This is a genomic window from Nocardia sp. NPDC005366 (assembly GCF_040606855.1).
Taxonomy (GTDB): domain Bacteria; phylum Actinomycetota; class Actinomycetes; order Mycobacteriales; family Mycobacteriaceae; genus Nocardia.
Map to the genome: position 1 here is coordinate 114,469 of NZ_JBEXFQ010000015.1, position 56,537 is coordinate 171,005.

Annotated in this window: 53 protein-coding genes and 1 riboswitch (2 of these 54 only partly in view); of the genes, 23 read left to right on the forward strand and 30 right to left on the reverse strand. The window is 67.2% G+C overall.

Features of this window, described 5'->3' with window-relative positions:
• The 3 genes in view from ABZS43_RS18950 to ABZS43_RS18960 are tightly spaced (each overlapping or abutting the next) and all read right to left on the reverse strand, a layout consistent with a single transcriptional unit that may run on beyond the window.
• Nucleotides 1–687 carry the start of a carboxyl transferase domain-containing protein gene (locus ABZS43_RS18950; RefSeq protein ID WP_355037213.1) on the reverse strand. Its footprint begins 948 nt before the window's first position, so only the first 687 of its 1,635 coding nucleotides appear in the window; the start codon lies at nucleotides 685–687; its stop codon lies beyond the left edge, outside the window.
• Nucleotides 684–1,877, reverse strand: a complete 1,194-nt coding sequence (locus ABZS43_RS18955) for an acyl-CoA dehydrogenase family protein (protein WP_355037214.1) — start codon at nucleotides 1,875–1,877, stop codon at nucleotides 684–686. Before ABZS43_RS18955 ends, ABZS43_RS18950 begins: the two co-directional genes overlap by 4 nt.
• Entirely contained in the window at nucleotides 1,874–3,589 is a 1,716-nt protein-coding gene (locus ABZS43_RS18960) for an acyclic terpene utilization AtuA family protein (protein WP_355037215.1), read from the reverse strand. The genes ABZS43_RS18955 and ABZS43_RS18960 overlap by 4 nt, the downstream gene beginning before the upstream one ends.
• A 192-nt stretch (nucleotides 3,590–3,781) precedes the next feature.
• On the opposite strand from ABZS43_RS18960, the gene ABZS43_RS18965 reads away from it, so the two are divergent.
• Complete coding sequence (locus ABZS43_RS18965) at nucleotides 3,782–3,946, forward strand: hypothetical protein (RefSeq protein ID WP_355037216.1); 165 nt, start codon at nucleotides 3,782–3,784, stop codon at nucleotides 3,944–3,946.
• A 42-nt stretch (nucleotides 3,947–3,988) separates the two neighbouring features.
• Here the strand turns inward: ABZS43_RS18965 and ABZS43_RS18970 are convergent, their stop codons facing one another.
• The 7 genes from ABZS43_RS18970 to ABZS43_RS19000 form a co-directional block, all read right to left on the reverse strand.
• Complete coding sequence (locus ABZS43_RS18970; protein ID WP_355037274.1) at nucleotides 3,989–4,753, reverse strand: adenylate/guanylate cyclase domain-containing protein; 765 nt, start codon at nucleotides 4,751–4,753, stop codon at nucleotides 3,989–3,991.
• Nucleotides 4,754–5,287: 534 nt separating this feature from the next.
• Nucleotides 5,288–6,103: an ABC transporter permease gene (locus tag ABZS43_RS18975; RefSeq protein ID WP_355037217.1), complete on the reverse strand. Its 816-nt coding sequence runs from the start codon at nucleotides 6,101–6,103 to the stop codon at nucleotides 5,288–5,290.
• On the reverse strand, nucleotides 6,103–7,047 hold the full coding sequence (locus ABZS43_RS18980) for an ATP-binding cassette domain-containing protein (RefSeq protein WP_355037218.1): 945 nt from the start codon (nucleotides 7,045–7,047) through the stop codon (nucleotides 6,103–6,105). Before ABZS43_RS18980 ends, ABZS43_RS18975 begins: the two co-directional genes overlap by 1 nt.
• Before the next feature lie 156 nt (nucleotides 7,048–7,203).
• Nucleotides 7,204–7,533: a hypothetical protein gene (locus ABZS43_RS18985; RefSeq protein ID WP_355037219.1), complete on the reverse strand. Its 330-nt coding sequence runs from the start codon at nucleotides 7,531–7,533 to the stop codon at nucleotides 7,204–7,206.
• Between the two features lie 264 nt (nucleotides 7,534–7,797).
• Nucleotides 7,798–10,287 (reverse strand): tetratricopeptide repeat protein, encoded by a 2,490-nt coding sequence (locus ABZS43_RS18990; protein ID WP_355037220.1) that lies wholly within the window; start codon nucleotides 10,285–10,287, stop codon nucleotides 7,798–7,800.
• A 6-nt stretch (nucleotides 10,288–10,293) separates the two neighbouring features.
• On the reverse strand, nucleotides 10,294–11,223 hold the full coding sequence (locus ABZS43_RS18995) for a glutamate ABC transporter substrate-binding protein (protein WP_355037275.1): 930 nt from the start codon (nucleotides 11,221–11,223) through the stop codon (nucleotides 10,294–10,296).
• A 47-nt stretch (nucleotides 11,224–11,270) separates the two neighbouring features.
• Nucleotides 11,271–12,647: a hypothetical protein gene (locus ABZS43_RS19000; RefSeq protein ID WP_355037221.1), complete on the reverse strand. Its 1,377-nt coding sequence runs from the start codon at nucleotides 12,645–12,647 to the stop codon at nucleotides 11,271–11,273.
• 138 nt (nucleotides 12,648–12,785) lie between these two features.
• Here ABZS43_RS19000 and ABZS43_RS19005 point away from each other — a divergent pair, with 138 nt between their 5' ends.
• Entirely contained in the window at nucleotides 12,786–13,481 is a 696-nt protein-coding gene (locus tag ABZS43_RS19005; protein WP_355037222.1) for an NUDIX hydrolase, read from the forward strand.
• A gap of 50 nt (nucleotides 13,482–13,531) precedes the next feature.
• Here ABZS43_RS19005 and thiE read toward each other — a convergent pair whose 3' ends face one another.
• Nucleotides 13,532–14,230 (reverse strand): thiamine phosphate synthase, encoded by a 699-nt coding sequence (thiE, locus tag ABZS43_RS19010; RefSeq protein WP_355037223.1) that lies wholly within the window; start codon nucleotides 14,228–14,230, stop codon nucleotides 13,532–13,534.
• Between the two features lie 65 nt (nucleotides 14,231–14,295).
• Here thiE and thiO point away from each other — a divergent pair, with 65 nt between their 5' ends.
• The 3 genes from thiO (at nucleotide 14,296) to ABZS43_RS19025 (ending at nucleotide 16,371) form a co-directional block, all read left to right on the forward strand.
• On the forward strand, nucleotides 14,296–15,390 hold the full coding sequence (gene thiO / locus ABZS43_RS19015; RefSeq protein WP_355037224.1) for a glycine oxidase ThiO: 1,095 nt from the start codon (nucleotides 14,296–14,298) through the stop codon (nucleotides 15,388–15,390).
• Entirely contained in the window at nucleotides 15,387–15,605 is a 219-nt protein-coding gene (thiS, locus tag ABZS43_RS19020; RefSeq protein ID WP_355037225.1) for a sulfur carrier protein ThiS, read from the forward strand. Before thiO ends, thiS begins: the two co-directional genes overlap by 4 nt.
• 61 nt (nucleotides 15,606–15,666) lie before the next feature.
• Entirely contained in the window at nucleotides 15,667–16,371 is a 705-nt protein-coding gene (locus ABZS43_RS19025) for a thiazole synthase (protein WP_355037276.1), read from the forward strand.
• On the opposite strand, the gene ABZS43_RS19030 is transcribed toward ABZS43_RS19025, so the two are convergent.
• Nucleotides 16,357–17,577 (reverse strand): acetate kinase, encoded by a 1,221-nt coding sequence (locus ABZS43_RS19030; RefSeq protein ID WP_355037226.1) that lies wholly within the window; start codon nucleotides 17,575–17,577, stop codon nucleotides 16,357–16,359. The genes ABZS43_RS19025 and ABZS43_RS19030 overlap by 15 nt on opposite strands.
• Nucleotides 17,578–17,660: 83 nt before the next feature.
• Entirely contained in the window at nucleotides 17,661–19,733 is a 2,073-nt protein-coding gene (gene pta / locus ABZS43_RS19035) for a phosphate acetyltransferase (protein ID WP_355037227.1), read from the reverse strand.
• Between the two features lie 248 nt (nucleotides 19,734–19,981).
• On the opposite strand from pta, the gene ABZS43_RS19040 reads away from it, so the two are divergent.
• The 3 genes from ABZS43_RS19040 (at nucleotide 19,982) to ABZS43_RS19050 (ending at nucleotide 21,667) form a co-directional block, all read left to right on the forward strand.
• Entirely contained in the window at nucleotides 19,982–20,623 is a 642-nt protein-coding gene (locus ABZS43_RS19040; protein ID WP_355037228.1) for a type 1 glutamine amidotransferase family protein, read from the forward strand.
• A gap of 30 nt (nucleotides 20,624–20,653) precedes the next feature.
• Nucleotides 20,654–21,106 carry a MarR family transcriptional regulator gene (locus ABZS43_RS19045; RefSeq protein WP_355037229.1) on the forward strand — a complete coding sequence of 151 codons (453 nt, stop codon included), beginning with the start codon at nucleotides 20,654–20,656 and terminating at the stop codon, nucleotides 21,104–21,106.
• 114 nt (nucleotides 21,107–21,220) lie between these two features.
• Complete coding sequence (locus tag ABZS43_RS19050; RefSeq protein WP_355037230.1) at nucleotides 21,221–21,667, forward strand: RpiB/LacA/LacB family sugar-phosphate isomerase; 447 nt, start codon at nucleotides 21,221–21,223, stop codon at nucleotides 21,665–21,667.
• A gap of 136 nt (nucleotides 21,668–21,803) precedes the next feature.
• Here ABZS43_RS19050 and ABZS43_RS19055 read toward each other — a convergent pair whose 3' ends face one another.
• The gene (locus ABZS43_RS19055; RefSeq protein WP_355037231.1) at nucleotides 21,804–22,604 is read right to left on the reverse strand and encodes an HAD-IIA family hydrolase; all 801 of its coding nucleotides are present in this window, start codon (nucleotides 22,602–22,604) and stop codon (nucleotides 21,804–21,806) included.
• A 218-nt stretch (nucleotides 22,605–22,822) separates the two neighbouring features.
• Here ABZS43_RS19055 and fgd point away from each other — a divergent pair, with 218 nt between their 5' ends.
• Nucleotides 22,823–23,833 (forward strand): glucose-6-phosphate dehydrogenase (coenzyme-F420), encoded by a 1,011-nt coding sequence (gene fgd / locus ABZS43_RS19060; RefSeq protein ID WP_355037232.1) that lies wholly within the window; start codon nucleotides 22,823–22,825, stop codon nucleotides 23,831–23,833.
• 63 nt (nucleotides 23,834–23,896) lie between these two features.
• Here fgd and ABZS43_RS19065 read toward each other — a convergent pair whose 3' ends face one another.
• From ABZS43_RS19065 to ABZS43_RS19075, 3 genes are all read right to left on the reverse strand, one after another.
• Entirely contained in the window at nucleotides 23,897–25,111 is a 1,215-nt protein-coding gene (locus tag ABZS43_RS19065; protein ID WP_355037233.1) for an O-succinylhomoserine sulfhydrylase, read from the reverse strand.
• The gene (locus ABZS43_RS19070; RefSeq protein WP_355037234.1) at nucleotides 25,108–25,524 is read right to left on the reverse strand and encodes a rhodanese-like domain-containing protein; all 417 of its coding nucleotides are present in this window, start codon (nucleotides 25,522–25,524) and stop codon (nucleotides 25,108–25,110) included. The genes ABZS43_RS19065 and ABZS43_RS19070 overlap by 4 nt, the downstream gene beginning before the upstream one ends.
• Before the next feature lie 15 nt (nucleotides 25,525–25,539).
• Nucleotides 25,540–25,655: riboswitch (SAM riboswitch) on the reverse strand.
• Between the two features lie 63 nt (nucleotides 25,656–25,718).
• The gene (locus ABZS43_RS19075; RefSeq protein WP_355037235.1) at nucleotides 25,719–26,168 is read right to left on the reverse strand and encodes a hypothetical protein; all 450 of its coding nucleotides are present in this window, start codon (nucleotides 26,166–26,168) and stop codon (nucleotides 25,719–25,721) included.
• A 385-nt stretch (nucleotides 26,169–26,553) separates the two neighbouring features.
• Between ABZS43_RS19075 and ABZS43_RS19080 the strand changes: the two genes are divergently transcribed.
• Both ABZS43_RS19080 and ABZS43_RS19085 read left to right on the forward strand, forming a co-directional pair.
• Entirely contained in the window at nucleotides 26,554–27,969 is a 1,416-nt protein-coding gene (locus tag ABZS43_RS19080) for an FAD-dependent oxidoreductase (protein WP_355037236.1), read from the forward strand.
• An 80-nt stretch (nucleotides 27,970–28,049) separates the two neighbouring features.
• Entirely contained in the window at nucleotides 28,050–28,919 is an 870-nt protein-coding gene (locus tag ABZS43_RS19085) for an amidohydrolase family protein (RefSeq protein ID WP_355037237.1), read from the forward strand.
• Between the two features lie 53 nt (nucleotides 28,920–28,972).
• Here the strand turns inward: ABZS43_RS19085 and ABZS43_RS19090 are convergent, their stop codons facing one another.
• Nucleotides 28,973–29,455, reverse strand: coding sequence for a DUF456 domain-containing protein (locus tag ABZS43_RS19090; RefSeq protein WP_355037238.1), 483 nt, complete (start codon nucleotides 29,453–29,455; stop codon nucleotides 28,973–28,975).
• Nucleotides 29,456–29,596: 141 nt separating this feature from the next.
• Here ABZS43_RS19090 and ABZS43_RS19095 point away from each other — a divergent pair, with 141 nt between their 5' ends.
• Nucleotides 29,597–29,779, forward strand: coding sequence for an LppP/LprE family lipoprotein (locus ABZS43_RS19095; RefSeq protein WP_355037239.1), 183 nt, complete (start codon nucleotides 29,597–29,599; stop codon nucleotides 29,777–29,779).
• On the opposite strand, the gene ABZS43_RS19100 is transcribed toward ABZS43_RS19095, so the two are convergent.
• Nucleotides 29,724–30,500, reverse strand: a complete 777-nt coding sequence (locus ABZS43_RS19100) for a hypothetical protein (protein WP_355037240.1) — start codon at nucleotides 30,498–30,500, stop codon at nucleotides 29,724–29,726. The genes ABZS43_RS19095 and ABZS43_RS19100 overlap by 56 nt on opposite strands.
• A gap of 317 nt (nucleotides 30,501–30,817) precedes the next feature.
• Between ABZS43_RS19100 and ABZS43_RS19105 the strand changes: the two genes are divergently transcribed.
• Nucleotides 30,818–32,047 (forward strand): nuclease-related domain-containing protein, encoded by a 1,230-nt coding sequence (locus tag ABZS43_RS19105; RefSeq protein WP_355037241.1) that lies wholly within the window; start codon nucleotides 30,818–30,820, stop codon nucleotides 32,045–32,047.
• A gap of 11 nt (nucleotides 32,048–32,058) precedes the next feature.
• On the opposite strand, the gene ABZS43_RS19110 is transcribed toward ABZS43_RS19105, so the two are convergent.
• Nucleotides 32,059–34,410 carry an arylsulfatase gene (locus ABZS43_RS19110; RefSeq protein WP_355037242.1) on the reverse strand — a complete coding sequence of 784 codons (2,352 nt, stop codon included), beginning with the start codon at nucleotides 34,408–34,410 and terminating at the stop codon, nucleotides 32,059–32,061.
• Nucleotides 34,411–34,696: 286 nt separating this feature from the next.
• Between ABZS43_RS19110 and ABZS43_RS19115 the strand changes: the two genes are divergently transcribed.
• Entirely contained in the window at nucleotides 34,697–35,797 is a 1,101-nt protein-coding gene (locus ABZS43_RS19115; RefSeq protein ID WP_355037243.1) for a CaiB/BaiF CoA-transferase family protein, read from the forward strand.
• Between the two features lie 52 nt (nucleotides 35,798–35,849).
• On the opposite strand, the gene ABZS43_RS19120 is transcribed toward ABZS43_RS19115, so the two are convergent.
• On the reverse strand, nucleotides 35,850–36,554 hold the full coding sequence (locus tag ABZS43_RS19120; RefSeq protein ID WP_355037244.1) for a CoA pyrophosphatase: 705 nt from the start codon (nucleotides 36,552–36,554) through the stop codon (nucleotides 35,850–35,852).
• Nucleotides 36,555–36,592: 38 nt separating this feature from the next.
• Nucleotides 36,593–38,110: a PLP-dependent aminotransferase family protein gene (locus ABZS43_RS19125; RefSeq protein WP_355037245.1), complete on the reverse strand. Its 1,518-nt coding sequence runs from the start codon at nucleotides 38,108–38,110 to the stop codon at nucleotides 36,593–36,595.
• Between the two features lie 61 nt (nucleotides 38,111–38,171).
• Here ABZS43_RS19125 and ABZS43_RS19130 point away from each other — a divergent pair, with 61 nt between their 5' ends.
• Both ABZS43_RS19130 and ABZS43_RS19135 read left to right on the forward strand, forming a co-directional pair.
• Nucleotides 38,172–38,468 (forward strand): hypothetical protein, encoded by a 297-nt coding sequence (locus tag ABZS43_RS19130; RefSeq protein WP_355037246.1) that lies wholly within the window; start codon nucleotides 38,172–38,174, stop codon nucleotides 38,466–38,468.
• Nucleotides 38,469–38,517: 49 nt separating this feature from the next.
• Nucleotides 38,518–39,090 carry a methylated-DNA--[protein]-cysteine S-methyltransferase gene (locus tag ABZS43_RS19135; protein WP_355037247.1) on the forward strand — a complete coding sequence of 191 codons (573 nt, stop codon included), beginning with the start codon at nucleotides 38,518–38,520 and terminating at the stop codon, nucleotides 39,088–39,090.
• A gap of 16 nt (nucleotides 39,091–39,106) precedes the next feature.
• Here the strand turns inward: ABZS43_RS19135 and ABZS43_RS19140 are convergent, their stop codons facing one another.
• The 3 genes from ABZS43_RS19140 to ABZS43_RS19150 all read right to left on the reverse strand — a co-directional run bounded on the left by ABZS43_RS19140 (nucleotide 39,107) and on the right by ABZS43_RS19150 (nucleotide 43,558).
• Complete coding sequence (locus ABZS43_RS19140; RefSeq protein WP_355037248.1) at nucleotides 39,107–39,397, reverse strand: hypothetical protein; 291 nt, start codon at nucleotides 39,395–39,397, stop codon at nucleotides 39,107–39,109.
• 94 nt (nucleotides 39,398–39,491) lie between these two features.
• Nucleotides 39,492–42,092 carry a LuxR C-terminal-related transcriptional regulator gene (locus ABZS43_RS19145; protein ID WP_355037249.1) on the reverse strand — a complete coding sequence of 867 codons (2,601 nt, stop codon included), beginning with the start codon at nucleotides 42,090–42,092 and terminating at the stop codon, nucleotides 39,492–39,494.
• 176 nt (nucleotides 42,093–42,268) lie between these two features.
• Nucleotides 42,269–43,558, reverse strand: a complete 1,290-nt coding sequence (locus tag ABZS43_RS19150; protein ID WP_355037250.1) for an adenylosuccinate synthase — start codon at nucleotides 43,556–43,558, stop codon at nucleotides 42,269–42,271.
• A gap of 254 nt (nucleotides 43,559–43,812) precedes the next feature.
• Between ABZS43_RS19150 and ABZS43_RS19155 the strand changes: the two genes are divergently transcribed.
• Nucleotides 43,813–44,475 (forward strand): hypothetical protein, encoded by a 663-nt coding sequence (locus ABZS43_RS19155; protein ID WP_355037251.1) that lies wholly within the window; start codon nucleotides 43,813–43,815, stop codon nucleotides 44,473–44,475.
• Nucleotides 44,472–45,257, forward strand: coding sequence for a site-2 protease family protein (locus ABZS43_RS19160; protein ID WP_355037252.1), 786 nt, complete (start codon nucleotides 44,472–44,474; stop codon nucleotides 45,255–45,257). The genes ABZS43_RS19155 and ABZS43_RS19160 overlap by 4 nt, the downstream gene beginning before the upstream one ends.
• Nucleotides 45,258–45,339: 82 nt before the next feature.
• Here the strand turns inward: ABZS43_RS19160 and ABZS43_RS19165 are convergent, their stop codons facing one another.
• Together ABZS43_RS19165 and ABZS43_RS19170 are read right to left on the reverse strand one after the other, a co-directional pair.
• On the reverse strand, nucleotides 45,340–46,488 hold the full coding sequence (locus ABZS43_RS19165; protein WP_355037253.1) for an FUSC family protein: 1,149 nt from the start codon (nucleotides 46,486–46,488) through the stop codon (nucleotides 45,340–45,342).
• Between the two features lie 50 nt (nucleotides 46,489–46,538).
• Complete coding sequence (locus ABZS43_RS19170) at nucleotides 46,539–46,988, reverse strand: DUF3151 domain-containing protein (protein WP_355037254.1); 450 nt, start codon at nucleotides 46,986–46,988, stop codon at nucleotides 46,539–46,541.
• 177 nt (nucleotides 46,989–47,165) lie between these two features.
• Between ABZS43_RS19170 and ABZS43_RS19175 the strand changes: the two genes are divergently transcribed.
• Both ABZS43_RS19175 and ABZS43_RS19180 read left to right on the forward strand, forming a co-directional pair.
• Complete coding sequence (locus ABZS43_RS19175; RefSeq protein ID WP_355037255.1) at nucleotides 47,166–49,586, forward strand: hypothetical protein; 2,421 nt, start codon at nucleotides 47,166–47,168, stop codon at nucleotides 49,584–49,586.
• A 176-nt stretch (nucleotides 49,587–49,762) separates the two neighbouring features.
• Nucleotides 49,763–50,818, forward strand: coding sequence for a fused (3R)-hydroxyacyl-ACP dehydratase subunits HadA/HadB (locus ABZS43_RS19180; protein WP_355037256.1), 1,056 nt, complete (start codon nucleotides 49,763–49,765; stop codon nucleotides 50,816–50,818).
• Between the two features lie 25 nt (nucleotides 50,819–50,843).
• Here ABZS43_RS19180 and ABZS43_RS19185 read toward each other — a convergent pair whose 3' ends face one another.
• The gene (locus tag ABZS43_RS19185) at nucleotides 50,844–52,313 is read right to left on the reverse strand and encodes a DUF4185 domain-containing protein (protein WP_355037257.1); all 1,470 of its coding nucleotides are present in this window, start codon (nucleotides 52,311–52,313) and stop codon (nucleotides 50,844–50,846) included.
• 321 nt (nucleotides 52,314–52,634) lie between these two features.
• On the opposite strand from ABZS43_RS19185, the gene ABZS43_RS19190 reads away from it, so the two are divergent.
• Together ABZS43_RS19190 and ABZS43_RS19195 are read left to right on the forward strand one after the other, a co-directional pair.
• Entirely contained in the window at nucleotides 52,635–53,006 is a 372-nt protein-coding gene (locus tag ABZS43_RS19190; protein WP_355037258.1) for an excalibur calcium-binding domain-containing protein, read from the forward strand.
• Between the two features lie 41 nt (nucleotides 53,007–53,047).
• Entirely contained in the window at nucleotides 53,048–53,383 is a 336-nt protein-coding gene (locus ABZS43_RS19195) for an excalibur calcium-binding domain-containing protein (RefSeq protein WP_355037259.1), read from the forward strand.
• A gap of 9 nt (nucleotides 53,384–53,392) precedes the next feature.
• On the opposite strand, the gene ABZS43_RS19200 is transcribed toward ABZS43_RS19195, so the two are convergent.
• Both ABZS43_RS19200 and fbaA read right to left on the reverse strand, forming a co-directional pair.
• A complete protein-coding gene (locus ABZS43_RS19200) occupies nucleotides 53,393–54,511 on the reverse strand; it encodes a BTAD domain-containing putative transcriptional regulator (protein ID WP_355037260.1) in 1,119 nt (372 codons plus the stop codon).
• A 29-nt stretch (nucleotides 54,512–54,540) separates the two neighbouring features.
• Nucleotides 54,541–55,575, reverse strand: coding sequence for a class II fructose-bisphosphate aldolase (gene fbaA, locus ABZS43_RS19205; RefSeq protein ID WP_355037277.1), 1,035 nt, complete (start codon nucleotides 55,573–55,575; stop codon nucleotides 54,541–54,543).
• A gap of 339 nt (nucleotides 55,576–55,914) precedes the next feature.
• Between fbaA and ABZS43_RS19210 the strand changes: the two genes are divergently transcribed.
• Nucleotides 55,915–56,537: the 5' portion of a VTT domain-containing protein gene (locus ABZS43_RS19210; protein ID WP_355037278.1), read on the forward strand. The gene runs 34 nt beyond the window's last position; only the first 623 of its 657 coding nucleotides appear in the window; it begins with the start codon at nucleotides 55,915–55,917; its stop codon lies off the right edge, out of view.

The window sequence follows — 56,537 nt, forward strand, 5'->3', positions numbered from 1 at the left end:
GGCCATCTTCACCAGCGGCGGGCCGCCGAGGAAGACCTTGGACCGCTCCTTGATCATCACCGTGTAATCGGACATGCCGGGGATGTAGGCGCCACCCGCGGTGGAATTTCCGAAGACCAGCGCGATCGTCGGGATACCCGCCGCCGAGAGCCGGGTCAGGTCGCGGAACATCCGCCCACCGGGGACGAAAACCTCTTTCTGGGTGGGCAGATCCGCGCCGCCGGATTCGACGAGTCCGATGACCGGAAGCCGGTTCTCCCGCGCGATATCGTGGACGCGCAAATTCTTTCGCAGCGTCCACGGATTGGACGTGCCACCGCGCACCGTCGGATCGGGCGCGACGATGACGCATTCGACGCCCTCGACGATGCCGATACCCGCGACGACGCTCGCGCCGACATGGAATTCACTGCCCCAGGCCGCGAGCGGACACAGCTCGAGAAACGGCGAATCCTCGTCGATGAGTAATTCGATGCGCTCACGGGCGGTGAGTTTTCCGCGCTTGCGATGCCTGGCGAGTTTGTCCGGACCGCCACCATCGATCGCCTTGGCGAATTCCGCCTCGATTTCGGCGAGTTTGGTCGTCATCGCCGCGGCGGCGGCGGCGTATTCCGGCGAGGCGCTGTCGATGGCGCTGCGCGATGTCGGCCCGCCCGTCACCCGGCCACCGCCCCGAGGCGCTGTCATGCGTGGTATCCCAATCGCTTTGCCGCCAATCCGGTGAGGATCTCGGTGGTGCCGCCGCCGATTCCGAGGATGCGCATATCACGGTACTGCCGCTCCACCTCGGATTCGCTCATATAGCCGAGTCCGCCGAAGAGTTGAACGGCCTGGTTGGCGACCCATTCCCCCGCCTCCACGGCGGTGTTCTTGGCGAAGCACACCTCGGCGATCAGATCTGTCTCGCCGTTCGCGCTGCGCCGGGCCACGTCGCGGGTGTAGACGCGGGCCACGTCGATACGCCGCGCCATGTCGGTGACCGTGTTCTGCACGGCCTGCCTGCTGATGAGCGGGCGGCCGAAGGTCTCGCGAGTGCGCACCCACTCCAGGGTCAGGTCGAGGCAGCGCTGCGCCTGCGAATACGCCTGCACGGCGAGTCCGACGCGCTCGCTGACGAACGCGCCCGCGATCTGGAAGAACCCGGTGTTCTCCGCGCCGACCAGGTTCTCGACCGGAACCCGCACGTCCACGTACGACAGTTCGGCGGTATCGGAGGCGCGCCAGCCCATTTTGTCCAGTTTGCGACTGACCGTGAAACCGGGCGTGTCCTTCTCCACCACGAGCAGGGAGACGCCGCCGGAACCGGGCCCGCCGGTGCGCACCGCGGTGACGACGAAATCGGCGCGGCAGCCGGAGGTGATGTAGGTCTTCGCGCCGTTGACGATGTAGTGGTCACCGTCGCGGCGCGCCGTGGTGGTCAGATGCCCCACATCGGAGCCGCCACCGGGTTCGGTGATGGCCAGCGAGCCGATCTTCTCCCCGGCCAGGGTGGGCCGGGCGAAGCGCTCGATCAGATCCTCGTTACCGGAGGCGATGATGTGCGGGACCGCGATACCGCAGGTGAACAGCGAGGCGAAAAGTCCACCCGAGCCGCCCGCCTGGTGCATCTCCTCGCAGACCACCAAGCCGTCGATGGCGTCGCCGCCGGAGCCGCCCACCGACTCGGGGAACTGGACGCCGAGCAGACCGAGCGCACCCGCCTTCTTGTGCAGTTCGCGGGGGATCTCACCGACACGCTCCCACTCGTCGAGGTACGGCAGCACCTCCCGTTGCACGAAACCTCGCACCGTGGCACGCAATTCGCGCCGCTCGGGGGTGTCCCACGGGTTCGCCACGGGCAGGGCCTGTGTCGAATCTTCTCGCGTGATCGCGTTCATGCCAGCAACTCCAAAGGTAGGTCGATATGTCGAGAGCGCAGCCATTCGCCGAGCCCCTTCGCCTGCGGGTCGAAACGGGCCTGATAGGCCACGCCCTTGCCGAGCAGACCGGAAACGATGAAATTGACGGCGCGCAGATTCGGCAGCAGATGCCTGCTGACGGTCAGCGAGCGCGTCTCGGGCAGAAGTTCTCTCAGACGGTCGACGGTCAACGTGTGCGCCAGCCAGCGCCATTGCTCGTCGGTGCGCACCCAGACGCCGATATTCGCGTCGCCGCCCTTGTCCCCGCTGCGGGCCAGCGCGATCGTGCCGAGCGGTACGCGACGGAACTCCCCGGCGGGCAGAGGTTCCGGTAACGCGGGAGCCGCGAGGTCTTCCAGCACGCGGGTCCGCTCCGATGGCGCGATCGCGACGCGGGCGCCGTCGGGCAGTACCGCGATATGCGGTACCTCGACGGCATCGACATAGCCGGGGCTGTACACGCCATACGGCGAGCCGTTGCCGGGGACGGTCGTGAAACTACAGCCGGGGTAACTGGCCAGCGCGAGTTCCACAGCGACACCGGAGAACGCGCGGCCGACCTTGTTCGGATCCGGGTCGCGCACCACACAGCGCAACAGCGCGCTCGCCTGTTCCTCGGTCTCGGCGTCCGGCCGATCCAGCCGGGCAAGGGTCCACTCCAGTTCGGCGGGACGCTCGGCCAGCCAGGACTCCAGTTGCCGTTGCGCGAGCGCGGCTTTCGCCTCGATATCGAGACCGGTCAGGATGAATTCCATCTCGTTGCGGAATCCGCCGATGGTATTGAGCGATACCTTCAATCGCGGCGGCGGAGCCTCGCCCGTGACACCGCTGATCAGTACCCGGTCCGGTCCCTGCTGGGCGAGTTCGACGGTGTCGAGCCGCGCGGTGACATCCGGTCCCGCATAGCGCGCGCCCTGGATCTCGTACATCAACTGGGCTTCGACGGTGTCCACGGTGACCGCGCCGCCGGTGCCCTCGTGTTTGGTAACGACACTGCTGCCGTCCCTGCGGATCTCGGCGATCGGAAAGCCGGGGCGACCCAGATCGGCCAATTCGGTGAAGAACGCGTAGTTGCCGCCGGTGGCCTGCGTACCGCATTCGATGACGTGTCCCGCCACCACCGCGCCCGCCAGCGCGTCGAAATCGGTTCGGCCCCAGCCGAAATGCGCGGCGGCGGGCCCGACGACGACCGAGGCGTCGGTGATCCGGCCGGTGACGACGATATCCGCGCCCGCGTCGAGGCATTCCACGATGCCCCAGGCGCCGAGGTAGGCGTTCGCGGTGAGCGGCGCGCCGAGTCCGAGTTCGCCGGCGCGCCCGAGCAGATCGTCACCCTCGACGTAGGCGATCTTCGCGTCGAGACCGAGATCGGCGACCACGGTGCGCAACTTCTCCGCCAGTCCCGCCGGATTCAGCCCGCCCGCGTTGGTGACAATGCGCACCCCGCGTTCCAGCGCGAGACCGAGGCAATCCTTGATCTGGGTGACGAAGGTCTTGGCGTAGCCGAGGCTCGGATCCTTCATCCGGTCCCGACCGAGGATCAACATGGTCAGTTCGGCGAGGTAGTCGCCCGTGAGCACGTCGAGCTGCCCGCCTTCGAGCATCTCCCGCATGGCCCCGAGTCGATCACCGTAGAACCCGGAACAGTTGCCGATTCGGATCACTTCCGGATCGGCGGCCAGCATACTCATGAGCTGGAGGGCCTCCCTCTGCGGCGAACCGTCCGCGCGCGGCCGCATTGCCGCGCCGGAGGTGTTCGCGTTCCGGGAACCAGCATCACATCTGATCCAGAAAAAATCAAGCTTGCGTGCTTGTTAATCGACCGTGCAGGTCAGAGGTATTTTTTCGGGGTGGTCGAGAGCCGATGAGACGACGCGGGCAAGATGGGCGACATGTCGGGCGACGTCACCGTGATCATCCTGCTCGCACTGTCCGGCTTCCTGCTCGGCGGCGCGTACTCGCTGTGGAAGACCGCGCGACCACTGGCCATCGGCCTGGCCGTCTGCGGAGTACTGGCGGCGGGCGGCGCGATCGCCTGGTGGCTCTAGTTCGCGGAGCGGCCGCGCCCGGTCACGGTTACGCGACCGGTCTCAACTGCCCGACAGGCGGAATATCCGCAGATCCTCCGGCACTCCGCTCATCGGGGCCGCGAAGAAGCTGCGGCGATAGGGTTTGACTCGCACACCCAACTGCGCCAGCGTTTCCGGCCGCAGCGCTTCCAGGGTGGCCGCGGAGATCATGGTGTTGCCGTTGCCGCCCGCCTCCATCACCCGTGCGGCGATGGTGACATCGACCCCCAGCCAGTCGCCGCCGATCTCGCGCGGCGAACCAGTGTGCAGGCCGATCCGCATCCGCGGGCGGTAACCGTCCACCTCGACCTTCTCCAGATTGCGCTTGGCCTGGATCGCGGCGGCGACCGCGCGATCGGGCGAGGTGAACACCGCCATCACGCCGTCACCCATCCGCTTGACGACGTGACCGCCACGCTCCGCGATCGGCGGTTCGATGGCCTTGGCGACCCCGCGCAGCAGGTTCAGCGTCGCCTCGTCACCGGCCGAGAGTGACCACGAGGAGAACGCGACCAGGTCGGTGAACATGACAGTTATTTCTTCGCTACCTTTTCCTCGCCCGACCTTCTCCAGCATCGCCTGCCAGATCTGCAAGGCGCCGAAGCCGATCTCCCGTGCCGCGCTCGGGGTATCCCCGACGATCTTGTCCGCCGCGCGGGCCACCGCGCGAGCCCCGCCAGGACCCGAAACCGACAGGGGGTCACCGAAAGCGGGGTCGCCCGGCAGCTGTTCGCGCGCCTTGCGCAACGCGCCGATCAGATCCTGTCGTTGATTGGCCGCGTTCATCAGCGTGGAAAACTGCCCGCGCCGCAAACCCCGGGTCGAACGGCGCGAATTCCGCACCTCGTCGGCGGGCGTCAGCGGAATCACGACCTCGGGCGTGACGCCGCCCTCCCCCGTCTCCGGCACGGACTCGGCAGCACCGGAAGGTGTTTCGCTCACGGAGCGAGCGTAGCTCAGCTGCCCGTCGCTCGGCCGGTCACCGATCATCGCCACCGCACACCTCTCAATCGAACGGAGCGAGCACGTCACCGGATCCGCCGATGGATAACGTGATGGTTGCTGACACGATGGCACGGGGGATCCGATCCACTTAATAGTACCGCGCGTCACAGTTATTATGGAATTAATGAACCTCACACCCGGGGCGGCGAAAAAGCACCGATCCGGCGCGAAGGAGAGTTCGCACCGGACCGGTCGGCGCATCGTCCACCGGGCAGTGGCAGGCGGCGCACCCGGAGCCCGCTGACCTCCCGACAAGGTTCACGGATTCCGACACCCGAGTGGCGAGGGAGTGCGACTCGGGTAGTCCTCGATGGGTCAGGCGTCGCGCTGATTCACCATGAACAGCGCGCCGCCGAAGACGAGGGCGACGACGGCCGCGAAGTAGAGCAGCCCGCCCCACGGCCCCCAGTGCCACGGCAGGCCGGTATCGGAGGTGCCGAGGAAGTACCCAGCATTCTGGAAAGGCAGGAATACCTTGATATTCCGGCCCGTCTCGCCGAACGCGCCGACGATCGGCTCCACCAAAACCGGCCACACGATCAGCAGCGAGAGCGCGCCCGCGGACTGCCGCACCAGCGCGCCGACACCGACCGCGAGGAACACCACGAGCGCCACGAAGATCGGCACCGCGTAGAACACCTTGTTGTCACCGTCGGACAGGCTCAGGAAGCGGCCCGCGTCGCTGCCGATCAGTGCCCGGAAGATGAGGAAGCTGACAAAGGTGAGCAGCGCCGAGAGCAGCGCCGCGGCCATGCCGATCAACCCCGCCTTGGCGACCAGCACCGATGTCCGGTTGGGCAGCGCGAGGAAGGTGGCCTTGATGGTGCCGAATCGGTACTCGCTGGTCACCGCCAGTGCCGCGAGAATCATCACCAGGATGTATCCGAAGCCGGGGAATCCATCGGCGATACCGGTGATACCCAGTCCGGCGATCGAATTATCCGGATAAGGATTGTCGGTGATGGTCTGCTTACCCTCGGCGACATCGGTGTTGAACTGGTTCACGCTCACCTTGATCACCAGGCTGAACAGCACCGCGATACCGAGGGTCGTCGCGACCATCAGCGCCGTGCACCACCAGGGCGACCTGGTCGAGGTGAGTTTGATACGTTCCGCCGCCAATACGCCCATCAGAGCGCACCTCCCATCACCTGATCGAAGCCCTCGGCGTGGTACTGCACCGCGCCGCCCGTCATCCGCATGAACGCCTCCTCGAGCGAAGCGCGCTGCGGGGAAAGCTCGAACAGGGTGATGTCGTTCGCGCCCGCCAATTTGCCCACCGCGTCGCTGCTGACATTCGTCACGATCAGCGCCGGACCGTCCTGCCCATCGCCGCCCTCCTTCACGGTCATCCCGTTCGAGGTCAGCAGGCTGCGCAACTGGTCGAGTTGCGGACTGCGCACCCGCACCGCCATCTCGGAGGAGCGCTCGATGAATTCCTTGGTCGGCGTATCGGCGATCAACTGTCCGCGCCCGATGACGATCAGATGTTCAGCGGTCTGGGCCATCTCCGACAGCAGATGACTGGAGACCAGGACCGTGCGCCCCTCGGCGGCCAGCCGCTGCATGAACCGGCGGATCCACAGAATGCCCTCCGGATCGAGCCCGTTCACCGGCTCATCGAAGAGCAGGATCTCCGGATCGCCCAGTAGCGCACCGGCCAATCCGAGCCGCTGCGACATACCGAGGGAGAATCCGCCCGCGTTCTTGCCCGCCACCTCCGAAAGGCCGACAAGACGCAGCACTTCCTCGACGCGGGATTTGGCGATGCCATTGGACGCGGCCATCCACTGCAGATGGGCGCGCGCCGAACGATTCGGATGCACCCATTTGGCGTCGAGCAGCGCGCCGACCGCGCTGAGCGGGTGGTCCAACTGCTGGTAGGACTTGCCGTTGATGAGCGCCGAACCCGCCGTCGGCTTGTCCAGCCCGAGGATCATCCGCATGGTCGTCGATTTACCGGCGCCGTTCGGTCCGAGGAAGCCCGTCACCTGTCCGGGGCGGACGGTGAAGGTGAGATCCTGAACCGCGACGGTCTGCCCGTAATGCTTGGTCAGGCCATTCAGCTCGATCATGGTGACCAGCATTGCGTATCCGGGGCGTGCGTGCGTCACTAGAAGGTGTTCTCTTGGGTCATCCTCAGGGTTAACGGTTCTCCCGCCTGAAGGCGGGGAGATTTCCAGCTCGGACAGCAACCGAACCCACACCCGAAGGAGGTGAATCCGCTTATCTCACGTCATCGACACTGGTGTGGCCCCGTTCTGCCACAGCCAAGATCGTCTTGGCGGCGTTGCGGTCCCTCGAATCGGTGAAACCACAGCAAGAACACGCGAAACCACGTTCATGCAGTCGAGCCGCTTGGCTCTCACGAAACAGGAACTGCACGTCATCGTCATGTAAGCGGGCCGAACCAAAACCACCTTCCGCCCGGCCCGCCTGGCACGCTCGATCAGTTCTCGTTTCGCCGCACCGATAGCGGCGTCGGCGGCCTTCCTCGCCAGGGTGGACTTCGCCAGGAACAGCGGCTTGAAGTCCTCGACAGCGATGTGCGCCGGGCTCACCGGCGCACTCCGCCGACTGGCGACCAGCGGCCGAACGATACCGGCGGCGCGGCGCACTCGACATCGACGGACGGAGTACCGGATTCGGAGCAGTCCAGCGCGGCGTGGTCCTCTCACTGCTGGGTCTACCGACCGAAGCCGTCGAGGAAGCTACCTCTGGTCTCGCAGCGATGCCGGCCGAACACCTCGAGACGGAATGGCTCGCCTCCGCGCTGCGCAGAGTCGACCCGGACCTCACGGCCGATGCCTGATGGACGCGAGGACTCAGAACCAGGACTTGGCCCGAATGCTGTTGGCCAGATCCACCAGCGCGTAGCGGTGCTCGCGGCCGGGGGCGCCGCGGGCGAGGGCGCGTAACCCCGCCTCGGTGCCCTCGCGCAGTTCCCGCTCGGTGAAAGCGGCGCCGAAGATACCCGGCTCCTCGGTTTTCGGGGAATTGCCCGCCTGCAACCAGAACAGCGCCGCGCCCAGCACCAGCACCTTCAATTGGATCGCGCGGTGCTCCCCTGCGGGTAGCGACTGCACCCTGGCCGCCGCGATTCGCAGGGTGGATTCGTCGAGGTCGGCGACCGGGCCCGCGGTCAGCATCAACCAGACCGCGGTCAGTCGGGCCGTGGTGTAGCTGCGCGAGGCGGCGGGGACCTCATCGAGTGCCTCGACCGCCTCGGCCACCCGCGCGTTCCCGGCGAGCTGACGCGCGAGGCCGAAGGCGGCGCTCACCACCGCGCGGTCGGTGCGCCACACGGTGTCGTAGAACTTCTCGGCGTAGCAGCGCCACTGCTCGGGATCTTCGGAATCCCACTGTTGCAGAACGAGTTCCGCAGTGGCGGCGAGCGCCAGTTTCGGGGCGATCTCACCGGGCAACACCCGCAGTACCGCGTCGAACGCCGAGAAGGCGTGCTCGTAATTCTGTTCGAGGAGTTCGGCCTGACCGATGTACCAGTCGATGCGCCAATCGGTTCCGGCGAGTCTGCGCAGCAGATACATGGCCTCGGCGGTCTCGCCCAGTTCCAGCCGTGCCTTGGCCTCGGCCAGCGACAACTCCAGATCCAGTGTCTCCGGGGCATTGTCGGGATCGGCCTCGGCGCGCTCGCGGGCCTCGCGCAGCGCGGCGAGTGCCTGCCGGGGATCGGGCTGGACGGCGGCGGCCAGGAGCAGGGCGGACGGATCGGAGGGGTCGAGTAGCGGAATCGGCAGTGCCGCGACGATATCGCGTGGTCGCAGCAGCGCACTGCGTCCGATGCCGTCGGCATAGGCATCGGTCTGGCTGATCAGTTCGTCGGTGCCGAAACTGGCGCGCTGCGGACTGAATACGGTCGACAGCTGCGGATGTTCGGCACCGGTGTCCAACGCGAGGACTTCGCGCAGCACACCGGCCAACTGCGCGGACATGGCACGGGCCGAGCCGAAGCGGCGGGCCGGATCCGGGTCGGTGGCGGTGAGCAACAGCCGGTGGAAGAACTCGTAGCGCAGCAGCGCCGGCTGCTGGTCCGGTTCGGGGATGTAGTCGGCGTAGCGACCCTTTTCCATCGGCATATTCAGGCTGAGTACGGCGAGAGTTCTTCCGACGGTGTAGATGTCGGAGGCGACGGTCGGGCCGGTCTTCGGAATCTCTGGAGCCTGGAAGCCCCTGGTGCCGTACAGATTTCCGTACGCCTCGATGGCCGCAACGGCGCCGAGGTCGATCAACTTCACCTGATCCTCGGTCACCATCACGTTATCGGGTTTGAGGTCGTTGTAGGTCAGGCCGATGGAATGCAGATATTCCAGTGCGGGAAGGATTTCCAGCATGTACGCGATGGCCTCGGCGACCGGCATCCGGTCCGGTGCGCGATAGGTGTCGGAGATCGCGCGCAGCGAGCGTCCGCCGACGTACTCCATGACGATGAAGCCGATGGGATCGCCGTCCGGACCCGTGTGTTCGACGAAGTTGTGGATCTTGACGATGCTGGGATGGGTCACCTCGGCCAGGAATTGCCGTTCGGCGACGGCGACGGCCTGCGCCTCGGCGTCGCCCGCGTGCAGCAGGCCCTTGAGCACCACCCAGCGGTCGCTCACATTGCGGTCGATCGCCAGGTAGATCCAGCCGAGCCCACCGTGGGCGATGCAGCCCTGGATCTCGTACTGCCCCGACACCACGGTGCCCGGATGCAGTGACGGCCGGAAATCATAAGGGGCATGGCAGGTTTCGCAGACGCCGACGGTGGACGCCGGACCCGCCGGGGTGGTGCGGCCCACCGGATTGCCGCAGCGCCAACAGAAGCGCTTACCTTCGGCGACCACCGGATCGGCGAGGACCGCCGCCAGGGGATCGGCGGGTGCGACGGTGGGAATCGAGACCAGTCCCGCGCCGAGTCTGCGTACCGCCGGGCGGGACCGGGCGGTGCGGACGCTGCGTCCCGAGGTGCGCAGCGCGGCCCCGGAATCGGCGGCGGGCGCGGCCTCGGTGCCCGGTCCCGCGGTATCGGGTACCGCGACCGTGCCCTGTTCGACGTCGCCGGATACTTCACGCCGCTCCGGTTCCCCCGGGTCGCGCGGCGCGGCCACGGTGGCGTTCTGCTCACCCGGCTCGGCCCAGAATCCGAGGTAGAGCGGATGCGTGGCTTCGTCGGGGTCTGCAGACTCCCCGGCCGTCGACTCCGGCTCACGTGGTGCGTCCATGTGCCCGGCAACCACATCGGACCAGCGAATGGTCGGTACGGCGAATTCGGATTCGGGCTGGTTGTCGGATGTGTCGTTTCGCTGTTCGCTCATCACCGCTCAGTCCTGATACGCGGGGGTGGGTGGGCCCGGGACCTCGCCGAGTACCGAAAGCCATCGCCGGTAGAGCCGATCCCAGGTGCCGTCGGCACGGATCCGCTCGAGTGTGCCGTTGACGAAACGCACCAGATCGTCGGCGCCCTTCGGAATGCCGATGCCGTACGGCTCGGCACTGATACTCGCGCCGACCAATTCGGTGTAGGGGTCCTGGGCGGCCAGGCCGGCCAGGATCGCGTCGTCGGTGCTGACCGCGTCGACCTGGCGCTGTTGCAGCACCACCAGGCAGTCGGCCCAGGTGGGCACGGTGAGGATGGCGGCGGCGGGTTGGTCGCGGCGGATACGGTCGAGCGAGGTGGTGCCGCGCACAACGCATACCCGTTTACCCGCGAGATCGCCGATTCCGCCGATTCCGGAATTCTTCATCGCCAGTACCCGTTGACCCGCCTTCAGGTACACGGTGGAGAAGTCCACCCGCTGACGGCGCTCACAGGTGATGGTCATGGTCTTGGCGACCAGGTCCACGGTGCGATTCTGCAACGCGTCCTCGCGTTCGGCCGACCCGAGGCTGCGGTACTCGATCAGATCGGGATTCCCGAGCAGATCGCGGGCCACTTCGCGGGCGATATCGGCGTCGAAGCCGACGATGGCGCCGCTGAGCGGATCGCGGAAGCTGAAAAGGTTACTGCCCGCGTCCAATCCGACGATGAGACGTCCGCGTGCGCGAATGCCGTCGATGGTCGCGCCGCGTGCCGCCGAACCGGAACCGGTGGGCCGCAGACTGGCGGTCGGGTCGCCACAGGAGATCTCGGTCGACGGCGGCACGGCCATATCCGTCAGCACCGGAACGGCTTTGGCCGGCAGCGGCGGTGCGGTGTAGTCGCCCGGACGGCGGTCGGCGCCCGACCCCGCGTCGCCCGAGCAGCCGCTCAGGAACGCCGTCGCGACGAGGGCGGCGGCCAGCAGGCCGCGAGCCCGGTTCACCGATACTCCCGCAGCCGCGGCCAGAGGCCGAGCAGCACATAGCCCGCGGCGAGGATGCCGAGCACTTGCGCGCCGGGCGCGAGGAAGTTCAGCACGCCGGAGGCGCGAGAGATATTTCCGCGCAGCGTATCCCTGGTGTCGGCGAGGCCGTCGCCGAGCGCACGGTCGAGGGCGTCGACCTGGGCGGCGGAATCGGCGGCGCTCTGCCCGGTCGCCACCGCGGCGGCGCCCTGGAAATCTCCGCGCGCGAGGGTTTCGTTCATCCGCGCGTGGGCGGCGCGCCAGCGGTCGAGTGCGGCACGGGCATCCGAGGCTTCGTCGGCTGCGGGCGCGTCGCCGGGATAGCCGCTGAGCAGTTCCTCCAGGCGCGTTGTCCCGATGTCGTAGATGCGGTCGTAGTCACCCGTCGCGTCGCGGCGCACCAGTTTCAGTGTCTCGGCCGAACGCGCCTGCTGGGTCAGGATCCGGCTCTCGGCGAGCCGGGATGCCGGCACCGCGCCATCGTCACGGCCCTGGATCATCGCGGCGGCCGAGACCGAACCCGCGATCACCGTCCACGCCAACAGGATCAGCATCGCGGCGGAGGCGAGCAGCAGCCCCGCGTTGAAGGTGCGCCGCCACCGCTTCGCCAATTCGACCTGGGCCCAAGCCAATACGGCGAGCGCGAGGATGAGCAGGATGATCGCGGACCACGGTGGCCGCACGTGCTCGCGTTGGGCCGCGTCCACCGCATCGGAGCGGTGGTCGTGCAGTCGCTCGGCCATCGGCAGCAGCGCCGTCTGGATCTGATTGGACGCTTCACTCAAATATGCTGCGCCGACCGGATTTCCGATGCGATTGTTGGTGCGGGCGGTCTCGATGAGACCCGTGTAGACCGGCAGCCCGGTGGCGATGCCGGTCCGCAGGCGAGCGTCCTCGGGGGTGTCGGAGACCGCGCCGGCATGGCCGGACCGGGTGATCAGTTCCGCGGCGGCCTCGCCGACAGCCTGCGCGTACCGGTCGCGCACCGCCTCCGGTTCCACCCCGCCCGCGATGAAGGCCGTACTCGCGGCGGCATCGGCGATCGACAGGGTGGTGTAGAGACGATGGGCGGAATAGGCCTCGGGTTCGGTGTCGTCGAGCAGCACGTCCAGCGACTGCTGGCGATCGCTCACCGTGCCCGCGGTGAGGGTGCCCGCGGCCAGACACAGGCCGATGAGCAGCAATCCCAGAGCAATCAGACGGCCGGGTGAGGACTGCGCGAAGGAGCGCAGATTGCCCGGATCCAGGTACTCACGCATCACCACGGCGGGCAGGCCCGCGAAATACTTCCGCGCCGGTTCGGCACCGACCGACGGTGGCCGCGGGGCCGCCAGTTGCTCGGTCCGAGCCATGTACACCTCCGGGTCCGCGCCCCATGTGGACGCCTGCGTCGCAGTTTATTGTGGTTCTACCGGTGCCGTGGCGTGTGAAACACCCCTGGATACGCAGTGGGGTCGACCACGGCCGCGGCTGGATGAGGATAGGTAGCGATGCGTGGTGACGGTGACGGATGGTCGCAGGACCCGGACGGACAACGGTACTGGGGTCGGTACGGCGCTGCCGGATTGTTGCTGCGAGCGCCGCTCGACGGCGGTGGCGCGGCGGTATTGCTCCAGCACCGCGCGCTGTGGAGCCATCAGGGCGGCACCTGGGCGCTGCCAGGCGGAGCCCTTGACAGCCACGAGACGCCGATAACGGCCGCCGTCCGCGAGGCGTGGGAGGAGGCCGGGATCGAACCGGCTGATGTCCGGGTGCGCGGCGAGCGCGTCACCGCGTCCGCGCCGAGCGGCTGGACCTACACCACCGTCGTCGCCGATACCACGAAAACCCTGTCCACCAGCCTCAACCGCGAAAGCACCGCCCTGGCCTGGGTCCCGGAGGACGAGGTCGCCGACCGCCCCCTGCATCCCGGTTTCGCCGTCGCGTGGCCGGGGCTGCGTGCCGTGCCCGCCCGGATCCTGCTCGACGGTTACGAAGACGCCCGCACTCTCGCCGACGCCCTTCCTCGCATCGTCGATCTGGCCGATCATGGCTTCGTATGGCTGCACTCGCATCCCAGCGGCCCCGGCGCCGACGTCAGGATCATCGACGGGGTTGCTGCGGCGGCGTCCTCGGCGAGCGTCATCGAAACGGAAACGTCGAACGGCGTGGTGCTGTCCCTGACGCGCGGACAGTTGCTGTCCTGAGCGCGACCGAATCCGGTCCGTGCCGGATTCGCACGCGGAGGCCGTGGAGATCAGGCGTTCTCCAACAGCGCGATCTTGAGTTCGCGGGCCGCGGCCTCCGGATCGCGCGCCTCGGTGATGGCGCGCACAACCACGATCCGGTCGGCTCCCGCGTCCAATAGCTCGGGCAGCCGTTCGGCGTCGATCCCGCCGATGGCGAACCAGGGCCGCGTCGGATGCGCGTCGGCGGTGGAACGGACCAGGTCGAGCCCGGCCGCCTGGCGACCGGGCTTGGTCGGGGTCGCCCACACCGGTCCGGTGCAGAAGTAGTCGATATGGTCGTCGATGGCGGCGAGACCGGCCTGGGCCCTGTTGTGGGTGGAACGCCCGATCACCACATCGGGTCCGACGACGCGCCGGGCGTAATAGGGCGGCAGATCGCCCTGGCCGAGGTGCAGCACATCCGCGACGGCGGCCAGTGCGATATCGGCGCGATCGTTCACCGCGACCAGTCCGCCGTGCCTGCGGGCGGCGGATTTCAGCTCGGCCAGCGCGCCGAGTTCCGCCTTCGCCTCGAGCGGGCCGAATTTCGCCTCACCGGGCGAACCCTTGTCCCGCAGCTGGATGATGTCGACGCCGCCCGCGAACGCCGCGTCGGCGAACTTGGCCAGATCACCCCGCTCCCTGCGCGCATCCGTGCACAGATAGAGCCGCGCGGTGGCAAGACGTTCCCTCGGCGGCATGGGTCGTCTGGGGTGGGAGGGTTGCACGCCCTCGACCGTAGCCGCGCTACCGTGGGGATGCGAACATGGAGGCCAGAAGGCAGGTGAGACGAATGCGGACGCTGGCCGTCGTCGGTGGTGGCGCCATCGGCCTCGCGATCGCGTGGCGAGCCGCCGAGTCCGGATGGTCGGTCACGCTGTTCGACCCCGCGGTCGGTTCCGGAGCTTCCTGGGTGGCCGGTGGCATGCTCGCGCCGCTGTCGGAAGGCTGGCCTGGCGAGGATCGGGTACTGGCCTTCGGGGCCGCGTCCCTGGCCCGCTGGCCGGAATTCGCCGCCCGGCTCGAGACCGCGACCGGGGTATCGGTGTTCGTCGCCGACGAGACGCTGACCGTCGCGCTGGATACCGCCGATGCCGCCGACCTGCGCACGGTCGCCGAATGGGTGGGCGAACGCGGGCACGATATGCGCCTGCTCGACCGGCAGGGCGTGCGCGCCGCGGAACCCGCGCTCGCCCGCACCGTGCGCGCCGGGCTGCTCGCCCCCGCCGAACCCGCCATCGACAACCGGCGACTGCTCGACGGTCTGCGCCGCGCGTGCGTGGACGCCGGGGTCGAGACGCGTGCCGAGAAGGTCGACGATCTCGATGCCTTGCCCTTCGATCAGATCGTGCTCGCCGCGGGCGCGGCCTCGGTGCTGTTACGCCAGGAACTGCCGGTTCGCCCGGTCAAGGGCGAGATCCTGCGCCTGCGTCATCGGCCGGGCGCGGCCCCCGCGCCGCGCCGGGTGATCCGGGCGAGGGTGCACGGCCGACCGGTGTACCTGATCCCGCGCCACGACGGCATCGTCGTCGGCGCCACACAGTACGAAGCGGGTTTCGACACCGCGGTCACCGTGGCGGGGGTGCGCGATCTCATCGCGGACGCCGAGGCGGTCGTGCCGGGAATCGGCGAATACGAACTGGCCGAAGCCATCGCTGGCCTACGCCCATGCACCCCGGACAATCTTCCGCTCATCGGCAGGCTCACCGATCGGATCGTCGCCGCGACCGGCAACGGCCGCAACGGCATGCTCGCGGTCCCGCTCACCGTGGACGCCACCCTCGGCTGGCTCGCGGGCGAACCGGTGGCCGAGGCGCTGGCAGCCGACCCACAACGTTTCACGACGGCGACGCGACCAGCCGCGTCGCCGGTAGGAGGAGTTCGATGACCGCGACATCAATCCCGATCGGCGTCACCGTGAACGGTGAGGATCACGAGTTCGCCGAATCGCTGAGTGTCCGTGAGCTGTTGACCCGGCTCGGCCTGCCCGACCAGGGCATCGCCGTCGCGATCGACGGCGCGGTCTTCCCGAAATCGCGCTGGGACGAACCGGTCGGGCGCGGCTGGAATATCGAGGTACTGACGGCGGTCCAAGGTGGATGAGAACGGGGTAGAGCTACCGCCCCTGCGGATCGCCGACCGGGATTTCGGTTCCCGGCTCATCATGGGCACCGGCGGCGCGGAATCACTGCACGTGCTGGAGGAGGCGCTGCTGGCCTCCGGCACCGAACTCACCACCGTCGCCATGCGCCGGGTCGACGCCGCGGGCGGCACCGGCGTGCTCGACCTGCTGAAGCGGTTGGACATCATGCCGCTGCCCAATACCGCGGGCTGTCGCACGGCCGCCGAGGCGGTGCTGACCGCGCGCCTGGCGCGCGAGGCGCTCGATACCGAGTGGGTCAAACTCGAAGTCATCGCCGACGAGCGCACCCTGCTTCCCGACCCCATCGAATTGCTCGGCGCCGCGGAACAACTCGTCGACGACGATTTCAAGGTCCTGCCCTACACCACCGACGACCCGGTGCTGGCCCGACGCCTTGAGGACGCGGGATGCGTCGCGGTCATGCCGCTCGGCGCTCCCATCGGCACCGGTCTCGGCATCGGCAATCCGCACAATATCGAGATGATCGTTGCCGCCGCGGGCGTGCCCGTCATCCTCGACGCCGGTATCGGCACCGCGAGCGACGCAGCCCTCGCCATGGAACTCGGCTGCTCGGCTGTCCTCCTCGCTACCGCGGTGACCAGGGCCAAACAACCCGCGATGATGGCCGCCGCCATGGCAGCCGCGGTCCGCGCGGGTTACCTGGCCCGTCATGCCGGACGCATACCGAAACGTTTCTGGGCGCAGGCCTCCTCACCCGCGCTCTGAACCGGCGACCACCACCTGATGCGCGGCGCGGGCGATCGCCAGTTCCTCGTTGGTCGGTACGACGAGCACCGGGATCTTCGCACCGACGGGTGAGATGTATCGGGCCCCACGCGCTTTCGCGGTATTGCGGGCCGGATCGACGGCGATGCCGAACATCTCCAGATCGGCGAGCGCGTCGGCGCGAACGGCGTCGCTGTTCTCCCCGACACCCGCGGTGAAGGTGATGGCGTCGACGCGACCCAGTTCCACCAGGTACGCGCCGAGATAGCGGCGCAGCCGGTGGATATAGACCGCGTGGGCGAGGCGGGCCGACTCCACACCCGCGTCGATCAGCTGTCGTAACTCGCGGAAATCGTTGACGCCGGAAAGTCCCTTGATTCCCGCATTCCGGTTGAGCAACGCATCGATCGCGTCGGCGTCGAGACCGGCCGAGCGCATCAGATGCAGGAGAATGCCTGGATCCAGATCGCCGCCGCGAGTACCCATCACCAGCCCCTCGAGCGGGGTGAGTCCCATGGTGGTGTCGACCGGACGCCCACCGCGGATCGCCGAGGCGGACGCGCCGTTGCCGAGGTGGAAGATGATCTGGTTCGTCTGCTCGGGAGCGCGATCCAGGAACTCGGCGACCTGCCCCGCCACGTATTCGTGCGAAGTACCGTGGAAGCCGTATTTCCTGATGCCGTGCGCCGCGGCCACTTCCGCGTCGATGGCGTAGGTTTTCGCGGCGGCGGGCAGGCCGTGGAAGAACGCGGTATCGAAGACGGCCACCTGCGGCACGCCGGGCAGCAGCTCCCGTGTGCACTGGATTCCGGTCACATTGGCCGGATTGTGCAGCGGGGCGAGGGTGGACAACGCGGCGATAGCGGCCACCACCTCGTCGGTGATCAGCGTCGGCTCGTAGAAGATCTCGCCGCCGTGCACGACCCGGTGGCCGACCGCGCGCACCCCCGCACCGGCCAGATCGTGCCCGGTCTCGGCGAACATATCGAAGACGAGTCGCAGACCCGCCTTATGATCGGGGATCGGGCCCTCGTGCTCGGCGGTCCGTCCGTCCACCCGGTGCTCGATCGAGCCGCGCTCCTCGCCGATCCGCTCGACCAGGCCGGAGGCCGCGACCGTGCCCGATTCCGGGTCGAGCAGCTGGTATTTGATCGATGACGAACCGGAATTGATGACCAGCACCAGGTCGTCGGTGTGTTCGCTCATCGTGCCTCCCACCGCATCGCCAGTCACCGCGTTGCCACTCACCGCATTGCCACTCACCGCGTTGCCACTCCTCACCGCGCCGCTCACTCGCCCTGCGCCTGAATCGCGGTGATCGCCACGGTATTGACGATGTCGGCGACCAGCGCACCACGCGACAGATCGTTGACAGGTTTGTTCAAACCCTGCAATACCGGGCCGATCGCGATGGCGCCCGCACTGCGCTGCACGGCCTTGTAGGTGTTGTTGCCGGTATTGAGATCCGGGAAGACGAATACCGTCGCGCGCCCGGCGACCGCCGAATCGGGCATTTTTGTGGTGGCCACCGTTGGTTCGATGGCCGCGTCGTATTGGATCGGCCCCTCCACCAACAGTTCCGGGGCGCGCTCGCGGACCAGTTTCGTCGCCACCCGCACCTTGTCCACATCGGCGCCGCTTCCGGATTCACCCGTCGAATACGACAGCATGGCGATTCGCGGTTCGATGCCGAAACGCGCTGCGGTCTGCGCCGAGGAGATCGCGATATCGGCGAGCTGCTCGGAGGTCGGATCGGGGACGACGGCGCAGTCACCGTAGGCGAGTACCCGATCAGCCAGACACATGAGGAAAACACTGGACACGGTGGAGACGCCGGGCACGGTTTTGATGATCTCGAAGGAGGGCCGGATGGTGTGCGCGGTGGTGTGCGCCGCGCCGGAGACCATGCCGTCGGCGATCCCCCTGTGGACCATCATGGTGCCGAAATACGAGATGTCGACGACGATTTCGCGGGCCCGCTCCATGATCATGCCCTTGTGTTTGCGCAATTCGGTGTATTCGGCGGCGAATTCGTCGAGGTAGCCGGATGTCAGCGGATTCAGTACCTGGGCGTCGGTGATGTCGACGCCGAGTTCGGCGGCCCTTGCCCGCACGCTGGTCTCATCGCCGAGGATCACCAGATCGGCGATCTTGCGTTGCAGTACCCGGCCCGCCGCGCGCAGGATGCGATCGTCGTCACCCTCGGGCAACACGATGCGTTTGCGATCGTCGCGCGCCCACTCGATCAGCTGGTACTCGAACATCTGCGGGGTGACGATATTCGTGCGGGGAACTTCGACGCGGCGCAGCAACTCCACCGCGTCCACATGCTGTTCCATCAGCGCGAGCGCGGTATTGACCTTGCGCGGATTGCCCGCCGACATCCGGCCTCGGGTGCGGTAAGCGGCGCTGGCGGTGTCGTAGGTGCCCAATTCCGTGCGCAGAATGGGTAGTCGGGGTTTGAGGCCGTCCATCAATCGCGCGACGGCGGGATGTGGCAGCATGCCGCCGTTCATGATGATGCCGGCCAGCGAGGGGAAACCTGCCGCCTCGTGCGCGTTCACGACACTGAGCAGCACATCGGAGCGATCACCCGGCGCGATCACCACGACACCGTCGGTGAGACGTTCCAGGATATGTTCGGCCGTCATGCCGCCGACCATGATCTTCAGCGCTTCCCGGTGCAGCAGTTCCGGATCGCCGCTGTACATTTCACCGTCGACGGCGGCGCACAGTTCGGCCATGGTCGGCGCGATCAGCAGGGGAACTTCCGGCACCGTCCAGGACGGCACGTCGAAATTGCCCAGGGCCGAACGAACTTCGGCGAGTTCGTCGGGCGGGCAGCGGTTGGCGATGATCGCGACCAGCTGCGCGTGCTCCTGTTCGAGTTCGGAGACGCACAGGTCGACGAGATGTCTCACCTCGTCGGGGGTGCGGTCCGCGCCGCGGACGACCAGCAATATCGGTGCGCCGAGATTCACCGCGATCCGCGCGTTGAAGCGTAGTTCGCTCGGGCTGGCGACATCGGTGTAATCGCTGCCGACCACGACCACCGCGTCGCAGACTTTCGCGACCTCGTGGAAACGCATCACGATTTCGCTGATCGCGGCATCCGGATCGGCGTGCACCTGCTCGTAGGTGACGCCGACGGCCTGGGCGTAGTCGATATCGGCCGTACTGTGCTCGAGCAGCAGTTCCAGGATGTAATCCGGCTCGGTGGTCGAGCGGGTGATGGGGCGGAACACCCCGACCCTGGCGGTGCTCGCGCACAGCATCTGGAGTACGCCGAGCGCGACGGTCGACTTTCCGGTGTCGCCTTCCGGCGAGGCGATGAACACGGTGGACGGAGCTGAGTCGGCCATATCGCCGAGCTTAATGAGCGGTAACGGCCGGTGGCCGCCGGAACCCGGCAACTATACGAAGAATCACGTACCGACCCGAACGGTCATGGCAATTCGCTATAGCGTCCCGATTCGTCGAGATCGCCGACGCCTGTTCCGCGACCGCGACCGCATCGATTGCGATCCGCGCATGGTCGCCCTCACCCGCGCCCGACCCCCGTCCGCTGCCGCCATTGACAGCATCCTGTCAAGAATGACAGCATGCTGTCATGACTCCGAAGACGGTACATATGGCGGTTTACGACACCCTGGCCGATTGGGAGGCCGGTGCGGCTACCGCGCATATCAACAAACGGGAGTGGCAGGTGACGCCCGGCGCGTACGAAGTGAAAACGGTGGGACGCACCCGGGATCCGATCACCACCATGGGTGGGATGCGGATCGTGCCGGATCTGGCGCTCGAGGAACTGACGCCGCAGCAGAGCGCGATGCTGATCCTGCCCGGCGCGAACCAGTGGATCAGCGGCGAACTCGCCGACCTGGAGGCGAAGGCGCGAGAATTCGTGGCGGCGGGCGTGCCGGTCGCTGGCATCTGCGGTGCGACCTTCGGCCTCGCACGCGCGGGCCTGCTCGACAACAGGCGGCACACCAGTAATGCGGCCGTATTCCTCGACTACAGCGGTTACGCGGGCGCCGAGCGGTACGTCACCGAACTCGCGGTGACCGACGACAATGTCATCACGGCGTCCGGAACCGCGCCGTTCGCCTTCGCGCGCGAGATCCTCCGCTGTCTCGGGGTCTACGAGCCGCATATCCTGCAGGCGTGGTACCGGCTGTACGCGGACAACGATCCGGCGGCCTACGTGGTGCTGGACGAGTACGAACGCGCGAGATCGGCAGAGCAGAAGTGAGTGAGACGCACTCCCCCGTCGAATGCCGACATGCCTGAGTCCGGCGATCAACAACTCTTCAGCACCGCCGCGATCACCTCGTTCCGGCTGAACGGCCAATTCCTCGCCATCGCCGAGGAATTGGCCGCCCCCGCCGGGCTGACGGCGGCATGGTGGCAGGTACTCGGCGCTATCCTGCGCGAACCACTGCCGGTCGCGGGCATCGCCCGCGCCATGGGCATCACCCGCCAGAGCGTGCAACGCATCGCGGACCTCCTTGTGGACAAGGGCCTGGCCGAATACCGGCCCAACCCCGCGCACCGACGGGCAAAATTGGTCGCGGTGACCGAGCGCGGACGCGCCGCGATCGGACGCATCGATCCGGGGCACGCGGTGATGGCCGACCGGCTCGCCGCCGAACTCGGCCAGCGACAGTTCGCCGAAACCGTCGCGGTACTGACCCGGTTGTCGGCCGCCCTCGACGCGATCACAGACCGTCCATGACCGCAGCACTGCCCCGCCCAGCGGGTGACATCATCCGCGCGAGCGCGTGGCACCGACCGCATCCACATGCGCGTACGCACCGTCGAATCCCCTGCCGCTCATTACCCTTGGCGCATGCGGATATCTGTTGCTGCCGACGAGCGAACCGGGATCGCCGAGGAGGTGGTCGGCGAACTCGCGCGCAGGGGGTTCGACACCGTGGTGCACGGCGCGCTGTCGGAGAGCGAACGTGATGACTGGGCGTGGGCGAGCGAGGCCGTCGCGCGTGACGTAGCGGAGGGGCGAGCCGATCAGGGCATCGTGTGCTGCTGGACCGGAACCGGTGCGTCGATCGCCGCCAACAAGGTGCCGGGAATCCGGGCGGCGCTGTGCGCGGATGCCACGACGGCGGCCGGTGCCCGCACCTGGAACGACGCGAATGTGCTCGCGCTGAGCCTGCGGAGCACATCGGTCGCCGAACTCACCGAGATCCTGGACGCGTGGTTCGCCGGTCGGCCGAGTACGGAATCGGACGACCGGGCGAATATCGCGTATCTGACAGAGATCGAGGGCGGCCACTGAACTTTCAACGCCGCCCCTTTTCGACGCCGCCCCTTTCAGCGCCGCCCCTTTCAGCGCCGCCCTTTCAGCGCCGCCCTTTCAGCGCCGCTCTTGAACGCCGCCCTTGAACGCCGCGTCCCGTTCCTTTCCGCGTCGCTCAGTCGCCGAACGGCCGCGACGTCCGCCCGACGAGATCGGCGACGGAATCGATCACCGCCGTCGGCCGGTAGGGATACTGCTCGACCGATATCCGCGTCGAGATACCGGTGGTCACCAGGATCGTGCGCATCCCCGCTTCCAGGCCGGAGACGATATCGGTATCCATCCTGTCCCCGATCATCACGGCGGATTGCGAATGCGCGCCGATGCGCCGTAGCGCCGACCGCATCATCAGCGGATTCGGTTTGCCGACGTAGTACGGCTCCTTGCCGGTCGCGCGGGTGATGAGCGCGGCGACCGAACCGGTCGCGGGCAGCAGCCCGTCGCGCGAGGGTCCGGTCGCGTCGGGATTGGTCGCGATGAAGCGCGCACCGCGTTCCACGAGCCGGATGGCGGTGGTGATGGCCTCGAAGGAATAGGTGCGGGTTTCGCCGAGCACCACGTAATCGGGATCGCTATCGGTCAGCACATAACCGATTTCGTGCAGTGCGGTGGTGAGGCCGGACTCACCGACCACGTACGCGGTGCCGTTGGGGCGCTGATCGTCGAGGAAGGTCGCGGTGGCGAGCGCCGAGGTCCAGATCGCCTCCTCCGGGATGTCCAGGCCGCTGTGGCGCAGCCGGGCCTGCAGATCACGCGGGGTGCGTATCGAGTTGTTGGTCAGCACCAGGAACGGGATCTCCTTTGCCCGCAATTCGGCGAGGAAATCGTCGGCTCCGGGAACGAGATGATCCTCGTGGACCAGCACCCCGTCCATATCGGTGAGGTAGGACAGGATCGGCTCGTCGTCTGCGGTCACCGGTCAATTATCGGCTACCCGATTCGGCCGACGCCGGGCGACGCCGCGCGGGCCGCCGAGCGCGCCCCTGCACACAGTCGCCGAGCGGGCTGGCTATGGTCGAGTACGGCCGTACCGCCGCACGCGGCGTCTGTGTGGGACACCCGCGCGCGGCCGGAACCGGTGTCGGAAATACCCGCACCGGATGCGTGGCAGCGAAGCGAAGGAGTGGCGCACATATGAGTGGTCTCAAACTCGGATACAAGGCGTCGGCGGAACAATTCGGACCGCGTGAACTGGTGGAGATCGCGGTGCTGGCCGAGCAACACGGACTCGACAGCGCGACGGTGAGCGATCATTTCCAGCCGTGGCGGCACAAAGGCGGGCATGCCCCGTTCTCGCTGGCCTGGATGGCGGCGGTGGGTGAGCGCACCCAGCGCATTCAACTCGGCACCTCGGTGCTGACCCCGACCTTCCGCTACAACCCCGCGGTGATCGCCCAGGCCTTCGCCACCATGGGCTGTCTGTACCCGGATCGCGTCATGCTCGGTGTCGGCACCGGTGAGGCGCTCAACGAGATCGCGACCGGCTACACCGGCGAATGGCCGGAATTCAAGGAGCGTTTCGCCCGGCTGCGCGAATCCGTCGACCTGATGCGGGCGCTGTGGACCGGCGACCGCACCGATTTCGACGGCCAGTACTACAAGACGGTCGGCGCCTCCATCTACGACGTGCCCAAGGGCGGTATTCCCGTCTACATCGCGGCGGGTGGCCCCCTGGTGGCCCGCTACGCCGGTCGCGCGGGCGACGGCTTCATCTGCACCTCGGGCAAGGGGATGGATCTCTACACCGAGAAACTGCTGCCCGCCGTCGCCGAGGGCGCGGGCAAGGCCGGACGCACCGTCGACGATATCGACCGGATGATCGAGATCAAGATCTCCTACGACACCGATCCCGAACTGGCACTGGAGAACACCCGCTTCTGGGCGCCGCTGTCGCTGACCGCCGAACAGAAGCACAGCATCACCGACCCGATCGAGATGGAAACCGCCGCCGACGCGCTGCCGATAGAGCAGATCGCCAAGCGCTGGATCGTGGCGAGCGATCCCGACGAGGCCGTCGCCCAGATCAAGCCGTACCTGGACGCCGGGCTGAACCACCTGGTCTTCCACGCCCCCGGCCACGATCAGCGCCGGTTCCTGGAACTGTTCGAACGTGACCTCGGCCCCCGGCTGCGGGCGCTCGGCTGAGCTGATAGACGAAGAACCCCATCCCGGCCGGGATGGGGTTCTTCTCGTCTGCGCCGGGCGATTTCAGCGCAGCGCGCGCTCCAGATCCCCGAGGAGGTCGTCGACATCCTCCAGGCCAACCGAAATGCGGACAACACCGTCGGACAGACCGATGGTGGCGCGGCCTTCCGGGCCCATCGCACGGTGGGTCGTGGTGGCCGGATGGGTGATCAGAGTTTTGGAATCGCCGAGATTGTTGGAGATATCGACGATCCGCAACCGGTTGAGCACTTCGAAGGCGCGTTTCTTCGCCTCGTCCGCCGGCGCGTCGAGTTCGAACGTGACCACCGTGCCGCCGCCGCTCATCTGGCTGGTCGCCAAGGCGTGCTGGGGATGCGATTCCAGATACGGGTAGCGCACCCAGCTCACCGAATCATTGCCCTCGAGGAAGCGCGCGAGCTTCAGTGCCGATTCGGTGGAATGGCGCACCCGCAGCGGCATCGTCTCCAAACCCTTCAGTAGCGTCCACGCGTTGAAGGGGCTCAGCGCCGGACCGGTATGGCGCATCAGGTTCTTCACCGGACCGTCGATATAGTCCCGCTCGCCGAGGATGGCGCCGCCGAGCACGCGGCCCTGGCCGTCGATATGTTTGGTGCCGGAGTACACGAGAACGTCGGCGCCGAGATCGAAACCGCGCTGCAGCAGCGGGGTGGCGAAAACGTTGTCCAGCACCACCTTCGCGCCCGCCGCGTGGGCGAGTTCGCTGACCTTGCGCACATCGACCAGGGTCTGCATCGGGTTGGCCGGGGTCTCGAAGAACACCGCCTGCGTCGGCACCGACAGCGCCTGTTCCCACTGGTCCAGATCCTCACCGTCGACGAAGACGGTTTCCACGCCCCAGCGCGGCAGGATCTCGTTGCACACCACGAAACAGGATCCGAAGAGACTGCGCGCGGCCACCAGTCGATCGCCCGCGCTCAACAGCGCTCCGAGCGAGGTGAATACGGCCGACATACCGCTCGCGGTGGCGAAGCACGCCTCCGCGCCGTCGAGCAGGCGCATCCGCTCCTCGAACATGGCGACCGTCGGATTGCCGTAGCGGGAGTAGACGAAATGTTCGACGTCGCCGGTGAACGCGGCCTCGGCCGCCTCCGCGCTCTCGTAGACGAAGCCGGAGGTCAGGTACAGCGCCTCGGAGGTCTCCTCGAAACCGGAGCGGCGCAGGCCGCCCCGCACCCCGAGGGTGGCCGGGCCGACATCATCGGGTAGCGGCTTGTCGAAGGCGCCGCCGGTGATCACGACTGCCGCCAGGGCAGGCCGGTGGCCCGCCAGCCTTCGCCGCCGCGGTGGCCCGTGCTGTCGAGACCGCCCTCGAAACCGTCGAGCACGTTGTAGGACGGGCCGATGCCGAGTTCGGTCGCGAGATTCGCCGCATGCGCCGAACGCTGACCGGAACGACACAGGAAGACCACGGGCGCTTCCTGATCGCGCGCTTGCAGGGCCTTACCCAGCTGGTCGGCGAATTCGGTATTCCGCGCGCCGTTGCTGTCGACCCATTCGATCAGCACGGTCGGCCGCTCGATCGAACTGGTATCCGGCACGCCGACGAAGCGCCATTCCGCTTCGGTGCGCACGTCGACCAGAACGGCTTCGGGATGTTCCCGCAGTATTTCCCACGCCTGCTGGGGGGTGATGTCACCGGCATAACTCATGTCGAACCTCCTGTGAATCCGCACTTGCCACACCCGTTTTCGGCGCGCGGCCAGGTCGTCACCCGGAGCACCCCACCGCGGAGGAGGGTTGCCGACCAGCGAGCCGGGGCTTGACGCTGGTTCTCATGACCTGAACTGAGATTGCCCGTCGAGCGGGCGACATGTCAAACACCGATTCGCGACACGCGGGCAGGTCATCCGCAGACGATCCACTTGTCGCCGGATCGGGTGAAGTTCCAGGTCTCGGTGGTCTCGCGGCCGTCGACCCGCACGGTGACGGCCGCCTTCGCCCGATCTCCGTTGACGGACTGATCCGCGACTTTCGGTATCTCTATTGAGCTTCCACCGGCGAACTGACCCGCCAGCGGCGACTTGCCCTCCTCGAAGCCCTCGCACGCGACTCCGGGCGGCGGCGACTGATCACTGGCGTTACGCGCGCTCACGTAGTTCTGCGCGGCCCCCGCTATCCGGTCGGCTTCTGTGACATTTTTCTCAGCGGGTGAGAGCAGCCCGCCCGCCACGATGGCGACGAGCACGACCGCCGCGAAGACCGCGGCCGCGATGAACGGCGCCATGGTGCGCTGATCGGTCTGGTCGAGCACGATCGCTTCGTCGTCCTCGGGGTCGGGGCGCTGCTCGGTCATGCCTCGATCATCCCTGGTCGGCGCCGCTATCCGACACCCGACCCCGCCGCACCCGGCCGCACCGGCGCGAGCGCGCGTCAGGCACGGACGGAAGGGACCTCGGTAGGCTGGTGTCACGGGTCGTCGGTGATCGCCGGGAGGCGTGGCATCCGTTCAGTTCACGACACCCTGAGAGGGCCCATGACATGCCACCGATAGAATCGCGGGACTGCGGCCTGCTGTCATAGCCATATGAGAGCTCACCGTCGTAGCGACCTGGGGGCCGTGCAGTCACGAGCCAGCAGCACCAGCGTCACGCACCGCGAGGTGCGCCGGAACGACGCGTGAACTTAGCCTAAGCTAAGTCAAACGCCATTAATTTCGACCATAAGGGTGCGCGGAAGAGATGACCGAACAGAGTGCAGCAGCAACGAGCGGTGCAGCTCAGGCGGCCCGCCCGCTCCGCATCGCGATCGTCGGCGCGGGACCGGCCGGCATCTACGCCGCCGACGCGTTGATGAAGTCCGAGGCCGATGTGAGCATCGACCTCTACGAGCGCATGCCCGCGCCGTTCGGGCTGATCCGCTACGGCGTCGCACCCGACCACCCGCGGATCAAAGGCATCATCACCGCCCTGCACAAGGTGCTCGACAAGGAGCAGGTCCGACTGCTCGGCAATATCGACTACGGCACCGATATCACCCTCGACGACCTGCGTCGCTTCTACGACGCTGTCATCTTCTCCACCGGCGCCAACGCCGACCGCGCGCTGGACATCCCGGGGATCGGCCTGGACGGTTCCTACGGCGCGGCCGATTTCGTCTCCTGGTACGACGGACACCCCGACGTGCCGCGCACCTGGCCGCTCGACGCGGAGAAGGTCGCCGTGCTCGGCGTCGGCAACGTCGCGCTCGACGTGGCGCGCGTGCTGGCCAAAACCGGTGACGAACTGCTTCCGACCGAGATCCCGCCGAACGTCTACGAGGGCCTGAAGGCCAACAAGGCGATCGAGGTCCACGTCTTCGGGCGTCGCGGCCCGGCCCAGGCCAAGTTCACCCCGCTGGAACTGCGCGAACTCGACCACTCCCCGACCATCGAGGTCATCGTCGACCCCGAGGACATCGACTACGACGAAGGCTCCGAAGCCGCCCGCAGGCATTCCAAGCAGGTCGACATGGTTGCCAACACCCTCGAACAGTGGGCCATCCGCGACCAGGGCACCCGCCCCCACAAACTCTTCCTGCACTTCTTCGAATCGCCCGCGGAAATCGTCGGCGACGAGAACGGCAAGGTGGTCGGTCTGCGCACCGAACGCACCCAGCTCGACGGCACCGGCAACGTCAAGGGCACCGGCGTCATCAAGGACTGGGATATCCAGGCCGTATACCGCGCGGTCGGCTACCTGTCGCAGAACATCACCAACCTGCCCTTCGACGACCAGGCGGGCACCGTGCCGAACGAGGCCGGACGCGTGCTCCAGGACGAGGCCGCCGACGGCGCGGCCCGTTTCATGCCCGCGACCTACGTCACCGGCTGGATCAAGCGCGGCCCGGTCGGCCTGATCGGTCACACCAAGGGCGACGCCAACGAAACCGTGGCCTGCCTGCTCGACGACGCCGAGGGCTTCATCCCCGCCGCACAGCCCGAACTGGACGCGGTCACCGATTTCCTGGAGTCCAAGGGCGTCCCGTTCACCACGTGGCAGGGTTGGTACCGGCTCGACGCCCACGAGCGCGCACTCGGTGAGCCGGAAGGCCGCGAACGCGTCAAGGTCGTCGAGCGCGAAGACATGCTGCGCGCGAGCGAACCGCACAAGGTCTAGATCCGTCGCCGTCGCGGCGGTCGCACATGCGCGCGACCGCCGCCACAGCGCGAACTCCGTCACTGAGGCATTCTGTACAGGTGTTCGATGCCCATGTCCACATCTTCGACCCGCGGTTCCCGCTGGCCGAGAACGACGGCTACCTGCCCGACGTCTTCACCATCGCCGACTATCGAAAGCGTATGTCGCGCTTCGATGTCCGCGGGGGCGCAGTAGTCACCGGTTCGTTCCAAGGCACCGATCAGAGCTACCTGAAGGCGGCGCTATCGGAGCTGGGCGAGGGCTGGGTCGGTGTGACCGCGCTCGACCTGGAAGCGACCGACGACGAGATCATCGAATTGGACCGCGCCGGAGTGCGGGCGCTGCGCTTCAACGTCAAACGCGTCGCCGCCGACATCACCGCCATGACCCTGCAGGCGCTGCGCGCCCACGACCTGGTCGGCTGGCACGTGGAGGTCTACATCGACGGCAAGATGCTCACCTCACTGCAACCGGTCATCTCCAAACTCCCCGCCTTCTCCATCGATCACCTCGGCATGTCGGACGAGGGCCTGCCCTATCTGCTCGACCTCGTCGACCGCGGCGCGCGCGTGAAGGCAACGGGTTTCGGCCGCGTCTCGATGAACGTCGCCGACACCCTGCGCCGCATCCACGCGGTCAACCCCGAGGCCCTGATGTTCGGCACCGACCTGCCCGGCACCCGCGCGGGCCGCCCCTTCCGCGATTCCGATGTCGACCTCATCTGCGATGTCGTCGGGACCGATATGTTCGCCGTCCTCGAGGACAACGCCCGGCTGTTCTACCGACTGCCTGTGCATCGGCGCGACGACGTCGACCCGAACCCGACGATCCCACTGCACAAATCCGAACAGCCCACGCTGCCCCTGCGCCGCGACGATCTTCCGAAGCCCTCCGACGACACCATTCCCTTTCCCGCCATCGAGAGGTGAGCCGCGTCCGCCCTCGGCGAAAGTTGTTCAGCCCCGGTCGTCCCATATAGGGGTTACGTGATGATCAGCCCGATCACCCACGCGCCGGAGGCCAGCAAGCCGCCGAGAAGTTCGACCAGCATGGACAGCCCGACGCCCTCGAGCGCGTGTTTGGTTGCCTGCCAAGCCTGTTGGTTCTCCCCGAGCCGCTGCAATTCCGAAAGATAGACACCGAGAACGAATCCAACGAACAGGCCGACGAACGGGATGACGAAGAATCCGACGACGCCGAGGACGGCCCCCAGGAACAGGGCACGATTGGAAACACCCGCGTCCTTCATCTTGCGACCGGGCCACGTGTATTTCACGATCGCCGACACCACGAGGAATACCGCACTGACGGCGAAGATCGTCCACGCGGTCGCACCGCCGGTCAGGAATGCCCACACCCCGATCGCGCCGAAGATCAGAATCGCTCCCGGCAGGATCGGAACGATGATCCCCACCAGTCCGACCAGAATAACGAGGCCGACGACGACCTCTCCCCACACGCTCACCGCTGATCCCTCCGAATCCAGCGCCCAGTCGCGCTGCCAGGATTCTCGCCTATGCGCATGTCGCGTGCACGGCGCAGGTTGCGGCAGGTAGTCCGACGGCGTGTCCTGTCGCCGCGATATCGGGGTCGAGGCGCGGCGAGCGTGGTCGGCTCCTCCGACCTCACTGTCCAGGTGCGCTATCGCTGGCTGACCGGCAACGACGCCAACTGCTGCCCCTCGGGCGGTCCGGTGGTCATCACCTACACCCTCGGCTCGGACAGCCGTGAGGTCACCCCGAACCCGGCGATCCCGGACGAGGTCGCCGATCCCGGCGCTCACCGCTAGCTCGAGTTCCAGCCCCCGGTCGGACTGTAGAACCCTGGTCGATCCCGAATGAAGCCCACGGGTGATGATTCCGGCAGAGTTTTCGACTCAGACGCGACGGTGGGGCGCCGAGCGAGGCCGACAGACGCCAGGCCGCGATCAGGAAGGCCGCCTGGGCAGCGGTATTGCATACCTGTTCCGCCCACTGCAGCGCCACAGACTGGTCCGAGCGCGAGGCCAGCGGGCCGAGCGCGAAGAACGCCAGTAGTTGAACGCCGATCAGCGCGGCGGCCACCGTATCGCCGCGCTGCCGGGCCAATCCGATGAGGTGAATACCGGTGAGGGTGGCGAAAACGGTGGTACTCACCAGCATCGGCAGCGTTTCGGCGGCGAGTACCGCGCCCACGGCGCACGCGGCGGTCAGGCCGGGGGCCAGGATGACCAGCCAGCGCGGTATCCGTCCGGTCGCGGTGCGCGTCAATTCCACATACAGCAGGGCGAATCCGAGGGTGAGCAGTGGAAAGAGCATGCCGCGCAGCCACGGTAGATCGGGTCCGTCTGCCGCGACGACGAGTTTCGCGGCGGCCTTGGCGAATCCGCCCGTGCCGATCAGCCCGGCCGCAACGACCACCCATCCGCCGCCGGTGAGGCGGCGCAGCAGCAGAACTCCGCACGTGGTGAGGAGCACCGGCGCGAAATCCTCGATGGCCAGCGAAAGGGGATAGTCCATGGGTGCGCTCACGCGCCGGACAGTTCGTGGCGGAACGGGGTCGCATGCCCGCATGTCGGACCGGCGCGCTGCGGCCGATACCCCGGGTCACCAGCGAGCATGTTTCGGATATTGAAACATCGTTTCCACATCAGGTGATTCTGTACGGGGCCCGATGATCTGTCCACCAGTGGCGACGGAGCTCGTGAGCGCTCCCCGGCGCCGTACGAAACGCCCGGCGATCGACGTTCGGACCGGGAATCACCAGCACTGATGCGGGTGTTGTTGCCCGGGGATAACGTTGAGGGGGCGTCGTTTTCGGCGCTCCCGCGCGAGGAGGGGTGTAGGAGATGCTCGTCATCAACGCCGAACGAACCGGCATCCCGCCCACCGAGCAGCGGATCATCGGGTGGCTGCGCACGTGGACCGACGAATACAAGGTCGCCGGTATCGCGATCTCCGGTTGCTATGTCCCCGAGAGGAACAACCCGCGCACGGCCCAGGAAACCGACCTCGTGGTGATCACCCCGCACACCTGCGTCGCCGTAGAGGTCAAAGGCATCATTCCCCGAGCAGGCGGTGAGCTGTCGTGCTCGGCCAACGGTCGTTGGAGTTTGTCCGGGGTCCCGCAGGATCCGGTGCATGTGCGCAAGGGCGACACGAATCCGATCAACCAGGTCAGCGACGCCTTCTTCAACCTGAAGGCGTGCGCCGAGAAAGCCGGGATCGAGGCGTTCGTCGCGGGACTGGTGCTCGTGGTGCCGCACGCGCGATACCCGGTCACCCTCCGGTGGAGCGGGCCCCAACCGAAAGGGTGCGACGTCGAACTTGCCGGGCTGTCCCAGTTACGGCAGTACTTTCGTCGACGCGCTGCCCGTCATGAGGCGTGCTGGAGCGCCGAACGAGTGCATGCGTTGCTCGCCGCGCTCGGGTACGCGGACCGGGTGACTCCGGAACAACTCGTCGCCGAAGGATTTCCGACGGAACCGCGGCAGTCGTCGAGTGCGCCATCACCGGCTGCGGCCTCGCCGCCCGCGCACCCACCCACCGCACCGGTCTCGCCACGCGATTTCGGTCCACCGATTCCCGCGAGCCCGCCCGCCGCGCCGATCCACGCGCAGCCTCCGCCCGCACCACCAGCGGCGCGTACTCCCGCGACCGCACCACCACCCACGAGCCCGCCGCGCGCACCGCTGAAATCGCGCCCGCTGATCTCGCCGGACCGGCCCTTCGATGTCAGCCGGCCGACCGTACTCCCCACCGACCGACCACGCGAATCCACTGTTCCGCAACGCGATACCGCCACACGGCCGCGACGACGCCGCGGCGGCGTCGTACTGCTCGGCGCAGCCGCCGCGATCGCGTTGATCGGCGGCGGAATATGGGCGGTGACGCAGGGCGGCTCCGATTCCACCGAACCGCGGCAGACCGGCGACCAGCTCACCCCGACGACAACGGTCGAACCGCCCGCACCCCCGCCGCAACCGACCACCGTGCCACCACCCCCACCTCCGCCACCCACCGAGCGATCCGCGCCCCGTACACCTCGGGGCTGCTATCCCTTCCAGCCGGACTGCTGAGGGGTCGTCGCCTACTGCCGGGCCATATGCATGCGCATCTCGCTGGGGATATCGGTGATCAGATCCCCGGAGAGGTCGACGACGGCGTTGTGCAACATGCCGCTGAACCGGAACGGCGGGCGATAATCGGGCGTGATCGCGGAGCCTGGATTGGCCCCGCAGGTCATGCCGCCGGGGTTGAAGGCGACCGGTGTGGTGACCGGGAATTCCTCCTGGCCGACCAGGCGACGGTCGATATAGAGCTTGGCGTTACCCGGTGCGCCTTTGCCCTTGGTGATGTCGGGGACACCGGTGGGTTCGAATTCGAAGCGCAGTTCGTGACGGCCTTCGGGGACGGTCTCCGTGGAGGCGACGCGGTATAGGGCGCGCCGAACGTAGTTGTGCGCGTAGTGCAATCGGCCGTCCTTGACGAAGAAGGTCCAGCCCCCGACGTTGGTGCCCTGGCAGAGCAGGACGCCCTCGGCGCCGCCGGGTGGGATCTCCACGTCGACGGTGACGCTGTGCGGGCGGTTGAGCACGCGGGGTGCGACGGCCGCGGGCAGGGTGTCGGTGCCCGCGCGCAGCGTGTAACTGGTCTGCGCCGCGGTGATCTGGGGGCGTTCCTGGATAAGACGTTGCAGCGTGCTGCTGTCGATGGGCAGCACGTTGTATTTGCCCGCCTCCACGTACCACAGCGAGATCATCTCGATGAGTTTGTCCGGATGCTGGGCCGCGAGATCCCGGGTTTCGGCGAAATCCTCGTCGATGTAGAACAGCTCCCAGTGATGAGCGTCCAGTTCGCCCAGATCATCGGCGGTGATGGGGGTGCCGAAGGCTTTGTCCGCTTCGGCGAAAGAGGGGCCGGGCCAGGGGCATACGGCCCGCCAGCCGTCATGGTCGATGGCGCGGTGGCCGAGCATCTCGAAGTACTGCGTGTGATGGCGGGTGATCGCGTCCGGGTTGTCGAAGGTATGAGCGAAGCTGACACCGTGCAGGGGCGACTGGGGTACGCCCTTGATGGTGATCGGCGGCTCGATTCCGAGCACGTCGAGGACGGTGGGAACCATATCCACCAGATGCGCGTACTGGGTTCGGATCTCACCGCTCGCGGTGATCCCCCGCGGCCAGTGGACAAGGAACGGATCGCTCGCGCCACCGCGATAGGTTTCACGCTTCCAGCGGCGGAACGGGGTGTTGCCCGCCCAGGTCCAGCCCCACGGGTAATGATTGAAGGTGCTCGGGCTGCCGAGTTCATCGATCGCCCGCAGACTTTCCTCGATGGGTTCGGAGGCGTTGTTGAAGAATTGCAGTTCGTTCGTGGTTCCGGTGACACCGCCCTCGGCGCTGGCCCCGTTATCGGACACCACCATGATCAGCGTGTTGTCGAATTCGCCGGTTTCCTTCAAGAAATCCAGCAACCGCCCGATGTGGTGGTCGGTGTGGGACAGGAATCCGGCGTAGACCTCCATCATTCGCGCGGCCAGGCGGCGTTGGTCGGCGGGCAACGAATTCCATTCCGGCACATCCGGATCGTGCCGGGACAGTTGTGCGTCCGATGGCACGACGCCGCGTTGCTTCTGGCGGGCGAACGTGAATTCGCGGTAGGCGTCCCAGCCCTCGTCGAACCGGCCGCTATAGCGGTCCGCCCATTCCTTGGGCACGTGATGGGGGGCATGTGTCGCGCCGGTACAGAAATTCAGGAAGAACGGCTTGTCCGGAGCGACCTGTTTCGCGCTGGCGATGAAGGAGATCGCCTTGTCGACCAGGTCCGAGGTCAGGTGGTACCCCTCTTCGGGGGTCGCGGGCGGTTCGACCTGGTGATTGTCGTGGACCAGGTCCGGATACCACTGACTGGTGTCGCCGCCGAGGAAGCCGTAGAACCGTTCGAAGCCGCGACCGAGCGGCCATCGCTCGTACGGGCCCGCGGCCGATTCCTGCTCCGAGGGCACCAGATGCCATTTGCCGATCTGGTAGGTGTTGTATCCGTGCCGCAACAGCATCTCGGAGAGGAAACCGTTCTCGAAAGGGATATTTCCGTTGTAGCCCGGATATCCCGTGGCGATCTCGGTGATACCCGCCATCGCGTTGGCATGGTGGTTGCGGCCCGTCATCATGCACGAGCGCGACGGTGAGCACAGCGCCGTCGTGTGCATGTTGTTGTAGAGCAAGCCCTTGTCGGCGAGCGCGTCCAGATTCGGCGTCTCGATCGGACTGCCGTAACAACCGAATTGCCCGAAGCCGGTGTCGTCGAACACGATGAACAGAACGTTCGGAGCCCCCGGCACGGCTCGCACCGGCTGCGGCCACGCCGGACTCGACTCGTCGGTGGTCCGCCCGATGACTCCGGGGAAAGCGGTTCCCGGCCGGTATTCCTTCGGTGACATGTGCTCGGTCCTCCGTTCCGCTGACCGGCGGCAGCGCACGGTCGGCACTGTGGATTCGGGAGAAAACGTCTGCGTCAGCCGCGTTCGACGCCGCGGTCTCGATACCCCGAAAGTACGGGCGATCCGATCGCGTGGACGTCACCCGTCAAGGGTGACGTCCACCGCGCAGCAGGCCGGTGGGTGAGAGCCGACGTTATTGTCATACTGTCAATACATCCCGGGGCCGGCTTTCCCGGGAGGCACCGGACCGCCGGTGCGCTGGATCAACGACGAACCGAGGTAGGGCGTGAGCACACCAACCACCGCCACCAAGCAGGGCCCGCTCGCGGGCATCAAAGTAGTCGAGCTGGCCGGAATCGGTCCTGGTCCGCACGCGGCGTTGCTGCTGGCCGACCTGGGCGCCGATGTGGTGCGAGTGCAGCGCCCCGGACTCTTCCCCGGCTACATGGAGCGGGCGCAGTGGCGCGGGCGCACCATCGTCGAGGCCAATCTGAAGGATCCGGCCGATATCGAGAAGGTGCTCGGCCTGATCGAGAAGGCCGATGTCCTGATCGAAGGTTTCCGCCCCGGTGTCACCGAACGGATGGGTCTGGGCCCGGACGCGGCGCTGGCCCGCAATCCCCGGCTGGTCTACGGCCGCATGACCGGGTGGGGGCAGGAAGGTCCGCTGGCCGAGCGCGCGGGCCACGACATCAACTACATCTCGCTGACCGGCGTGCTGCATGCCATCGGCCGCAAGGGCGAGCGTCCGGTGCCGCCGCTCAATATGGTCGGCGACTTCGGCGGCGGCTCCATGTTCCTGGTGTTCGGCGTCCTCGCCGCGCTCATCGAGCGGCAGAATTCCGGTAAGGGCCAGGTGATCGACGCGGCGATGGTCGACGGCGCACTCGCCCTTTCGCACATGATCTGGGGTATGCGCGGCGTCGGCCTCTGGTCCGACGAACGCGGCACCAACCTGCTCGACACCGGCCAGGCCTTCTACGACACCTACGAGACCTCCGACGGCAAATACATGGCCGTCGGCGCGATCGAGCCGCAGTTCTACGCGGAACTGCTGAAGGGGTTGGAGATCGATCCGGAGGGGCTGCCGCTGCAACTCGACCCGAACGGACAAGATCAGCTGAAGAAGCTGTTCACCGAGAAGTTCAAGACCAAGACACGCGACGAATGGGCCGCGGTCTTCGAGGGTACCGACGCCTGCACCACCCCGGTACTCACCTTCACCGAAGCCGAGCAGAACCCGCATATCGTCGCGCGCACCGGCCTGGTGGACATCGGCGGCATCGTGCAGCATGCCCCCGCCCCGCGCTTCTCCCGCACCCCCACCGCCATCCCGACCCCGCCGCCGACGGAGGGCACTCCGATCGAATCCGTCTGGGCGGACTGATTTCTCGGCGTACGGCACGGTCTCGTAGTCGCCGGTCGTGCCGTACGCCGCGTCAGTGACGGGTCCAGTCGGGCTGGGCGAAATCGGCGATCCTCGCCTCGGCCGGCTCTCGACCGAGCAGGATGACCTCACGGAACTGCCAGAGCATCGCCCCGGTCGGCGCGTGGATGGTCATATCATCCGCGAGACGCATCTGTAGTAGCCCCGGCCCGTCCGGAGCGACCGTGGACCCGTCGCCGGGTAGTTCGTGCTGACGCACGGCCTGCCCAGGACTCACCCAATGCGGCACGTCGTCGGCGGCCAGCCTGCTCAGATCGACCAGGTGGACCGAATGCACCTCGTCCGGGCTCGGGCGCAGCGCGGTCGCGCCGGTGAGCGCGGCGACGAACGGCGTGATGACGAATCCGGACGTGGCGGGGAAGTCATCGAGGCGACCGAGCAGGTCGGCGGGGGCAGCGGTGAGCCCGAGTTCTTCGCGCAGTTCTCGTATCGCCGCCTGTTCAGCGGTTTCCCCCTGGTCGAGGCGTCCGCCGGGCAGCCCCCACTGCCCCGCGTTGCGCCCGCGATAGGCACGGCGGATGACCAGTACCGCGGGTGCTCGATCGGGCGGGGCGATCACGCAGAGCAGCACGGCGGCTCGGCGGACATCCGGTGCGTCGGGGACTTCGAGATGCGGGAATCGTCGCAGTCGGCTACTCGCCAACGCGCGGAATTCTTCGACACTTGCGGGGACACTCGGTCCCGTCGTTGGGCCCATGACCTCGATACTGCCCGAGATCGAATTCGCTCGCCCACTCAGTAGCAGGTGAGCGGCTGAAGCGGATCGACGGCGCGGGGCGTGAGCGCTTCGTACGCTGCCGCAATCGCTTTGACGGCCAGCCGGAGTTCGGGCTCCTGATGCGTATAGGGCAGGCGCAGGAAACGTTCGAAGGCGCCCTGCACGCCGAAACGTGGACCGGCCGCGAGTAGGACACCGTAATTGGGGGCGGTGGCGGCAAGGGCCGTCGAGACCGGGGCGGGAAGCTGCGCCCACAGTGACATACCGCCCGCGGACATACCGCCCGCGCCCTCGCTGACCCGCCAGTCCGGCAGTTCCTCGGCGAGAGCTTCCAGCATCGCGGCGCGCTGGGAACGCAACTGGCCGCGACGGCGGTCCAGAATGCCGTCCGCGTTGTCCAGCAGATGTACCGTGGCGAGCTGGTCCATGACCGGCGTTCCGAGGTCGACCGTGGATCGGATGCCGAGCAGTTTGGTGATCAACGTCTGGTTGGTGCGAATCCAGCCGACCCGCAGGCCGCCCCAGAAGGATTTGGAAGCCGAACCGATGGTGACGATTTCGGCGCCCTTGGCGAAGGCGGCGACCGGTGGGGGCGCGACGGCGGAATCCAGCCTGAGATCGACCATCGACTCGTCAACCACGATCGTCATCCTGGTCTCCCTGGCGATGGCGGCCAGTTCGGCGCGACCGTCGGCATCGAGGAGCAGTCCGGTCGGATTGTTGAAATCCGGGACGAGGTAGGCCAGTGTGGCGGCGGTTTGCCTTGCGGCGCTGCGGATTCCGTCGAGATCCCAGCCGCGCTCGTGATTCTCCAGCAGCAGCGGCACCGGAACCGGGCGCGCACCGACGTCACGAATGGCCTCGATGGCATTGGGATAGGTCGGGTGTTCGATCAGCACCCGGGCGGCCGGGGCGGTCAGCACATTGAGCAGCAGTCGAAGGCCGTGCTGCGCGCCGAGGGTGACCAGGATCTGGTCCGGTTCGGTGGGCAGGCCGCGTTCGGTGTAGCGGCGGGCCAGCGCCTCGCGCAGCGCGAGAACACCGACCGGATCCATACCGTGGGTGCCGAGGTAGGCCGGAAGACCTTCCAGCGCGACGGAATACGCCTCCTGCATTTCGGGCGGCGCGGCCATCGCGGCGTAGGTCAGGTCGATGGTCGTCAGTTCCGGCTGCGACATCATCGCCAGAATGCTCCTGGCCGGTTTGGCGCCGTCGTGCGGCACCGCGGGTGGCAGCGCCACGGTACTGCGGGAGCCCTGACGGCTGATCAGGTAGCCGTGTTCGCGCAGCAGCGTATAGGTGGAGGTGATGGTGGTGCGGCTGACACCGAGCGTGGCGGCCAGATCGCGTTCGCTGGGCAGGGCGACCCCGAGCGGGGCCCGCCCGTCGTGAATGAGCAGCCGGATACCCTCGGCGAGCGCGAGATAGGCCGGGCGCGCGGCACGCCGGGAGCCTTCCGTGCCGTCCTCGTCCGCACTCCGCCAGCGGCCCAGATCCCTCGCCAGACTGGCCGCGCCGATAACTCTTGTCGCCATACAGGCCAGTATTGACCAATTGGATATTTCCAGGCAAGGCCAGTGGACTCATTCTGAGTACATGACCGCGCTGCTCACCCTCGCCATTCTCGCCGCCTTCGGCTACGCGATCCATCGGTTCGCCCCGAAGTCCGGCGCGGAGTCCTTCCCGCTCGACCACTTCCGCACACCGGGGCCACTACTCGACAATTCCGCTTCCCACTACGAAGAACAGCGGCGATACTGCGACCTTGCCGCGATTCACAGCCGATTCGATCGGCCTGAACTCGTCGCTGGGCCGATCGTCGAGCCCGGACGCGCGGCGGGGCGACCGATCCCGAATCCGAGCTGCGGCACTTTCAAGGCCAGTTTTTCCTAACTGGACTGGCGCGGTCGAAGTTGTCAGACCCGCAGTGCAGACTGAGCCCATGGGTGTCTCCACTCGGCTGCCCGCGCGGGCGGCACTCTTCGATACCGTGATCGGCCCCTGTGCCATCGCCTGGAGCGGCGATACCGTCTTCCGGTTCGCACTTCCCGACACCGATCCGGCGGCGCTGCGGGCGCACATCACCCGCGCGCTCACCGGAACCGGTGGGGACGGCACGGTCCGCGAAGCCGAACCGGTCGGCGCGATCGCCGAAGCCGTCGGCGGCATCCGAGCCCACCTCGCGGGCGAACTCGACGATCTGCGCTGGATACCGTTGGACACCAGCGCTATTCCGGATTTCCACCGCCGCGTATACGACGTCACCCGCGCCATCGACCCCGGTCACACCCTCAGCTACGGCCAAGTGGCCGATCGTGTCGGCGCGCCGGGCGCTGCCCAAGCCGTCGGTCGGGCTCTCGGCCGCAATCCGATCCCCCTGATCATTCCCTGCCATCGCGTACTCGCCGCCGACAACGCGTTGCACGGCTTCTCCGCACCCGGCGGGATCACCACCAAACAGCGTCTCCTCGAGATCGAGCGCACCCCTGGCTTCGGTGAACCGACCCTCTTCTGACGGTCGTCACCGGCGGTCAACCGGGCGGATGCTGACGATAGAACTCGCAGGGGTCGCCGGTCAGGTAGCCGTCCATACAGGCGAAATAGGTCTGGATGCAGCTGTTGGTCGTGCATCCGAGTTCCAGTAGCCGCTGACGGATTCGCTGATTGCGCTGCACCGGGTTCTGATCGACGGAGGACGTAGGCGGCGTCACGGGCGGCGTCACGGTGGTCGCCACCGGCCGCGGCGTCCCCGGCTCGGCCGAGCACCCGGCCGACAACCCGAGCGCGAGCATCGCCACACCGATCACAACCGATATACGCACAGGCGTCCACAACCTTCCACAGCCGGTTACTGCCGACGGTAACTCCGAACGCGTGACGACGCTCAGCAAACCGCTGGTATACGCGACGCCGCGATCAGCTCGCCGATTCCCCGCGCATGAACGCGCCGAGCGATTCGCGATCGGTGACGTCCATTTTCATGCAGGCGCGGTAGAGGTGACCCTCCACGGTGCGAACCGAGACGGTGAGGCGGTCGGCGATCTGCCGGTTGGACAATCCCGCCGCGACCAGATTCGCGATCTCCCGTTCCCGCGCGGTCAGGGGCAGGGGTTGGGCCGCTTGGCGCAGCGCGGGCGTACTGGCGCCACCGCAGGCCGCGGCCAGGCGGTTGGCCGCGGCGGCGGATTCGAGCAGGCGACGGCGATCATCGGCGCGTTCATGTGCGGTCGCGGCCTGCGCCGCGGCGTCGGCGGCCGAGAGGAGTGCGCCCATTTTCTCGAATTCGGCTGCGGCCGCGTCCAATCCGGAGCCGTCGTGGGCGGCGAGCGCCACCGCGTGTGCGGCTTGGGCCTGCACGAGTCGTCCGTCCACCCGGGCGGCGAGGTCGGCGAGTCGGCCCGCGACGGAACTGTCGCCGAAGCGGGCCGCGGTATGCAGGGCCATGGCTTCGATGGCGTGTTGGCGGGATCGAGCGGCGGCGTCGGCGGCGTCCATCGCCAACCGGACGGCCAGGGTGACGGTGCCCTCGGCGCCCGCGTGGAAGGCGCGGGCGATGGCGATCTGCGGTTCGTAGACGGCGGTATGCCTGCCGGAGCGGGCGACCGCTTCACGGATGGATTCGGCGGCGTCCTCGGCCCTGCCGAGTGAGGAATACGCTTCGGCCAGTCGGATTCGCGCCGGAATCATCCAGGCCACCGCCCCTTCGGTGGCGAGTGCGGCCAGTGCCTGTTCGAGATGTTCGATACCGTCCGGGAACCGTCCACTGGCGACGTCGGCGGTACCCTGCAAGATCTTCGACAATCCCCACGCCAAGTACAGGCCGGGTGCGGAGTAGTCGAAATAGCCTGCGGCGCAACGTCTGGCGGCCTCCAACTCACCGGACAGCGTCAACGCGAGCACCTCGGCGTGGGTGGAGATGAACCGGTTGAGCCCGTCGATCTCGCCTTCCACGTCGCGCCCGCGCGCCGCGTACTTTCTGGCCGCCTCGGCCTTCCCCATCAGCGCCAGGGCCAGACCGCCGCCGAAAGAGGCCCACCAGACCGCCCATTTCGGCGCGGCGGGGGACCTCATCACCGTTTCGGCATCGGCGAAGGCGTCCTCGAGCCGGTTCTCGTTGACCGCGCACGCGGAGGCGACGGCGGTCAACGCGAGCACGCTCTTGGGATGTTGCACCTTCGCCCGCACCTGGGCGAGCACCTCGTCGGCGCGATCGGCGTCGCCCACCGCCCAGAACAGATTCGACACGCGGGTGCTGCCCCAGCGGACCAGCTGCAATTCGTCGAGGCGGTCCGGGTCGAAACTGGCCAGGGTGCGTTCGGCCTCGATCCGATGCCCCTGCCACAGCAGCGCGCGGGCGAGCAGATCCGCGGCTTCGACTCCGCCGCGCCGTTCCACCGCGGCGCGGGCGAAGCGCTCACCCAGCGGCAGATTGGCCAGATGAATGGCGTCGGCGGCGGCGGCTTCGAAAAGTTCGAGATCGGCGGATTTATCACTGTCCAAGGCCAATTCGGCCAGCCGTATCCGATCGGCGGCGGATTTGATCGGGCGCTCCTTGAGCGAGGAATACAACCGGCCCCGTAATCGCCGGGCCGAGGCGACGCCGAGTCTGCGCCGGATCACCTCGCCGAACAGCGGATGGTTGTAGCGCACGATCAGTTGGCGGGAGTTCTCCACAACCCTGATGAGACCTCGGGTTTCGGCGGATTCCACCGCCTCCTCGCCCGCGAGTTCGGCGAGGACGTCGAGATCGATCGGTTCGCAGAAGGTGAGCAGTTCCAGCACCTTGAGCACCGGATCGGGAAGTTGCTCGACCCGATCCTCCAGCAGCGCGGCGAGTTCGGAGGTGACCGCGGCCCGCCCGCGCAATTGCCAGACGCCGTTCACCTGGCGCAGCGTGCCCGCTTCCAGCGCGCCCTCCACCAAATGCCGCAGGAACAGCGCGTTTCCGCCCGAGGACTCCCACATGAGATTGGCGGTGAAACCCTCCAGCTGTCCGCCGAGCATCGATTCCACCAGTTCGACGCTCTGGCGCTGGGTGAACGGCCGCAAGTCGATCCGCAGCAGGTGGCCGTCCTTCCACAGCGAGGTGACCGCGTCGGGAACCTGCACCCCGCTGCGCACGGTCGCCACGATATGCGCGGCTTTATCGATGGCCAGTTGCAGCAGCAGCGTCGCCGAGAGTTGGTCGAGCAGATGCGCGTCGTCGACACCGATGATGGTGTGCCCGTCCGCCAGCAGCGCCTCACGCGCGGCGGACATGAACGTCACCGGATCATGTGCCGTGTAGACGCCGACCATATGGGCGAAAACGCCGAGCGGGATGCTGCGGGCCGATTCGGTGCCGGCCACCCACCGGATATTGCCGCCCACCGCGGCGGTGGCCTGTCTGGCCAGCGTCGTCTTCCCCACCCCCGCATCGCCGGTCAGCACCGCACCGACATAGTCGTTGCCACCTAGCGCGGACCGAATGGCGTCGAACTCGATCTCGCGCTCGATCATCGGCCAGTTCCGAGCCATCCTTCAATCGTAGGTCTTCGCAGTTCAGGATCGGTGACATCGGCGAACTGCGAACGCGCGCAAGTGGATCCCCGCCGTCTACGATCCCGCACCATAGACACTGTTATTGTGAGCGGATCTCCCCGGCGACCCATCCGGACCACTCCGCGTTCACGCCGGGAAATCGGGTTCCTCGGTCAGCCCAATACGTCGTGGCGGACGATGGTCTGATCCCGGCCGGGGCCGACGCCGATGCACGAGATCCGCGCCCCCGACAACTCTTCCAGCCGTTCGACGTACGCCCGGGCGTTGGCGGGCAATTCCTCGAAGGTACGCGCCGCGGAGATGTCCTCCCACCAGCCCGGCATCTCCTCGAAGATCGGCTTGGCGTGATGGAAGCCGGTCTGCGTGGTCGGCATCTGCTCGACGCGCTCGCCGTCGACGTCGTAGGCGACGCAGATCGGCACGGTGTCCAGGCCGGACAGCACATCCAGTTTGGTGAGGAAGTAATCGGTGATGCCGTTGACCCTGGTCGCGTAGCGGGCGATCACCGCGTCGAACCAGCCGCAGCGCCGGGCGCGACCGGTCGTGACGCCGACCTCGCCGCCGTTCTTGGCGAGGAATTCACCGAACTGGTCGAACAGTTCGGTCGGGAACGGTCCGGAGCCGACGCGGGTGGTGTAGCACTTGAGGATGCCGAGCACCGTATTGATCTTGTTGGGTCCGATGCCGGAGCCGACAGCGGCGCCGCCGGAGGTCGGGTTCGACGAGGTCACATACGGGTAGGTGCCGTGGTCGACGTCGAGCAGCGTGCCCTGCGAACCCTCGAGCAGCACCGTGTCACCGCGTTCGAGTGCCTCGTTGAGCTTCAGCCTGGTATCGGCGATGCGATGTTTGAACCCTTCGGCCTGCTCGAGCACCTCGTCGACCACGTGCTGCGGATCGAGGGCGCGCCGGTTGTAGATCTTGACCAGCACCTGGTTCTTGAACTCGAGTGCGGCCTCCACCTTCTGGGTGAGGATCTTCTCGTCGAGCACGTCGGCGACCCGGACGCCGACCCTGGCGACCTTGTCCTGGTAGCACGGGCCGATGCCGCGACCGGTGGTACCGATCTTCTTGTTGCCGAGGAAGCGTTCGGTGACCTTATCGATCGCGACGTGGTACGGCATGATCAGGTGCGCGTCGGCGGAGAGCAGCAGGCCCGAGGTGTCGACGTCGCGCTCTTCCAGACCCGCCAGTTCGGCCAGCAGCACGCCGGGGTCGACGACTACGCCGTTGCCGATGACATTGGTGACGCCGGGGGTCAGGATTCCCGAGGGAATCAGGTGCAGCGCGAATTTGTCCCCGTTGGGCAGAACGACGGTGTGACCGGCATTGTTACCGCCCTGGTAGCGGACAACCCATTGCAGGCGGCCACCGAGCAGATCGGTCGCTTTGCCCTTACCCTCGTCGCCCCACTGGGCGCCGATCAGGACGATTGCCGGCATGGTTTGTCTCCTACGTTTGGGGGCGCAACACAGGCGTGTTGCAGCTACCTACCCGTCTGGAGGAGGTGGCCGGTAGCTCATTTTAGCCGATGCCCTATGACCGGCTCGGAACCGTATCGGGTGCCGCGCCACCGACACGACCGCATCAACAGGGCTATGGTTGGGCACGGAGCGGGCCACAACGCCGGGTTCGCCCGGAAGTGGCGAGTAGGCCGACGGGTGTGTCGGCGGGACCGAGGAGGGTGCACGGCGGTTTGAGTACTCACGTTCTCCGCTGCGACGGCGTCCCTGTTCCCATTGCCCTCGCCGCACTGCCGACAACCCAAACAGCGGCCATCCCAGCGACTTCCGTCGTCGACGAACTCCTTCCCGTGCTCGCCGCGGACAGTCTGCCCCGGCTCATCGTGCTCGGCGAGGACGCGGCGCTCGCCGCGGTGCTGACCCATCTGATGAAGACGGAACGTCTGCACGTCGAGATCGGCTACGTGCCCATCGACAAGACCTACGGTTCCCGCGCCTACCAGACCGGCTCCGGTAACGCCGCCGCGAAACGAGCCATCGCGGGCCGCGCCACCGAGACTCCGCTGATCCGTGACGACACGGGCACCGTCCTCGTCGGACGCGCCACCATCACCGGTGTGGACGACGAGAAACTCGAGGGCGAGGCCTACGTGGACGACACTCAACTGTTCACCGGCAAGGTCAGGACCATGTATATCTCCCCCACCCTGTATCTGCCGGGTGTGCGGGCGGCCGTCCGCAAGGGGAGGTTCGGCAAGCGGAACTGGATCGAGGGCAGGGCCGCGCAACTCGGCAGTCCCGGCGCGGTGGTGACCAGGGACGGCATCCGGAGCGAGCGGCCGGTACCCCGCTCGAGTTTCTACCGACATCACGAATCCTGGTATCTGGTGCGATGAACAACCCCTTTGCGCGGCAGCGCATCGGTCGCGGTGCTGTGCGTCCGAGCCCCATCTTTCTGCTGGTCGTCGCGATCACCGTCATGGGCGCAGCGCTGGCGTGGGATGCCGACCTCGACTCGACCCGCGCCAAGCTGGGCGTTTTCATTCTCGTGGTGGCGGGCTGGATCGTCTCGCTGTGCCTGCACGAATTCGCGCACGCCTATATCGCCTGGCGCGCAGGCGATCACGAAGTGGAATTGCGCGGATATCTCACGCTGAATCCGCTCAAGTATTCGCATCCACTGCTGTCGGTCGTGCTGCCGATCGTCTTCATCGCCCTCGGCGGAATCGGCTTACCCGGCGGCGCGGTATACGTGCACACCCACAATTTCAGCGCGCGAATCCAGCGCATCGTCAGCGGAGCCGGACCCGCCGTGAACGCGGCGTGCGCGATCATCCTGCTGGTGATCGTGCGGGTATTCGGCAGTTCCTCGTCGCATCCCGCGTTCTGGTTCGGGCTGAGCTTTCTCGCATTCCTCCAGGTCACCGCGGCGCTGTTGAACAGTTTGCCGATTCCGGGGCTGGACGGGTATGGAATTCTGGAACCCTCGCTGAGCTACGAGACCCGGCGCTCGCTCGACCAGTTCAAACCCTTCGGCATGCTCATCCTGTTCGCGCTGCTGTGGACCCCGTCCATCAACCACGTGTTCTTCGACGCGGTGTACGCGCTGTTCGAATTGTCCGGCGTCCCACGCGAATGGTCGGGCTACGGCAATTACCTGACCCGATTCTGGCTCTGACCCCGGTCGCCCGGTCCGGCACAGGACCGGGCGACCATCCCGCACCAGGCCGGTAACCCGCTACGCAACCGGGAGCCGCAGGTCATAACACCGGTCGCACAGGCGGATTCGCGACCGTCGACGGCAGCAACGCGATCGCCGAAATGCGTTTCACGCCGCAGACCTGCATCAGATCGACCACGATCGAACGCGTCTGCGCGAAGATCACGTGCGCCGAAAGTCCGGCGCCCGCCACGAGTTCGGGCCGCGCCGCCCTCCCGACGGAACGCAGCACCCGCGCCGCCTCCGCCTGATCCGGCTGCTCACCGGGATCGGCCAGCATCATCTTGCGCACGACCTCGACGGCGTCGGCCAAGCGCTCCACCTCGTCGATCAATCGGGGATCGAGGATTTCGTCGTTGTTCACCAGCGTCAGCGAACGACGCAGCAGCACGCGGGTATTGCGCATGGCGTTGTCCAACGGGTCCGCTGTCGCGCGGACACGTTCCAGGCGGTCGCGCCAGTTCCAGTACAGCGGGGAGATCCTGATGACCTCGCGGCCACCCTCCAACGAGGAGCGCAGCGAATCGATCTGCGATTGTGTCGCGCGCACCGCGTCCAGGGCCTTCCTGACCTTGTCCCGATCCTGTTCCAGCAGTCCGTCCGCGCCTTCGGACAGCGATTTGCCCATCACCGCAAGGATTTCCGCGGCCTGCTCGCGGGCCCGGCGCACCGGATGCAGCGGAATGGCCGCGACCATCACCACACCGACGAGTCCGCCGACCAACGCGTCGATCATGCGCGAGAATCCGGCGCCCGCCGAGGGCGGCAGCAATGTCGCGACGAGGACCGCCGAACCGGCGGCCTGCATGGTGATGACCGATCCGCCGTCGAGGAAGACCGCGAGCGCCATCGCCACCGCGACCACCAGCGCGATCTGCCACACCCCGGTTCCCGCGTTGCTGATGAACAGATCGCCGATACCGATACCGACGGCGACGCCGACGACCAGTTCCACCGAACGCTTGATCCGCGCGCCGAAGGAGATGCCGATCGACACCACGGCCGCGGTCGGGGCGAAGAACGGCTGGACATGGCCGATGACCGTGTGCGCGACGAACCACGCGAGCGCGGCGCCGAGCGCGCACTGAACGATCGGCAGCGCGGACAGTCGCAGCCGCGCCCACGAGCGGCGCACTCGGTTCACACCGCTGTCGCGTGCGACGCCGACGCGCGAATCGGGATCGAGCACTCGCCGCGTCCGTCCGTTCGTCGTCGTCGCGTCACCGCGCGCCGCTGTGGTCAGTTGAGACCGAGCTCCGCCGCGGCGCGCGGATCGCAATCCTCCAGCAGATCCAGGCAGCGGGCGTACTCCTCGGTCTCACCGATCGCACGGGCCGCCCTGGCCAGCGCGCCGACACTGCGCAGGAAACCGCGATTGGGTTCGTGACTCCACGGCACCGGGCCGAAACCCTTCCAGCCATTACGGCGCAGCAGGTCGAGGCCGCGGTGGTAGCCGGTGCGCGCGAACGCGTAGGCGGCGACGACGTCGTGGTTGACGACCGGGTCAACGCCTTCGGCGCCGCCACGGGTCAACGCGGCCTCCGCGAGATACGCCCACGCGATCGACGCGGCCGGATGGTCGGCCGCCACCCGCACCGGGTCGACCTTGTCGAGCAGCGCCTCCTCCGCGTCGGAGTTTTCGGGCAGGAGCACCGGTTGAGGTCCGAGCAGATCACCGAACGAGGTCATGCGCCTTATTCTTGCACCCCGGTGGTGCGCGCTCGATTTTCCCGACCGGCAAGCGCGATTCCGGTCGACCGCTAACGACCCGCACGCGGTCTCGCGATCTACTGGGGACTTCGGTCGGCCGAGGCGATTAGGCTGGCCGTCGAGTTCAACTGATTCGCCCGAGCCGAGGGGTAGTAGGTGTCCGACCCGAACGACGAGAAGAATCCGGCGCGCGGTAGCGCCGGAGCCGAAAAGGCACGACAGGACACCTCGGTGGAGCCGTCATCCGCCCCGGGCGCGGACACCCCCGCCGCGCCCACGGAACCCGCTTCCGCGGGGGCGGATGTCAGCGATGGCGCGACTGCCGAGTCGGACGCGGCCGCATCGGCTGAAACGGTGCCGGACAAAGCGGTACCGGACAAAGCTGTGGCGGACAGAGCGGTGGCGGACAAAGCGGTAGAGCGCACCCCCTCGACCGCAGCGAGTGATACGGCAAAAGCCTCGGACGGCGCGAAGACATCGGCGTCTTCGACCGGAACGGGCACCTCTGCCGACCCCGCCGACGGTGCGCGGAAATCCGCTGCTCCGGCGCGCAGCGATGCGGCCGACCCCGCCGACGGCGCGAAGGCGCCTCCCGCCGACGGCGCGAAGGCGTCCGCCGCCGACGGCGCGAAGACGCCCGCGACGGATACCGACGCGACGGCGAAACCCACCGATAGCGCGAACGCGTCCGGTGGCGGTGCGGCTTCGGACATCAGTGCCGCGGCCAGTATCGGTGGCGCGGCGGGTATCACCGCCCGTCCTGGCATCGGCAATCGTGCGAGTGCCGGTTCGCCGGGCGCGGCGGGTAAGTCGGGCGCGGCGGATTCCCCCGGTACCGCGGGCACCTCGGATGCGGCAGGCACTGCGGGTGATCCCACGCCAGGAAAGCCACCGGCTGATACCGACGCGAAAGGGCGGGAACCCGCGGCCGACGCGGCGACCGGCGAATCGACTATCGAGCGCCCTTCCGACGAGGCATCCGCCGAAACCGAAACCGGTGCGGCGGATTCCGGTACCGGTGCGGCGTCGCGAGCCGATGCGGCAGTGGCCGCCGACGAGAGCGACCCGGCACCATCGGTCGCGACAGCGACGGGCAAGAGCGAACCCACACCGGCAGAGACGACGACAGGCGAAGACGACACCACGGCATCGATCCCGACCGGTCCCGGCGCGGGCGGCTCGGCAGTCGAGGCCGCCGCGGACGACTCGCAAGGGGCCGAGGCGGTAGCCGCGACAGCGGCGTCCGACGCCGAAACCACGGTGATCCGACACGAGGGACTCGCGGCAGGAACCGCTGGAACCGGGACGGCAGGCGCCAGAACCGGCCCGACGGCCGCGGACGGGCCGGGCGCCGCCGAGGCAGACACCGTCGCGTCCGAGAGAATCGACGCCGCAGCGTCGACCGATACCGCGGCAGACGCGAAAACCACCGTTATCCGGCGTAGTGAGATCGGCGTTCCCTCCGCCGCGGGCGATAAACGACCGGCCGGGCCGAGCGGCGGCCGGGAACACGCCGTAGACGCGGGGGCCGGATCGCAATCGGACGCCGCGCAGACTCAGGCGGATTCGACCACCGACGCCGGAGCCGACGACAAGACCGTGGTGATGCGGGTCGTGCCGAGGGCCGAACCCGCGGGATCGGCCCCTTCCGGCGCCGACGACAAAACCGTCGCGATGCCGATCACACCCGACCCCGCCGACGCGCCGACCATGGCGATGCCGATTCAGGTACCGCCGGATCAGCAGGCGACGCAGCGGATACAGCGACCTGGCACCGATCGTGTGGTTCCGTCCCGTCCCGGTCCGCTGTCCAAGCCGCCCAGCACGCCGCGGTCGGCCCCTGGGCCGAAGAAGCCCGGTCAGTACGGCCCTTCGGGTCCGCAGGGACCGGGTGGGCACGACGAGGTCGAGCAGACCCGGCCGACGCCGCCACGCCCGGCCCCCATCCCACGGCCCTCGGTGCCCAAGGCTCCGTCGCCCGCCGACGTGCAGATGACGGTGCCGGTCCAGTCGACGAACAATCCGCGGGCAACGACCTACCCGCCGCAGTCGCGGCCGATGGCATCGCCACAACGGATCTCGCCGCCCGCGCAAGCGCCCGCCGGTCAGCCACCGGCCGACGCGGCCGAGGGCGGCAAGTCCACGCGCTGGCTGCTCGCGGTCGGGGCCGCGGCGGCGGTGCTGATCGCGGTACTCGCCGCGATCGCTTTCGCGCTGGTCGGCAACTCCGACACGTCCCCGGAATCCGAGGTGCGCGCCGTCATCGCCGACTACACCGGCGCCCTGCGCGAGGGTGATCTGGCGACGCTGCGGTCGAGCACCTGCGGTCCCCTGCACGATTTCTACGCCAAGATTCCCGCCGAGCAGTTCGCGGGCGTGCACCGACTGTCGGTGGAGCGCAAGAACATTCCGGTGGTCGACAGTGTGGACAAGATCGCGATCACCGGCGATACCGCGATCGCGCAGGCCACGATCTACACCGAGGCCGATCCGACGAACCGATCGGCCCGAACCTTCGATCTGGAGCGCACCGACGCGGGCTGGAAGGTCTGCGATCCGACCACCGGCACGCCGTGAACACGCGCTTTCCTGGCGGCGGGAGCGAATGACGAGCGCGTGATCTCCGTGCCATCGATGGCACGCGATCGGCGCCGTGTCGCGCAGTGATGCGGCACGGCGCTGTTTCGCCAGGGTTGTGATCGTCACAGTTGCCTGGTCAACCGCATGTTACTCCCAGTAACATCACCCGGATCATGGGCACGGAACAGACAATCGCGCAGCCGGAAGCCGCCACCGAGGGGCAGTCGGCGGCGCCGGCGGGACGACGTTTTCGAGTACGCGATCACTATGTGGTCGGCCGCGAGAAGGTGCGCGAGTTCGCGCGCGCCGTACAGAACCTGCACGGCGCGCACCAGAACGAGTCCCACGCGCGCGAACTCGGCTACGACGGCGTCATCGCGCCGCCGACCTTCGTCTCGGTGATCGGGACGGCCTGCACCCGCGCCCTGCTCGACACGGTGCTGACCGACTACGACCTCTCGCAGGTGTTGCAGACCGATCAGGTTTTCGAACTGCACCGGCCGATCCTGGCGGGCGATCGACTCAGCACTGAGATCCGGATCGAGTCGATCCGCCAATTCGGCGACAACGACTTCATCCATGTGCAATTCGTGATGACCAATCAGCGCGGTGAAGTGGCACAGGTGGGGTCGACCACGATCGTGGCCCGCCGCGGCGCGGAGGTCGACCCGAATCTGATCGACGCCGTGGACAGCATCTTCATGCACGACCGTCCTTCGGAACTCGCGGCGAACGACCCGCTGGTCGAACTGCCTGCCGGGGCGCCGCGGGCGGCGGTCACCGCTCACGAGCCCGTACTCGTGCACACCCTGCCCGATTTCGACAGCCTCGCCCCCGGCCAGTCGCTGCCCGCCGGATCGGCCCGGCTGACCCGAGGTGATCTGGCCAATTACGCGGGCGTCGCCGGTGATCCGAACCCGATCCATTTCAGCGATCGCGCCGCGCGGCTGGTCGGTCTGCCGACGGTGGTCGCGCACGGACTGCTCACCATGGGTCTGGCCGCCGACTACCTGTCGACCTGGCTCGGCGATCCGACCGCGATCGCGAAATTCAGTGTGCGCTTCGCCGGATTCGTTCCGGTCAGCGCGGAGGCGGCGACGACCGTCGAATTCCAGGGCAAACTCAAGTCGCTCGATCCGGTGACGCGGACCGGGGTCATCTCGCTGAGCGGTACCGCGGAGGGACGCAAACTCTTCGGCCGCGCGGTCGCCGAGGTCAGATTCGCCTAGTCGCGGATATCCCTGCGGCGCACGCTCATTCGGCGCGAGTCGCGTGCATCAGGTAGACGTTGTAGTCGCTCCACGTCGATATGGTGAAGTAGAGATCCGATCCGGTCGACCACGGGTGGATGAAACCACCGTACAGCTCGGGATAGTCGGCCACCGTCACCGTCGGCGTGCTCTCCGACCATCCGCCCTGGGGTGAATTCGACTCGCGCACAACGATGGCGGTCTTCGCGGTGTCGAGATAACTCATCTGCCAGAGGTCTCGGTCCGCGTCGTAGCGCACCGACAGTTCGCCCGCGGGCGCGTCGACGATCGGGGTGGCGGCAGCGAATCCGCCGACCGGAGTCCACTTTCCGTCGACCCAGTACTGGTAGGCGGTGGTGTTGAGAATCTGATCCTTCGCGACCCTGGCCAGCCCGACCGAGCCGAGCCGGGTATTGGGTGTGCCGAACATGTAGACGTGGTCGCCATGCGGAACCATCGCGCTCACTTGGAAATTCGCCAGCCCGAAGATGTTGTCCCATCGGGCATGCGGATCTTTGGTCCACGTCTGGCCGTGATCGTCGGAGTAGGCGATGCCGCCGTAGTTGGTGTAGAAGGTGCCCGGCATGCTGTGCCAGGTGCGCATCGACATATAGCTCAGATACTGCCGGTCGCCGAGGGCGAATCCCGAGGTCGGGATGGTGGTGATCTCGACATTGTCGAGTTTGCGGCTGGAGAGGATTTCGGCGGCGTGGCAGCGGCCATCGGTCACCATGCTGTCGTAGGTCATTCCGTCCGAGAGGTCACGATCGGTGCTGAAGGCCAGTACGTTGCTGCGCCAGTCGCCGCCCATTCCGCCGGGCGGTTGGAATCCGCGCCCGACGGTGTCGCCGAAGACGGACGCGATCTGCCCCGGCGCGCTCTCCCACATAATCCCGAGATCGGTGCCGTCGACCTGCCAGCGCTTATCGGTCCGGTTCACCGAGTCGGCGCCGGTCTGTTTCGCCACCTCGCGTACCGCCCCGAAACGCGGCGCGGGAGGTACCGGCGATCGCGGCGCGGATTCGGTCGGCGGATCGACGCGCGCCGGGGGCGGCGGCACCGGCCCCGGATCGGGGCCGGGACCGGGAATCGCGAAGTAGAAGGGCCGGGGACGCAGCAGGATCTCCGGAATTCCGAGCTGCCGGGCCAGGCTGGGCGGCGATGTCGGCCCGTTGGTGAGATCCGGGCACGGATCGACGCACGGATCGGCGGGCAGTGGCATGTCGACGCGGGTCGGGGCGGTTTCGGGGCCCCGCGCGGGGAGCACCGTGACCACCGGAATCGGGACCGTCACCTCCAACGTTTCGGGGACGAGTCCCTCGTGCGTCGGCGCGGGGGCGCTCGCGCACGGCCCGGCGCCGGGCACTCCCTCCGCGATACCCGGTAGGGCCACAGCTACCGACCGATCGGCGCAGGTCATCGTCACCGCCCCGAACACCACGGCTCCGATAGCTGTCACAAGACGCCCGGCCATAGCCATCCTCTCGCACCATCCGCACTATTCGTATCCGCGCCCGAACCCTACCCGCAGCACCGGCACGCGTCCGGCAATCGCCCCGGCGTTGCGTCCGGGGCGACATTTCCTACCCCCCAAGAACGCTCGGCAAACATTGATCGGAATTGATTGCCGCATTGTGCTGATCGGATGCGGAGACCCCTGCTAACCTCCTTTCCGCGACCACTCCTGTCGGGGGGAGTTGCCGTCGGCCGAATCGGAAGAATACCGATCAGGTTCGTCTAATTGGTTGCGGGCGTGTAATTTTCGATCGCTCGCCGAAACACAGGATTCGTCACGATGAGCATTGCGACACGAGCCCGAGTATTCTTCGGAGCGGGTGCCACCCTGCTGCTGGCAGGCACCGCCATGGTCTCAGGAATGGCCTCCGCATCCGCGGACCCCATCACCGAATTGCTCTGCGGTGCGGGATCATCCCAATTCTGCCCCGCGCCACAGCCCGCACCCCAGCAAACCCCGCCCGCACCCCAGGAATCGCCCGCGCCGCAGCAATCGCCCGCGCCACAGCAATCCCAGCCAGCGCCGCCTACCTCGGTGTACTACAAGAACTGCGCCGAAGTGCGCGCCGCGGGCAAAGCCCCATTGCACAGGGGCGATCCCGGCTACGCGTCACATCTGGATCGCGACGGCGACGGTATCGCCTGCGAGTAATAGACGTGCCACGGAGTCGACCCGGGCGCACGATGGATGACGTGATTACTTCAGGAAATTCTCGCCGCACCCTCGTCGTCGCCGGGACACTAGGGCTCATCGCCCTTGGAATGGGATCGGCGCCGGTGGCGGCCGGCGCCGATCCCCACTCCGCGATCGCGGTATCGCGCCCGCACGGTGACAGTCCGCCGCCCACCTATCGCCCGGGGCCGAAAGGTTCCGCCGAGCAACCGCCGAAATCGGAAGACGACACGCCGACCCGGTATTACAGCAATTGCACCCAGGTCATCAACGACGGCAAGTGGCCGTTGTACGCGGGCCAGCCGGGATATTCGCGGCTGCTCGATCCGGATGGGGACGGTATCGCCTGCGATTGAGCCGATGACTCAGGTCAGCGCCTGGAAGGTGAGCACGGTCGCACCGATCCGAATGACGTCGCCGTCGGCGAGCAGGGCCCCGCTCTCGATGGCTTCCTCGTTGACGAACACCCCGTTGGCCGAATGCAGATCCTTGATGAGTAGTCCGGCCCGGCTCGGCATGATGTGCGCGTGATACCGGCTGGCCTTCGGATCGTCGAGGACCAGATCGTTATCGGTCATCCGGCCGATCCGCATCCCGCCCTGACCGATCACCAGCGCCCGGCCGTCCGCCATGCGCAGTTGTCCGGCGCGCACCGAGCGCGGCATTTCGGTGACCGTCTCCGTCATCGCCGCGGCGAGGCGTTCGGATCGCTTGAGCTCCACGGTATTCAGCGGTTCCTGGCGCAAGACCCGCTGTTCCAGTTCCACCAGCGGCGGACTTGGATCGATACCGAGTTCGTCGGCGAGCACGGTGCGCACCCGGCGGCAGGCGTCGAGGGCGTCGGCCTGCCTGCCCGACAGGTACAGCGCGGTGATCAGCTGCGCCCACAGCGGCTCGCGCAGCGGGTGTTCCCCGGTGATCGACACCAGTTCGCCGATCACCGATGAGGCGCGACCACAGGCGATTTCGGCATCGATGCGGGCGGAGGCGGCCAGCAGCCGCTCCTCGTCCATCGCGGTGGCGAACCCGTCGGCGAATTGCAGACCCGCCAGATCCGCCAGCGCCCTGCCGCTCCACTCGCGCAGCGCGGTACCGAAAAGCTGCGAGGCGCCCGCGTTGTCGCCGACCTCGGCGCATTTGGCCGCCGCGTCGCGCGCGGCCTCGAAACGTCCGATGTCGCATGCGGTCTCGGGAATCTCCAACCGGTAGCCGGAGGATTCGGTGCGCAGCACCTGCGCCGGATCCACGCCCGAATTACGCAGCGCCTTACGGATATTCGACACGAAAACCTGCAGGCTCGCGGCGTAGGAATCGGGCGGATCCTCGTTCCACACCATATCGGCCAGCGCGGACGAGGACACCGCGCGCCGTCGATTGACGGTCAGCGCGGCGAGTAAAGCCCGTGGCTTGGGCCCGCCGACCGCCACCGGCTCACCGCCGACGAACAACCGGACGGGCCCGAGCACGCGCACATCCAAACTCATGAGCTCGGGCCCCCGAGAGGTAAAAGGGGTCAGGCGCTGATCGACCGTCCCGCGGACTTCAGATCATTGCACGCCTCGAGAACACGCGCCGTCATGGCCGCCTCGGCCTTCTTCAGGTAGGACCGCGGGTCGTAGACCTTCTTGTTGCCGACCTCGCCGTCGACCTTCAGCACACCGTCGTAGTTGCTGAACATGTGCGCGGCGATGGGCCTGGTGAAGGCGTACTGGGTGTCGGTGTCGACGTTCATCTTCACCACGCCGTAACGCAGGGAATCCTCGATCTCCGACTTCAGCGAGCCCGAACCGCCGTGGAAGACGAAATCGAACGGCTGCGCGTCGCCGGTGAGGCCCAGCTTCTCGGCCGCGACACGCTGGCCCTCGGCGAGCACCTCCGGCTTGAGCACGACGTTGCCCGGCTTGTACACGCCGTGCACATTGCCGAAGGTCGCCGCGAGCAGGTATTTGCCGTTCTCACCCGCGCCGAGCGCGTCGATGGTCTTACGGAAATCCTCGGGCGAGGTGTAGAGCTTGTCGTTGATCTCGGCCTCGACGCCGTCCTCTTCACCGCCGACGACACCGATCTCGACCTCGAGAATGATATTCGCGGCGGCGGTGGCCTTCAGCAGTTCCTTGGCGATCTCGAGGTTCTCGTCGATCGGGACCGCGGAACCGTCCCACATATGCGACTGGAACAGCGGATGCTGTCCGGCGTTCACGCGTTCCTGCGAGATCGCGATCAGCGGACGCACGAAGGTGTCCAGCTTGTCCTTGGGGCAGTGGTCGGTGTGCAGCGCGATGGTGATGTCGTACTTCGCCGCGACCACGTGCGCGAACTCGGCCAACGCGACGGCGCCGGTGACCATATCCTTCACGCCGAGGCCGGAACCGAATTCCGAACCGCCGGTGGAGAACTGGATGATGCCGTCACTGCCCGCGTCGGCGAAGCCCTTGATCGCGGCGTTGATCGTCTCCGACGATGTGCAGTTGATGGCCGGGAAGGCGAAGGAGTGCGCTTTGGCCCGACCGAGCATCTCGGCGTAGACCTCCGGAGTCGCGATGGGCACAGTGAAGACCTCCGTGTTGTGCGGCAAAGGACAATTCTGTCAGGCAATACCCTAGGGCAGGACCGTTTCGTGACCCAACGCACCCGTCATCCCCACTTACGCACAAAGCCGGACAGCGGGCTGTGAGTTAGCTGCTTGACCTACCGGTAGTTTTCTACTCGACCGGAAGTTTCCCGGTTCCACCCGGTACTGTGGTCGAGGTATTGCGCTGGCAGCTTCCGACGCGGTGGCAAGCAACCCATAGGCCAGCCGCACCCCTGGACAGGAGGCCGCGTGATTCTGCTGGCAGCGACCGAATCGGTGACGAGCAACGTCGCGCTGACCCAGTTGCTCGATCCGATGTATCTGCTCACCGAATCGTGGCTCAAGAACGCGGTACTTCCTGCGATCCTGATCATCGTCTTCATCGAGACCGGTCTGCTCTTCCCCATCCTGCCCGGCGATTCGCTGCTGTTCACCGGCGGTCTGCTGGCCGCGCAAGCGAACGCCCCGGTCAATATCTGGGTTCTGGTTCCCGCCGTCACGCTCGTCGCCTTCGCCGGTGATCAGAGCGGATATTGGATCGGGCGTGGGATCGGCCCGAGGATCTTCCACAAGGAAGACACCCGCTTCTTCAAGAAGCACTACGTCACCGAGACGCATGCCTTCTTCGAGAAACACGGTCCGAAGACGATCATCCTGGCGCGGTTCGTGCCCATCGTGCGCACCTTCATGCCCGTCCTCGCGGGCGTCTCCAAGATGGATTACCGCAAATTCGTCGCCTTCGACATCGTCGGCGCGATCCTGTGGGCGGGCGGCATCACGGTGCTCGGGTACTTCCTCGGCAACGTCACCTTCATCCGCGATCACGTGGAGGCCATCTTCCTCGCGATCGTGTTCGTCTCGATCCTGCCCGGCATCATCGCTGTCGCGAAGAAGATCCTCAGCCGCGACGCGGGCGCGAAGCAGCGGCCCGAGGCCGA

Excerpts from the sequence above, each read along its gene's own strand:
- ABZS43_RS19040 (WP_355037228.1), top strand. The coding sequence starts at position 19,982 with ATGACTCCGAAGACGGTACATATGGCGGTTTACGACACCCTGGCCGAT.
- ABZS43_RS19170 (WP_355037254.1), bottom strand. The coding sequence starts at position 46,988 with ATGACCTCGTTCGGTGATCTGCTCGGACCTCAACCGGTGCTCCTGCCC.
- ABZS43_RS19150 (WP_355037250.1), bottom strand. The coding sequence starts at position 43,558 with ATGCCGGCAATCGTCCTGATCGGCGCCCAGTGGGGCGACGAGGGTAAG.
- ABZS43_RS19185 (WP_355037257.1), bottom strand. The coding sequence starts at position 52,313 with ATGGCCGGGCGTCTTGTGACAGCTATCGGAGCCGTGGTGTTCGGGGCG.
- ABZS43_RS18965 (WP_355037216.1), top strand. The coding sequence starts at position 3,782 with ATGGGCGACATGTCGGGCGACGTCACCGTGATCATCCTGCTCGCACTG.
- ABZS43_RS19180 (WP_355037256.1), top strand. The coding sequence starts at position 49,763 with ATGGGCACGGAACAGACAATCGCGCAGCCGGAAGCCGCCACCGAGGGG.
- ABZS43_RS18960 (WP_355037215.1), bottom strand. The coding sequence starts at position 3,589 with ATGAGTATGCTGGCCGCCGATCCGGAAGTGATCCGAATCGGCAACTGT.
- ABZS43_RS19110 (WP_355037242.1), bottom strand. The coding sequence starts at position 34,410 with ATGTCACCGAAGGAATACCGGCCGGGAACCGCTTTCCCCGGAGTCATC.
- thiS (WP_355037225.1), top strand. The coding sequence starts at position 15,387 with ATGACCGCGACATCAATCCCGATCGGCGTCACCGTGAACGGTGAGGAT.
- ABZS43_RS19125 (WP_355037245.1), bottom strand. The coding sequence starts at position 38,110 with ATGGCGACAAGAGTTATCGGCGCGGCCAGTCTGGCGAGGGATCTGGGC.
- ABZS43_RS18990 (WP_355037220.1), bottom strand. The coding sequence starts at position 10,287 with ATGAGCGAACAGCGAAACGACACATCCGACAACCAGCCCGAATCCGAA.
- pta (WP_355037227.1), bottom strand. The coding sequence starts at position 19,733 with ATGGCCGACTCAGCTCCGTCCACCGTGTTCATCGCCTCGCCGGAAGGC.
- ABZS43_RS18955 (WP_355037214.1), bottom strand. The coding sequence starts at position 1,877 with ATGAACGCGATCACGCGAGAAGATTCGACACAGGCCCTGCCCGTGGCG.
- ABZS43_RS19190 (WP_355037258.1), top strand. The coding sequence starts at position 52,635 with ATGAGCATTGCGACACGAGCCCGAGTATTCTTCGGAGCGGGTGCCACC.
- ABZS43_RS19120 (WP_355037244.1), bottom strand. The coding sequence starts at position 36,554 with ATGGGCCCAACGACGGGACCGAGTGTCCCCGCAAGTGTCGAAGAATTC.
- ABZS43_RS18970 (WP_355037274.1), bottom strand. The coding sequence starts at position 4,753 with ATGAACGCGGCCAATCAACGACAGGATCTGATCGGCGCGTTGCGCAAG.
- fgd (WP_355037232.1), top strand. The coding sequence starts at position 22,823 with ATGAGTGGTCTCAAACTCGGATACAAGGCGTCGGCGGAACAATTCGGA.
- ABZS43_RS19030 (WP_355037226.1), bottom strand. The coding sequence starts at position 17,577 with ATGAGCGAACACACCGACGACCTGGTGCTGGTCATCAATTCCGGTTCG.
- ABZS43_RS19130 (WP_355037246.1), top strand. The coding sequence starts at position 38,172 with ATGACCGCGCTGCTCACCCTCGCCATTCTCGCCGCCTTCGGCTACGCG.
- ABZS43_RS19000 (WP_355037221.1), bottom strand. The coding sequence starts at position 12,647 with ATGGCTCGGACCGAGCAACTGGCGGCCCCGCGGCCACCGTCGGTCGGT.
- ABZS43_RS19105 (WP_355037241.1), top strand. The coding sequence starts at position 30,818 with ATGCTCGTCATCAACGCCGAACGAACCGGCATCCCGCCCACCGAGCAG.
- ABZS43_RS19080 (WP_355037236.1), top strand. The coding sequence starts at position 26,554 with ATGACCGAACAGAGTGCAGCAGCAACGAGCGGTGCAGCTCAGGCGGCC.
- ABZS43_RS19160 (WP_355037252.1), top strand. The coding sequence starts at position 44,472 with ATGAACAACCCCTTTGCGCGGCAGCGCATCGGTCGCGGTGCTGTGCGT.
- ABZS43_RS18975 (WP_355037217.1), bottom strand. The coding sequence starts at position 6,103 with ATGGGCGTATTGGCGGCGGAACGTATCAAACTCACCTCGACCAGGTCG.
- ABZS43_RS19145 (WP_355037249.1), bottom strand. The coding sequence starts at position 42,092 with ATGGCTCGGAACTGGCCGATGATCGAGCGCGAGATCGAGTTCGACGCC.
- ABZS43_RS19050 (WP_355037230.1), top strand. The coding sequence starts at position 21,221 with ATGCGGATATCTGTTGCTGCCGACGAGCGAACCGGGATCGCCGAGGAG.
- thiO (WP_355037224.1), top strand. The coding sequence starts at position 14,296 with ATGCGGACGCTGGCCGTCGTCGGTGGTGGCGCCATCGGCCTCGCGATC.
- ABZS43_RS18980 (WP_355037218.1), bottom strand. The coding sequence starts at position 7,047 with ATGATCGAGCTGAATGGCCTGACCAAGCATTACGGGCAGACCGTCGCG.
- ABZS43_RS19025 (WP_355037276.1), top strand. The coding sequence starts at position 15,667 with ATGGGCACCGGCGGCGCGGAATCACTGCACGTGCTGGAGGAGGCGCTG.
- ABZS43_RS19135 (WP_355037247.1), top strand. The coding sequence starts at position 38,518 with ATGGGTGTCTCCACTCGGCTGCCCGCGCGGGCGGCACTCTTCGATACC.
- ABZS43_RS19200 (WP_355037260.1), bottom strand. The coding sequence starts at position 54,511 with ATGAGTTTGGATGTGCGCGTGCTCGGGCCCGTCCGGTTGTTCGTCGGC.
- ABZS43_RS19070 (WP_355037234.1), bottom strand. The coding sequence starts at position 25,524 with ATGAGTTATGCCGGTGACATCACCCCCCAGCAGGCGTGGGAAATACTG.
- ABZS43_RS19045 (WP_355037229.1), top strand. The coding sequence starts at position 20,654 with ATGCCTGAGTCCGGCGATCAACAACTCTTCAGCACCGCCGCGATCACC.
- ABZS43_RS19005 (WP_355037222.1), top strand. The coding sequence starts at position 12,786 with ATGCGTGGTGACGGTGACGGATGGTCGCAGGACCCGGACGGACAACGG.
- ABZS43_RS19075 (WP_355037235.1), bottom strand. The coding sequence starts at position 26,168 with ATGACCGAGCAGCGCCCCGACCCCGAGGACGACGAAGCGATCGTGCTC.